At 64.0% G+C, this 55252-nt stretch carries 55 protein-coding genes (2 of these 55 cut by a window edge); 27 read left to right on the top strand and 28 right to left on the bottom strand.

What is annotated here, in order from left to right; all coding sequences use genetic code 11:
- On the bottom strand, window positions 1-752 hold the 5' portion of the coding sequence (locus WCJ41_RS01355) for an aldolase/citrate lyase family protein (RefSeq protein ID WP_336904016.1). Its footprint begins 22 nt before the window's first position; the window shows 752 of its 774 coding nt (coding positions 1-752); its start codon is at window positions 750-752; the stop codon falls past the left edge of the window.
- Window positions 753-1076: a DUF1476 domain-containing protein gene (locus WCJ41_RS01350; protein ID WP_336904015.1), complete on the bottom strand. Its 324-nt coding sequence runs from the start codon at window positions 1074-1076 to the stop codon at window positions 753-755.
- 218 nt (window positions 1077-1294) lie between these two features.
- Between WCJ41_RS01350 and purC the strand changes: the two genes are divergently transcribed.
- The 11 genes from purC (at window position 1295) to WCJ41_RS01295 (ending at window position 10790) form a co-directional block, all read left to right on the top strand.
- Entirely contained in the window at window positions 1295-2074 is a 780-nt protein-coding gene (purC, locus tag WCJ41_RS01345; protein ID WP_336904014.1) for a phosphoribosylaminoimidazolesuccinocarboxamide synthase, read from the top strand.
- Window positions 2071-2313, top strand: a complete 243-nt coding sequence (gene purS, locus WCJ41_RS01340) for a phosphoribosylformylglycinamidine synthase subunit PurS (RefSeq protein WP_336904050.1) — start codon at window positions 2071-2073, stop codon at window positions 2311-2313. The genes purC and purS overlap by 4 nt, the downstream gene beginning before the upstream one ends.
- A 4-nt stretch (window positions 2314-2317) precedes the next feature.
- Window positions 2318-2980: a phosphoribosylformylglycinamidine synthase subunit PurQ gene (purQ, locus tag WCJ41_RS01335; RefSeq protein ID WP_336904013.1), complete on the top strand. Its 663-nt coding sequence runs from the start codon at window positions 2318-2320 to the stop codon at window positions 2978-2980.
- A 52-nt stretch (window positions 2981-3032) separates the two neighbouring features.
- Window positions 3033-5225, top strand: a complete 2193-nt coding sequence (gene purL / locus WCJ41_RS01330) for a phosphoribosylformylglycinamidine synthase subunit PurL (RefSeq protein WP_336904012.1) — start codon at window positions 3033-3035, stop codon at window positions 5223-5225.
- A gap of 12 nt (window positions 5226-5237) precedes the next feature.
- Window positions 5238-5474, top strand: coding sequence for a BolA family transcriptional regulator (locus WCJ41_RS01325; RefSeq protein ID WP_336904011.1), 237 nt, complete (start codon window positions 5238-5240; stop codon window positions 5472-5474).
- A 3-nt stretch (window positions 5475-5477) separates the two neighbouring features.
- Window positions 5478-5798, top strand: coding sequence for a Grx4 family monothiol glutaredoxin (gene grxD, locus WCJ41_RS01320; RefSeq protein ID WP_336904010.1), 321 nt, complete (start codon window positions 5478-5480; stop codon window positions 5796-5798).
- A gap of 260 nt (window positions 5799-6058) precedes the next feature.
- Complete coding sequence (locus WCJ41_RS01315) at window positions 6059-6955, top strand: DMT family transporter (protein ID WP_336904009.1); 897 nt, start codon at window positions 6059-6061, stop codon at window positions 6953-6955.
- Window positions 6956-6959: 4 nt separating this feature from the next.
- Window positions 6960-8786 carry a DMT family transporter gene (locus WCJ41_RS01310; protein WP_336904008.1) on the top strand — a complete coding sequence of 609 codons (1827 nt, stop codon included), beginning with the start codon at window positions 6960-6962 and terminating at the stop codon, window positions 8784-8786.
- Window positions 8783-10021, top strand: coding sequence for an MFS transporter (locus WCJ41_RS01305; RefSeq protein WP_336904007.1), 1239 nt, complete (start codon window positions 8783-8785; stop codon window positions 10019-10021). The genes WCJ41_RS01310 and WCJ41_RS01305 overlap by 4 nt, the downstream gene beginning before the upstream one ends.
- Window positions 10021-10389 carry a hypothetical protein gene (locus WCJ41_RS01300; RefSeq protein ID WP_336904006.1) on the top strand — a complete coding sequence of 123 codons (369 nt, stop codon included), beginning with the start codon at window positions 10021-10023 and terminating at the stop codon, window positions 10387-10389. Before WCJ41_RS01305 ends, WCJ41_RS01300 begins: the two co-directional genes overlap by 1 nt.
- A gap of 131 nt (window positions 10390-10520) precedes the next feature.
- Complete coding sequence (locus WCJ41_RS01295) at window positions 10521-10790, top strand: protein usg (protein WP_336904005.1); 270 nt, start codon at window positions 10521-10523, stop codon at window positions 10788-10790.
- On the opposite strand, the gene WCJ41_RS01290 is transcribed toward WCJ41_RS01295, so the two are convergent.
- The 3 genes from WCJ41_RS01290 to WCJ41_RS01280 form a co-directional block, all read right to left on the bottom strand.
- Complete coding sequence (locus tag WCJ41_RS01290) at window positions 10787-11707, bottom strand: heme-dependent oxidative N-demethylase subunit alpha family protein (protein ID WP_336904004.1); 921 nt, start codon at window positions 11705-11707, stop codon at window positions 10787-10789. The genes WCJ41_RS01295 and WCJ41_RS01290 overlap by 4 nt on opposite strands.
- A gap of 104 nt (window positions 11708-11811) precedes the next feature.
- Window positions 11812-12111, bottom strand: coding sequence for a hypothetical protein (locus tag WCJ41_RS01285; protein WP_336904003.1), 300 nt, complete (start codon window positions 12109-12111; stop codon window positions 11812-11814).
- Window positions 12112-12277: 166 nt separating this feature from the next.
- Window positions 12278-13015: a CDP-alcohol phosphatidyltransferase family protein gene (locus tag WCJ41_RS01280; protein WP_336904002.1), complete on the bottom strand. Its 738-nt coding sequence runs from the start codon at window positions 13013-13015 to the stop codon at window positions 12278-12280.
- 56 nt (window positions 13016-13071) lie between these two features.
- On the opposite strand from WCJ41_RS01280, the gene WCJ41_RS01275 reads away from it, so the two are divergent.
- On the top strand, window positions 13072-13869 hold the full coding sequence (locus tag WCJ41_RS01275) for a phosphocholine cytidylyltransferase family protein (RefSeq protein ID WP_336904001.1): 798 nt from the start codon (window positions 13072-13074) through the stop codon (window positions 13867-13869).
- Here WCJ41_RS01275 and WCJ41_RS01270 read toward each other — a convergent pair.
- The 3 genes from WCJ41_RS01270 to rpsD all read right to left on the bottom strand — a co-directional run bounded on the left by WCJ41_RS01270 (window position 13839) and on the right by rpsD (window position 16799).
- Window positions 13839-15509: a solute carrier family 23 protein gene (locus WCJ41_RS01270; RefSeq protein WP_336904000.1), complete on the bottom strand. Its 1671-nt coding sequence runs from the start codon at window positions 15507-15509 to the stop codon at window positions 13839-13841. The two genes, WCJ41_RS01275 and WCJ41_RS01270, sit on opposite strands and share 31 nt — an antisense overlap.
- A 38-nt stretch (window positions 15510-15547) precedes the next feature.
- Window positions 15548-16093, bottom strand: coding sequence for a hypothetical protein (locus WCJ41_RS01265; protein ID WP_336903999.1), 546 nt, complete (start codon window positions 16091-16093; stop codon window positions 15548-15550).
- Between the two features lie 88 nt (window positions 16094-16181).
- Window positions 16182-16799, bottom strand: a complete 618-nt coding sequence (gene rpsD / locus WCJ41_RS01260; protein ID WP_336903998.1) for a 30S ribosomal protein S4 — start codon at window positions 16797-16799, stop codon at window positions 16182-16184.
- Between the two features lie 357 nt (window positions 16800-17156).
- On the opposite strand from rpsD, the gene WCJ41_RS01255 reads away from it, so the two are divergent.
- Entirely contained in the window at window positions 17157-17990 is an 834-nt protein-coding gene (locus WCJ41_RS01255) for a carbohydrate ABC transporter permease (protein ID WP_336903997.1), read from the top strand.
- Between the two features lie 91 nt (window positions 17991-18081).
- Here the strand turns inward: WCJ41_RS01255 and murI are convergent, their stop codons facing one another.
- Genes murI through WCJ41_RS01230 form a run of 5 tightly spaced genes read right to left on the bottom strand, consistent with a single transcriptional unit; the run spans window position 18082 to window position 22737 of the window.
- The gene (gene murI / locus WCJ41_RS01250) at window positions 18082-18900 is read right to left on the bottom strand and encodes a glutamate racemase (RefSeq protein ID WP_336903996.1); all 819 of its coding nucleotides are present in this window, start codon (window positions 18898-18900) and stop codon (window positions 18082-18084) included.
- Window positions 18897-19745: an RNA methyltransferase gene (locus WCJ41_RS01245; protein WP_336903995.1), complete on the bottom strand. Its 849-nt coding sequence runs from the start codon at window positions 19743-19745 to the stop codon at window positions 18897-18899. The genes murI and WCJ41_RS01245 overlap by 4 nt, the downstream gene beginning before the upstream one ends.
- A gap of 21 nt (window positions 19746-19766) precedes the next feature.
- Window positions 19767-21005, bottom strand: coding sequence for an MFS transporter (locus tag WCJ41_RS01240; protein WP_336903994.1), 1239 nt, complete (start codon window positions 21003-21005; stop codon window positions 19767-19769).
- 8 nt (window positions 21006-21013) lie between these two features.
- On the bottom strand, window positions 21014-21598 hold the full coding sequence (locus WCJ41_RS01235; RefSeq protein ID WP_336903993.1) for an HD domain-containing protein: 585 nt from the start codon (window positions 21596-21598) through the stop codon (window positions 21014-21016).
- Window positions 21595-22737, bottom strand: coding sequence for a gamma-butyrobetaine dioxygenase (locus tag WCJ41_RS01230; RefSeq protein ID WP_336903992.1), 1143 nt, complete (start codon window positions 22735-22737; stop codon window positions 21595-21597). Before WCJ41_RS01230 ends, WCJ41_RS01235 begins: the two co-directional genes overlap by 4 nt.
- A 179-nt stretch (window positions 22738-22916) precedes the next feature.
- Between WCJ41_RS01230 and WCJ41_RS01225 the strand changes: the two genes are divergently transcribed.
- The gene (locus WCJ41_RS01225) at window positions 22917-24128 is read left to right on the top strand and encodes an NADP-dependent isocitrate dehydrogenase (protein WP_336903991.1); all 1212 of its coding nucleotides are present in this window, start codon (window positions 22917-22919) and stop codon (window positions 24126-24128) included.
- A 153-nt stretch (window positions 24129-24281) separates the two neighbouring features.
- On the top strand, window positions 24282-24737 hold the full coding sequence (locus WCJ41_RS01220) for a GFA family protein (RefSeq protein WP_336903990.1): 456 nt from the start codon (window positions 24282-24284) through the stop codon (window positions 24735-24737).
- A gap of 52 nt (window positions 24738-24789) precedes the next feature.
- Here WCJ41_RS01220 and WCJ41_RS01215 read toward each other — a convergent pair whose 3' ends face one another.
- Both WCJ41_RS01215 and WCJ41_RS01210 read right to left on the bottom strand, forming a co-directional pair.
- Window positions 24790-25689, bottom strand: a complete 900-nt coding sequence (locus tag WCJ41_RS01215) for a hypothetical protein (protein ID WP_336903989.1) — start codon at window positions 25687-25689, stop codon at window positions 24790-24792.
- 142 nt (window positions 25690-25831) lie between these two features.
- A complete protein-coding gene (locus WCJ41_RS01210) occupies window positions 25832-27754 on the bottom strand; it encodes a potassium transporter Kup (RefSeq protein ID WP_336903988.1) in 1923 nt (640 codons plus the stop codon).
- A gap of 143 nt (window positions 27755-27897) precedes the next feature.
- Between WCJ41_RS01210 and WCJ41_RS01205 the strand changes: the two genes are divergently transcribed.
- Window positions 27898-28374, top strand: a complete 477-nt coding sequence (locus WCJ41_RS01205) for a GFA family protein (RefSeq protein WP_336903987.1) — start codon at window positions 27898-27900, stop codon at window positions 28372-28374.
- Between the two features lie 139 nt (window positions 28375-28513).
- Here WCJ41_RS01205 and alaS read toward each other — a convergent pair whose 3' ends face one another.
- From alaS to WCJ41_RS01190, 3 genes are all read right to left on the bottom strand, one after another.
- Entirely contained in the window at window positions 28514-31174 is a 2661-nt protein-coding gene (gene alaS / locus WCJ41_RS01200; RefSeq protein WP_336903986.1) for an alanine--tRNA ligase, read from the bottom strand.
- A gap of 256 nt (window positions 31175-31430) precedes the next feature.
- Complete coding sequence (gene recA / locus WCJ41_RS01195; RefSeq protein WP_336903985.1) at window positions 31431-32504, bottom strand: recombinase RecA; 1074 nt, start codon at window positions 32502-32504, stop codon at window positions 31431-31433.
- 230 nt (window positions 32505-32734) lie between these two features.
- Complete coding sequence (locus WCJ41_RS01190; protein ID WP_336903984.1) at window positions 32735-34081, bottom strand: amidase; 1347 nt, start codon at window positions 34079-34081, stop codon at window positions 32735-32737.
- Between the two features lie 78 nt (window positions 34082-34159).
- On the opposite strand from WCJ41_RS01190, the gene WCJ41_RS01185 reads away from it, so the two are divergent.
- Window positions 34160-34999, top strand: a complete 840-nt coding sequence (locus WCJ41_RS01185; protein ID WP_336903983.1) for a GNAT family N-acetyltransferase — start codon at window positions 34160-34162, stop codon at window positions 34997-34999.
- A 131-nt stretch (window positions 35000-35130) separates the two neighbouring features.
- On the opposite strand, the gene WCJ41_RS01180 is transcribed toward WCJ41_RS01185, so the two are convergent.
- The gene (locus WCJ41_RS01180) at window positions 35131-37659 is read right to left on the bottom strand and encodes a response regulator (RefSeq protein ID WP_336903982.1); all 2529 of its coding nucleotides are present in this window, start codon (window positions 37657-37659) and stop codon (window positions 35131-35133) included.
- A gap of 185 nt (window positions 37660-37844) precedes the next feature.
- Here WCJ41_RS01180 and WCJ41_RS01175 point away from each other — a divergent pair, with 185 nt between their 5' ends.
- Window positions 37845-38261: a hypothetical protein gene (locus WCJ41_RS01175; RefSeq protein ID WP_336903981.1), complete on the top strand. Its 417-nt coding sequence runs from the start codon at window positions 37845-37847 to the stop codon at window positions 38259-38261.
- A gap of 52 nt (window positions 38262-38313) precedes the next feature.
- Here WCJ41_RS01175 and WCJ41_RS01170 read toward each other — a convergent pair whose 3' ends face one another.
- Window positions 38314-38796, bottom strand: coding sequence for a DUF2852 domain-containing protein (locus tag WCJ41_RS01170; protein ID WP_336903980.1), 483 nt, complete (start codon window positions 38794-38796; stop codon window positions 38314-38316).
- 159 nt (window positions 38797-38955) lie between these two features.
- On the opposite strand from WCJ41_RS01170, the gene WCJ41_RS01165 reads away from it, so the two are divergent.
- The 4 genes from WCJ41_RS01165 to modC all read left to right on the top strand — a co-directional run bounded on the left by WCJ41_RS01165 (window position 38956) and on the right by modC (window position 42438).
- Window positions 38956-40164, top strand: a complete 1209-nt coding sequence (locus WCJ41_RS01165; RefSeq protein ID WP_336903979.1) for a pyrophosphate--fructose-6-phosphate 1-phosphotransferase — start codon at window positions 38956-38958, stop codon at window positions 40162-40164.
- Window positions 40161-40577 (top strand): cytochrome C, encoded by a 417-nt coding sequence (locus tag WCJ41_RS01160; protein WP_336903978.1) that lies wholly within the window; start codon window positions 40161-40163, stop codon window positions 40575-40577. Before WCJ41_RS01165 ends, WCJ41_RS01160 begins: the two co-directional genes overlap by 4 nt.
- A gap of 77 nt (window positions 40578-40654) precedes the next feature.
- A complete protein-coding gene (gene modB / locus WCJ41_RS01155; protein WP_336903977.1) occupies window positions 40655-41350 on the top strand; it encodes a molybdate ABC transporter permease subunit in 696 nt (231 codons plus the stop codon).
- Window positions 41347-42438, top strand: a complete 1092-nt coding sequence (gene modC, locus WCJ41_RS01150; RefSeq protein WP_336903976.1) for a molybdenum ABC transporter ATP-binding protein — start codon at window positions 41347-41349, stop codon at window positions 42436-42438. Before modB ends, modC begins: the two co-directional genes overlap by 4 nt.
- Before the next feature lie 26 nt (window positions 42439-42464).
- Here the strand turns inward: modC and WCJ41_RS01145 are convergent, their stop codons facing one another.
- Window positions 42465-42806, bottom strand: a complete 342-nt coding sequence (locus WCJ41_RS01145) for a LysR family transcriptional regulator (protein WP_336903975.1) — start codon at window positions 42804-42806, stop codon at window positions 42465-42467.
- A gap of 73 nt (window positions 42807-42879) precedes the next feature.
- On the opposite strand from WCJ41_RS01145, the gene WCJ41_RS01140 reads away from it, so the two are divergent.
- Window positions 42880-43815 carry a 1-phosphofructokinase family hexose kinase gene (locus tag WCJ41_RS01140; RefSeq protein ID WP_336903974.1) on the top strand — a complete coding sequence of 312 codons (936 nt, stop codon included), beginning with the start codon at window positions 42880-42882 and terminating at the stop codon, window positions 43813-43815.
- On the opposite strand, the gene WCJ41_RS01135 is transcribed toward WCJ41_RS01140, so the two are convergent.
- The 3 genes from WCJ41_RS01135 to WCJ41_RS01125 form a co-directional block, all read right to left on the bottom strand.
- Window positions 43812-44747, bottom strand: a complete 936-nt coding sequence (locus tag WCJ41_RS01135; protein ID WP_336903973.1) for a glutathione S-transferase family protein — start codon at window positions 44745-44747, stop codon at window positions 43812-43814. The genes WCJ41_RS01140 and WCJ41_RS01135 overlap by 4 nt on opposite strands.
- A 70-nt stretch (window positions 44748-44817) precedes the next feature.
- A complete protein-coding gene (locus WCJ41_RS01130; RefSeq protein WP_336903972.1) occupies window positions 44818-45240 on the bottom strand; it encodes a DoxX family protein in 423 nt (140 codons plus the stop codon).
- A 129-nt stretch (window positions 45241-45369) separates the two neighbouring features.
- Window positions 45370-46278 (bottom strand): LysR family transcriptional regulator, encoded by a 909-nt coding sequence (locus tag WCJ41_RS01125; RefSeq protein ID WP_336903971.1) that lies wholly within the window; start codon window positions 46276-46278, stop codon window positions 45370-45372.
- Window positions 46279-46510: 232 nt separating this feature from the next.
- Between WCJ41_RS01125 and WCJ41_RS01120 the strand changes: the two genes are divergently transcribed.
- Window positions 46511-46858: a hypothetical protein gene (locus tag WCJ41_RS01120; protein WP_336903970.1), complete on the top strand. Its 348-nt coding sequence runs from the start codon at window positions 46511-46513 to the stop codon at window positions 46856-46858.
- A 41-nt stretch (window positions 46859-46899) separates the two neighbouring features.
- The gene (locus tag WCJ41_RS01115) at window positions 46900-48255 is read left to right on the top strand and encodes a S8 family serine peptidase (protein ID WP_336903969.1); all 1356 of its coding nucleotides are present in this window, start codon (window positions 46900-46902) and stop codon (window positions 48253-48255) included.
- A 9-nt stretch (window positions 48256-48264) separates the two neighbouring features.
- On the opposite strand, the gene WCJ41_RS01110 is transcribed toward WCJ41_RS01115, so the two are convergent.
- The 4 genes from WCJ41_RS01110 to WCJ41_RS01095 all read right to left on the bottom strand — a co-directional run bounded on the left by WCJ41_RS01110 (window position 48265) and on the right by WCJ41_RS01095 (window position 53668).
- A complete protein-coding gene (locus WCJ41_RS01110) occupies window positions 48265-49986 on the bottom strand; it encodes an amidohydrolase (protein WP_336903968.1) in 1722 nt (573 codons plus the stop codon).
- Window positions 49987-50120: 134 nt separating this feature from the next.
- Entirely contained in the window at window positions 50121-50696 is a 576-nt protein-coding gene (locus WCJ41_RS01105; protein WP_336904049.1) for a Crp/Fnr family transcriptional regulator, read from the bottom strand.
- 151 nt (window positions 50697-50847) lie between these two features.
- Window positions 50848-52173: a DUF1254 domain-containing protein gene (locus tag WCJ41_RS01100; protein WP_336903967.1), complete on the bottom strand. Its 1326-nt coding sequence runs from the start codon at window positions 52171-52173 to the stop codon at window positions 50848-50850.
- Between the two features lie 13 nt (window positions 52174-52186).
- Complete coding sequence (locus WCJ41_RS01095; protein WP_336903966.1) at window positions 52187-53668, bottom strand: DUF1254 domain-containing protein; 1482 nt, start codon at window positions 53666-53668, stop codon at window positions 52187-52189.
- A gap of 93 nt (window positions 53669-53761) precedes the next feature.
- On the opposite strand from WCJ41_RS01095, the gene WCJ41_RS01090 reads away from it, so the two are divergent.
- The gene (locus tag WCJ41_RS01090) at window positions 53762-54688 is read left to right on the top strand and encodes a LysR family transcriptional regulator (RefSeq protein ID WP_336903965.1); all 927 of its coding nucleotides are present in this window, start codon (window positions 53762-53764) and stop codon (window positions 54686-54688) included.
- A gap of 290 nt (window positions 54689-54978) precedes the next feature.
- Window positions 54979-55252, top strand: the 5' portion of a protein-coding gene (locus WCJ41_RS01085) for a hypothetical protein (protein ID WP_336903964.1). Its footprint extends 230 nt past the window's final position; 274 of the gene's 504 nt are visible here — the first part of the coding sequence; it begins with the start codon at window positions 54979-54981; the stop codon falls past the right edge of the window.

Here is a 55252-nt window from a genome sequence, read left to right as displayed (position 1 = left end):
AGTTCGGCAGCACCCCACTGCATGAGGTCGACGTCAACCGCTGCGGCGATGAACGTAAAGCCAAGCCCAAGATAGGCTCTGACGCCTTGCGCGCTTCCACCGAAGGCACCGGCAACGAGGCCGTTCTTCCCGGCGGCCGCGGCCACTCGGGTCATGGCGGCGAGCGTCTCCTTGCCCGTCTTGTTGACCCCTGCACCCTTCGACAAGGCGATCGACAGGTCAGATGGCCCCACGAACAGGCCGTCGAGGCCCGGCGTCGCGGCTATCGCCTCCACGTTCTCCAGCGCCTCGACCGTTTCGACCATGGCAAACACCAGCGAGATGCGGTTGGCCTCGCGCAGGTATTCGGCAGGTGTCAGGCCCGAGGTCTGCTGGGCGGTGTAGCCACCCCAGCTGCGCGATCCCATGGGCGGGTACTTGGCAGCGCGCACCAGCGCCTCGGCCTGGGCGCGCGTATTGACCATTGGCGCGATGACGCAGGCAGCTCCTGCATCGAAGCATTGGCCCGGTGTCGCTGCATCGTTCCACAACGAACGCACCAACGCCGGTCGCCCGGCAGCATTGATGGCAGCGATCATGCCGACCGAATCGGAGAACCCGATCATGCCGTGCTGCATGTCGAGGCAGACGCCGTCGAAAGGCAGCCGCGCCACCTGCCCCGCCAGCGCAGGCGACGGCACTGTCATCCAGGAAAACAGAAACGGCTCGCCAGAGGCGAGCCGCAATCTCAGGTCGAAATGGGCAGAAGCCACTTAGGCACCCGCCTTGATCTGTTCCACGGCCTTGGCCATCAGCTCATTCATGGTCTGGCGGATCTGCTGGTCGGACTGGGCCACCGACTTGCCGTCGAAGTCGGCCCGAACCTTGCGGAACACGTCCTCGTCGCCCGACTCGGCAAAGTCGGCCATGACGACCGACTTGGCGTAAGCCTCCGCTTCGGCGCCTGAAAACCCGAGCTTTTCCGCGGCCCACAGGCCCAGAAGCTTGTTCCGGCGGGCGCCCGCCTTGAACAGCAGTTCCTCGTCCAGAGCGAACTTCTTCTCGAAGCCTTCTTCGCGCTTATCGAAGGTTGTCATTCCTGTCTCCCGTTGCAGATCAAGGCCTTGAAATAGACATCCCGCCCCGCCAAATCAACCACTCAGACGTGGGACATTGTGCAGCGCACCACGTTGCGCTAAGGCCCCCTGAAAGGGTTGGGGAAATTGCGACCCGAATCCGTAACAAAACTGGCGAAGATGCCCTTCCGGGTCTAAAGCACGGAAGGTGGATTAGGGATTTGATGAGGATATTTCAAATGAACAGCAGGCGCACCCGGATCTACGAGGGCAAGGCCAAGATCCTCTACGAAGGCCCTGAACCCGGCACCATCATCGTCCACTTCAAGGATGACGCCACCGCCTTCAACGCCCAGAAAAAGGCGGTGATCGAGGGAAAGGGCGTTCTCAACCAGCGCATTTCCGAGTTCATCTTCACCCGCCTCAACGAACTCGGCATGCCAACCCACTTCATTCGCTCGCTCAACATGCGCGAACAGCTCGTCCGCGAAGTCGAAATCGTGCCGCTCGAGGTCGTCGTGCGCAACGTTGCGGCAGGCTCGCTCGCCAAGCGCCTTGGAATCGAGGAAGGCCAGCCGCTTCCGCGCTCCATCATTGAGTTCTATTACAAGAACGACCAGCTCGGCGACCCGATGGTCTCCGAGGAGCATATCACCGCGTTCAACTGGGCCTCCCCCCAGGAGATCGACGACATGATGCACATGGCGATCCGCATCAACGACTTCATGTCCGGCCTCTTCCTCGGCATCGGCATCAAGCTCGTCGACTTCAAGATCGAGTTCGGCCGCCTCTACGAGAACGACATGATGAGGATCGTGCTGGCCGACGAGATCAGCCCCGATTCCTGCCGCCTGTGGGACATCAAGACCCAGGACAAGCTCGACAAGGACCGCTTCCGCCGTGACATGGGTGGCCTCGTCGAGGCCTACCAGGAAGTGGCCCGCCGCTTGGGGATCATCACCGAGGGCGAGAAGCCCGAACGCTCCAAGCCCAAGCTCGTGAAGACGGATTTGAACTGATGAAGGCGAAGATCAAGGTCACGCTCAAGAACGGTGTGCTGGACCCGCAGGGCAAGGCCATCGAGGGGGCGCTCGGCCACCTCGGATTCGGCGGCGTCGGCGAGGTTCGTCAGGGCAAGTATTTCGAGGTCGAGATCGCCGAAACCGATCACGCCAAGGCGAAGGAACAGGTCAAGGCGATGTGCGAAAAGCTCATCGCCAACACCGTCATCGAAAACTACGACATCGAGCTGGCCTGACACCATGAAATCCGCCGTCGTCGTCTTCCCCGGCATCAACCGCGAACGCGACATGATGCTGGCCCTCGAGACCGTGACGGGCTCGAAGCCCGTCTCCGTCTGGCATACCGAGACAGAGCTTCCCAAGGTCGACCTCGTGGTCGTGCCCGGCGGCTTCTCCTACGGCGATTATCTGCGCTGCGGGGCCATCGCCGCGCGCTCACCCATCATGCAAGATATTCGCGCCAAGGCGTTGATGGGGCTCAAGGTTCTTGGTGTCTGCAATGGCTTCCAGATCATCACCGAAGCAGGCCTCCTGCCCGGCGTTCTGGTGCGCAACAAGGACCTGCGTTTTGTCTGCCGGCAGGTGAAGCTGAAGGTCGAGAACAACCAGACCTTCTTCACCAACAAGGTGGCGAAGGGCACCGTCGTTTCCTGCCCCGTCGCCCACGGCGAAGGCAACTACATCTGCGACGCCGAAACGCTGAAGCGGCTTGAGGCCGAGAACCGCGTGGTCTTCCGCTATGCCGAGGGCACCAACCCCAACGGCGCGCTGAACGACATCGCCGGCATCATGAACGAGTCGGGCAGCGTCATCGGCATGATGCCCCATCCCGAAAACATGATCGAACCGCTGCATGGCAGAACCGACTGCCGCCCGCTGTTCGAAAGCTTGCTGGCGGCGTGAGCGTCGCAACCACCGCACCTACCACACCTGCCGAGGCACCAAAGGCTGCTGAATGACCCTCGCCCACAACACCAAGATCACCCCGGACCTCGTCAAGCAGCACGGCCTGAAGCCCGATGAATACGAGCGCTTCATGAAGCTGCTGGGCCGCGAGCCCACGCTCACGGAACTCGGCATCTGCTCGGCCATGTGGAATGAACACTGCTCCTACAAGTCCTCCAAGAAGTGGCTCAAGACCATGCCCACCAAGGGGCCGAAGGTCATCCAGGGCCCTGGCGAGAACGCGGGCGTCATCGACATCGGCGACGGCGATGCCATCGTCTTCAAGATGGAGAGCCACAACCACCCCTCCTTCATCGAGCCCTACCAGGGTGCAGCAACCGGCGTCGGCGGCATCCTGCGTGACGTCTTCACCATGGGTGCCCGCCCCATCGCGGCGATGAACGCGCTGCGCTTTGGCGAGCCTTCGCATCCCAAGACGCGCCACCTCGTGGCTGGTGTCGTCCACGGCGTCGGCGGCTACGGCAATTCCTTCGGCGTGCCCATCATCGGCGGCGAGGTGAACTTCCACGCCCGCTACAACGGCAATATCCTCGTCAACGCCATGGCGGTGGGCCTGGCACGTGCTGACTCGATCTTCTATTCCAAGGCCAAGGGCGTGGGCCTTCCCGTCGTCTATCTCGGCGCCAAGACAGGCCGTGACGGCATCCACGGCGCCACCATGGCGTCGGCCGAATTCGACGATCACGCGGAGGAGAAGCGCCCCACGGTTCAGGTGGGCGACCCCTTCACCGAGAAGTGCCTGCTCGAAGCCTGCCTCGAACTCATGGCCTCCGGCGCCGTCATTGCCATCCAGGACATGGGTGCGGCGGGCCTCACCTCATCCGCCGTCGAGATGGGTGCGAAGGGTGATCTCGGCATCGAACTCGATCTCGATCACGTGCCCTGCCGCGAGACCGGCATGACGGCTTACGAGATGATGCTGTCCGAAAGCCAGGAGCGCATGCTCATGGTGCTCGATCCTTCACGTGAGAAGGAGGCGGAAGCCATCTTCCACAAATGGGGCCTCGACTTCGCCATCGTCGGCAAGACGACCGACACGCTGCGCTTCGTCATCAAGCACAAGGGCCAGGTGATGGCCGATCTCCCCATCAAGCAGATGGGTGACGAGGCACCGGAATATGACCGCCCGTGGGTCGCGCCGAAACTTCAGCCCGTCCTCACCAACGTGCCTGCACCGAAGGATCTGAAGGCAGCGATCCTCAAGATCGTCGGCTCACCCGACATGTGTTCGCGTCGTTGGGTGTGGGAGCAGTATGACAGCCTCATCGGCTCCAACACCGCGCAGATCCCGGGCGGCGACGCAGGCGTCGTGCGCATCCGGGGCAAGAAGGCCATCGCCGTCTCGACCGACGTCACGCCGCGCTATGTCGAGGCCGACCCGTTCGAGGGGGCCAAGCAGGCCGTTGCCGAATGCTGGCGCAACCTCACCGCCACGGGGGCCGACCCCATCGCCATCACCGACAACCTCAACTTCGGCAACCCGGAGCGGCCCGAGATCATGGGCCAGTTCGTACACGCCATCAAAGGCCTGTCGGAAGCCTGTAGCGCGCTCTCCTTCCCCATCGTCTCGGGCAATGTGTCGCTGTACAACGAGACCAACGGACAGGGCATCCTCCCCACACCGGCCATCGGCGGCATCGGCCTCATCCCCAACGTCGACCTTATGGCCACCATCGCCTTCAAGAAGGCGGACGACGTGATCCTGCTGGTGGGCGGTCATGGCAGCCACCTCGGCCAGTCGATCTACCTCCGCGAGGTTCTGGGCAAGGAAGAAGGCGCACCCCCGCCCGTCGATCTCGCCCTCGAGAAGAAGAACGGCGACTTCGTGCGCGGCCTCATCCGCGCGGGCCATGTCTCGGCCGTCCATGACGTCTCGGACGGCGGCCTTGGCCTCGCGGTGATTGAGATGGCCATGGCCTCCGGCCTCGGCGCCAACCTCGTTTCGGTCAGCCATGAGCAGCACTTCGGCGAGGACCAGGCGCGCTATGTGGTCACCACCTCGCCCAACAACGCTGCCGTCCTGCTGGCGGAGGCCGCCAAGGCCGGGGTCGCCGTGGTCGCGGTCGGAACCGTCACCGCAGAGGCCACATTGAAGATCGCGTCAGGTCTCTCTATATCAGTGGCCGATTTGCGCGTCGCCCATGAGTGCTGGTTCCCGGCCTACATGGCGGGCGAGCTTTAGGGGGAAAGATCCATGGCCATGTCCGCCACCGACATCGAACGCTTCATCAAGGAAGCATTGCCCGATGCGGTCATCACCATCCGCGACCTCGCCGGCGACGGCGATCACTATGCGGCCAACGTCGTCTCCGCCGCCTTCAAGGGCAAATCCCGCGTACAGCAGCACCAGATGGTCTATGCCGCCCTCAAGGGCCGCATGGGCGGTGAGCTGCACGCCCTCGCACTCCAGACCAGCACCCCAGAGGACTGAACCATGACTGACATCGCCACCCAGATCGACAATGACGTGAAGACCAACGACGTCGTCCTCTTCATGAAGGGCACGCCTGACGTGCCGATGTGCGGCTTCTCCAGCCGCTCGGTGCAGATCCTCCAGAACCTCGGCGTGCCGTTCAAGGGCGTCAACGTTCTGGAATCCGCCGAGCTCCGGCAGGGCATCAAGGACTACACCAACTGGCCCACCGTTCCGCAGCTCTACGTCAAGGGCGAGTTCGTCGGCGGCTCCGACATCATGATGGAAATGTTCCAGTCGGGTGAGCTGAAGCAGCTCATGACCGACAAGGGCGTGGCGTAAGGCCTGCCTCCTCCATCCACTGTCTCAACATCATCGCCGGGCTTGCCCCGGCGATCCCTTTGGGGCACCCCTCTCATTTCGTCACCCCAGCGAAAGCTGGGGCCCAGCTTCCCTTGTGGCGCCTAAAGCTGGGTGCCAGCTTTCGCTGGCATGACGGAGCTTGAGGAGATTGCGCCCGGCAATCGCCCATCCCCCACATGCCTCACCGATTGACCGCTGCCTGAACATCGGGCACGCATGGAATCCCTTTCGGATTCCTGATGAACAGCACCAAGACACGCGCCATTCTCGCCCTCGTTGCCGCCATGCTGTTCTGGGGCTTCTCGTCGGTATTCATGCGCACGCTGGCCTTGGCGCTGAGCCACGAAAACTCGCTGGCCGTGCGCTATCTTTGCCTCACCGTCATCAACGTCATCGCCCTCGCCTGGCTCGGCACCTGGCGCATCCCGCGCGCCGACTGGCCGCGCTTCCTGATTGCCGGTGTGGCCGGCATGGCTGGCTACAACTGGTTCGTCAACGCCGGCTTCGAACTGGTGCCCGCCGGCATCGGCGCGCTGGTCACCATGAGCGAACCCTTGATGATCGCCATCCTCGCCGCCATGCTGCTGGGGGAGAAGTTGACGCGCTGGGTGCTGCTGGGCGTCGTCATCGCCATCGCCGGGGCCGTGGTGCTGTTCTGGCCCAACATCAGCAGCGAGACGGAAAGTGCCGTATCGCCCCTCGGCATCTTCTACCTTTTTCTGTGCTGCGTCGGCTGGGCCATATATTCCATTGCCACCAAGCCACTGCTGGCCCGGCATGACAGCTACACCGTCACCGCCATCACCATGCTGATCGCCGCACCCATCATGATTGGCGCGGCGAGTGAGCCGCTGCCGTCGCTCTTCGCCCGGCTGGACGCCCGGCAATGGGCCGAAGTCGCCTATCTGGTCCTGGTGACCGGCCTCGGCGGCACCATGCTGTGGAACTATGGCTCGAAGCATCTTACCAGCACGGCGGCCGGCAGTTTCCTCTACCTGATTCCGGTCGTCGCCGTGGCGGCGGGTGCCCTTGTGCTGGGCGAGGCGATCACTGTCCATGTGGTGGCGGGCGGCATGCTGATGCTGGCGGGCGTTGCTGCCGCGCAGTTCGGCCCGGCCCTGATGGCGAGGCGCTGAGGTCATGGACCTGCGCGCCATCCTCGCCCTGCTCTTCACCATGCTCGTGTGGGGTATCAGCCCCGTATTCTTCCGGTCCCTGTCGCTGGCGCTGGGGCCAGCGGACCATCTCGCCATCCGCTATGCGCTGGTGGGTCTCCTCTTCGCCGGGGTCCTCGTCGCCACCAGGGGGTGGCGCATCGCGCGCGCCGACTGGCCGCGCATGATCTTCGTCTCGATCGTCGGCTTCACCGGTTACAATCTCGGCTCCGCCTTCGGTTTCGAACGCATCAATGCCGGAACGGGCAGCCTGATCATCGGCACCCAGCCACTGCTCATCGCGCTGATCGGCATTTTCGCGGTGCGCGAAAGGCTCACGCCCGCCGTGGTTGCCGGGCTGCTGGTGGGCTTCGCCGGCATCGTCTTCCTGGTGTGGAACGATCTTGGCGTCACGGGTGATCCAGCGCAGTTCCTCACCGGCTGCGCCATGATCTTCGTGTCGGGCACCTGCTGGGCCATCTATGCGGTGGCCAGCAAACCCCTGTCGCAGAAATATGGTTCGCTCCCCGTCACTGCCATGTCTGTGGTGATCACGTCCATCGCACTCGTGGTGCTGCTCGGCCGGCCCTCCACCTTTGCCACGCTGGCAACCATGACCCCGCGCTCCTGGGGCGAGATGGCCTATCTCGTGGTCTTCGTCACCGCGCTGACCATGGTGACGTGGAACTATGGCGCGGCGCGGCTTCCCGCAGCGGCGGCGGGCGCCTTCCTCTATCTCGTGCCCCCCATCGGCGTAGGCGCGGGCGCCCTCATGCTGGGCGAGAAGGTGACGGGCGGCATGGTGATCGGCGGAACGCTGATCATGGCCGGTGTCGCCATCGCGCAGTTTGGCGACAGGCTGAAACTGCGCGGCAGCCTCGCCGCACTGGCCGCCGTGCTCTTCGCCGTCACCATGTGGGGGCTGATCCCCGTCGCCATGCGCTACCTCATCACTGAACTCAGTCCGCAGACGGCCATGGTGCTCAGGCTCTATCCGGCGGGTCTCCTCGCCATCATCGTCTGCCTGTTCACTGGCGTGCGGCAGATCGCGTGGCGCGACTGGGGCCGCATTGCCATCGCCGCACTCGCGGGCAACCTCGGTTACCAGATCCTCGCGGCCTTCAGCATGCAGTCAGTGCCTGCCAGCTGGACGGGGCTGATCTTCGGGCTTGAGCCCGTGTTCATCGCTCTCTTCGCTGTGGCCTTCGCAGGCGACAGGCTCACGCCATGGCTCATCGGCGGAATCTTCGTCTCGATGCTCGGCACGGCAGCTCTGATGCTGGGCAGCACGCTGTCGCCGTCCGGTGATGTCTCGCTGTTTGGCCTCGTGCTGGTCACGCTGTCGACCATGGGCTGGGGCATCTACACGGTGGTGATCCGGCCTGCCTCCAACAAATACGGCGCCCTTCCCGTCGCCTGCCTCGCCATGGCCATCGCGGCCCTGCCGATGCCGCTGTTCGTATCGGCCGACCTCCCGCAGACACTGGCCTCGATGAACATCACATCCTGGGCCGCCGTCGGCTTCGTCGTGGTATTCGGCACTTTCCTCGCCACCTCTGCGTGGAACTATGCACTGGGAAGCATGGACAGTTCCATCGCCGGGGTCTTCCTCTACGTGCAGCCGGTGGTGGCGGCGATCGGCGGCGTCCTGATCCTCGGCGAGCGCCTCACCTGGCCGCTGCTGCTAGGGGGCGCACTCATCATCCTCGGCGTGGCCATCGCCCAGTTCGGCCCACTCATCATCAGGCGTGTTGCACCCATCAGCAAATCGCATTTGAGTGCGCCGCGGGCCCCCGTTATGGATGCTCCATGAGCCCCGCACGCCCCGCCCACGCCGCGCTTCCCTGGTACCAGACCGTCACAGTGATGATCATCGCGGGGTGTTTGGTGGCTATCGTCAATTTCGGCGTCAGGTCCACCTTCGGCTTCTTTACCTTGCCGATTTCCGAGGCCCATGGCTGGCCGCGCGAAATCTTTTCCTTCGCCATCGCCATCCAGAACCTCGTGTGGGGCATCGCCACGCCGGTCGCCGGCATGCTGGCGGATCGCTATGGCTCGGCCCGCGTTCTCATGGCGGGCGCCATCGTCTACGCAATCGGCGTGCTGTTGATGTCCGTCACCGCAACGCCCGTCATGTTCAACCTGGCGGGCGGCCTGCTGGTGGGTGTTGGCATCGCCTTCTCGTCCTTCTCGATCGTCATGGCAGCCCTAGGGCGCATTGTGCCTCCTGACCGGCGCAGCTGGGCCTTCGGCATCGCCACCGCCTCGGGCTCGCTGGGCCAGTTCATCTTCGCGCCCTTGGGCGCCATGCTCGTCTCGGCCTATGGCTGGCAACAGGCACTCACCGTGCTGGCCGGGCTCACGCTGCTGATCGTTCTCTTCGCCGCCCCGCTCCTGTCGCAGAACACCTCGGGGCGCCGCCCCACGGCGGACGAGGCGGACCTCACCATGAAGGCGGCAATCGGGCTGGCCTTCGGCCACCGCTCCTACATCCTGCTGGTCTCGGGCTTCTTCGTCTGCGGCTTTCAGCTCGCCTTCATCACCGTGCACATGCCGGCCTATCTTGCCGAGCACGGCATCTCGCGTGAATTCGCGGGCTGGGCCATGGCGCTCATCGGCCTGTTCAACGTGGTGGGCTCCTATGTCTCCGGCATCATCGGCGGGCGCGGCGAGAAGCACGTGCCGCTGGCCTTCATCTACCTGATCCGCGCCGTCATCACGGCGGGCTTCGTGCTGCTGCCCGTCACCCAGGTGACAACGCTGATCTTCACCTGTTCCATGGGCCTGCTGTGGCTCTCCACCGTGCCGCTCACCATGGGCCTCGTCACCGTGATGTTCGGCACGCGCTACATGGCAACGCTCTATGGCTTCGTCTTCGTCAGCCACCAGCTGGGTTCCTTCCTCGGCGTGTGGCTGGCCGGCCGCCTCTATGACCAGTTCGGCTCCTACGACATCGTGTGGTGGATGAGCGTGGGGCTGGGCGTCTTCGCCTTCCTCGTCAACCTGCCGATCCGCGAGCAGCGTGCGCCGCGCTTCGCCGCCGCCTGATGAAGCTCTCGGGCCACAGGCTGGCACTGGCGCTGTTCCTCGGCGTCATCGCCCTGTGGCTTGTGGGCATGGCGGTGGTCATGCGCCACGCGGCACTGCCACCGGAGGCGAGCGGCACCATGCTCGCGGTCTTCGAGCCCGGCACGCCAGAGGACGAGGTCTTCGCCAGCCTCACCCGTGCCGATGCCCGCATCGTAAAGCCGAGCGGCCTCTCCTTCATCTGGGTCGTCTCCAGCGATGAACCGGGCCTTGCGGGAAAGCTCAGGCGCGAAGGGGCGCTTGGCGCCTATCGCGAACTCCCGGTCAGCCCGGTGATCGCCGGGTGCTTCGCCTTTGCAGATGCCAAGGTCGCCAACCTCGCCCAGTGAACTTGGCAGCACTCTTGAGACTAGGCTGCTAACACATTGATTTAATGCGGTTTGTGACGCGTCATGCTTGACGCCATCCGCATCCTCTTGGCAGCATTGGGGTGAGTCTCAACCACCCACGGAGGAACGACATGGGCGACCGGGATTTCGAACGCCAGCTGCAGGGCTGGAGCCTGACGACGGCAGAAATCATGTATCGCATGCCGGATTTCAGGAACCTGCTGCAAACCTACATCTGGCAGGACTACGACCTCGCCCCGAAATTCCCCCGCCTCATCAAGTTCCTCGATTTCTGGTCGCACAACCTCGAAGGCCCGCTGGCCCAGGTGCGTGTCGCCCATGCCGGCATCGTCGGCCCCGTCGAACTCCGCCACGTCGGCGCGGAGTGGAAGCTGCACTAGCCTGCCAGACGGTCCTCGATCCAGCGCAAGATCGGCCCCCGCGTGGCCAGCATGCCGCCATAGGCAAGCCGTTCGTCGCTGTAGCTGCCGAGCAGGCGATGCAGTGCCCTGAGGCTGTCAGCATCCTCGGCGATCATTGCCAGCGGATCGGAATAGGTGTGGATGCCGAAGGCCAGCGCGCCGGTTTCCGGCAGTCGCATGAATGTCTGCTGCTCGACGCGCAGCCACAGCGTCTCGCCCGCCTTGTCATGGTCGGCGGCCAGCGTGCGCGCCGCCGCCTCACCCGCCTCGACGTTAGCCTCATGTGAACCCTCGGGAAACAGCCGGCTCGCAATCGGCGTCACGAACCAGTTGAAGCGCACCACGGGCTTCCCCGCCTGCACATTGGCGATCACCCGGTCGATACGGGCCGCCAGCGCGGCATTGAGGCCCGGCACCGGCTCGTGCGCGAAATGCATGCCCCGCCCCACGCAGGACACGATGCGCCCGGAACTCGTATAGGCATTGGACGCTGCAATCACGACGTCGCGCCCATCCTCCGTGTCGAACAGCACGTAATCCTCCTCGACGAGCCCACCCAGAATGTCGAGCGGCTCGCGTGCCGGATCGGCAAGATCATGCCGGCTGCCGTCGCGGCGATCCGTCAACGCCTGCCCCTCTTCCGCAAAGTCCTCGCCATGGTATTCGCGCAGATTGGCATTCACCACCCGCAGCAGTTCCGCCTGCGCATCGCGTGAGCGTTCCAGCGTGCGGTAGTAAAGCGGCGGACACCCGGCGAGCCGCGCCCGCTTGTCGGCCATGAAAGTCGCATGGTCCGGCCCGATGTGCAGCCACTGTGCCATCTCCATCGGCCTGAGCCCGATCTCGAAGGCGGCGCCCGCCGTCAGATAGGGCCTGTGCCGTGGGGTGCGTGTCATGCCACGACTATCGCGCGACCAAGCCAGCCTGCCAAGGACATAGCCCCTGAATCAAAAAGGCTGCCGGTTGAAGCCGGCAGCCAGTCGGAACTTGGTATCTGCGATCAGCGGTTCTTGAGCATTCCGACGATGCCAGAGAGAACGGCGCCACCAGCACCGCCACCGATCAGGCTGGTCAGGATGCCGGCGATGTCGAGGCCCTGCGTGGCGGTCGCAGCCGCATCAGCCGGGATCGCGCCCCCTGTCACGCGCTCAAGGATCTGGCCGAGGATTAGACCACCGATCGCGCCGGTGATCGAGTTGCCAGCACCACCCATGTCGAACTTCGAATTCGCCTTGCCCGCCACGTTGCCACCAATGGCACCGGCGACCAGCTGCACGATCAAACCAACAATATCCATCATATCCCCCATTGCTTGCGGGCAGCCTGCAACAGGCTTTGACCCTTGTGCATCTTGGGGTTATCCGCTGATCGCGGCAATTGCAACCTTTGCTGATCCACAACCCAAAACGCTTCTTTGGCAGCCATGGCGCGAGAAATGCGCCCGAACGGGGTCGCCGCGGATAATCCTAGCCGCCAATACCCGAATCGCGCCGCCTTGCCTTCATGTAATTCCCCACGACCTCCACCACGGCGTCCGCCGCTGTAAAGAGCAGGAACCACAGCAGCGCCCCGCGCAGCATCCCCGCCTGCCAGGCCAGCACCGCAATGATGGGGAGCAACGTATCGAGGCCGGACAGGAAGCTGAAACCCACGTCGAAGGCGCTCCACCGGCGCGGCGCCTGTGCCACTTCAGGCTTCGCCGGAAACAGCTTCTCGGCATAGAGCCGGTTCACCCGCGCATAGGTCGCAAGCAGACCGCAGCACAGCCCCACGGCAAGCCACGGAAAGGCCGCACCCGGCCACATCCGGTCAGCGATGAGGCCATAGCAGCCATAGGCCACGTTGCGGTACATGATGTCCGCCGCGAAATCCATGTAGCGCCCGCTCAGCGAACTGCGGTTCAGCGCCCGCGCCAGCGGTCCGTCGGCGCAATCGAGCACATTGAAGGCAAGAGCGAGAATGGTGACCACCCACATCGCCTCGCCGGGTGGCAGAAACCAGGCGGCCAGCGCCATCGCGGGAACCATCAGCGCGCCCAGCAGCGTCAGCTGGTTGGGTGTTACACCGAGCGGCACCATGGCCCAGGCGACAAGGAAGGCTGGCATGCGGTAGAACACCAGGGAACCCCAGTCGGTGGCGATTTCCTCCTGCAGTTTCCGATCCCGGTAATCGGCGATAATGGAGGAAAGAGAAACCGTCTTCATGCCGTGCCACACTCCGTCTGCTGCCCATCCCACTATAGAATCAAAAGGATTTTTCAATGAATGTTTCAACGGCGGTGATTTTGGCGGCAGGACGGGGCATGCGCCTGGGCGACGATTTCCGCGACCGTCCGAAGGGCTTCATCGACTGCCAGGGCAGCACACTGGTGCAGCGATCGCTCGCCATCCTCAGGGCTTCCGGCATCACCAGGGTGATGATCGTCACCGGCCACTGCGCCGACTTCTACGATGATCTCGCGCGCCAGTCGGCGGGCTTCGTCACCACGCTCTTTAACGAACGCTATGCCAGCAACGGCTCGCTGGTCAGCCTCACCGTGGCGCTCGATGCGGTGAAGGGGCCCTTCCTCATCCTCGATTCCGACATCGTCTATGAGCGCCGCGCAATACCCGCCCTGCTCGACTGCCCGATGGAGAATGCGGGCCTCGTTTCGGGCACCACGGACTCAGGCGATGAATATTATGCCTGGGCCGATGAGGTGGCGGGCCTGCCGCTTCCCGCCGTGCGCCGCCTGTCGAAGAAGCTCACGGATGAACCCGATCCCCCGATCGGCGAGCACGTCGGCATCCTCAAGATCGGACAGACGCTGGCCGACAGGATTCGCGCCGCTGCCCCGGCAAAGGCCACGGCCCAGCCCATGGCCTTCTATGAGGATTGCCTCATCGAGCAGCTGCCCGGCTGCCCCATGGGCGCGCTGAGGATTGATGATCTGGTGTGGTGCGAAGTCGATGACCAGCGCATGCTGGAGCGTGCCGGCCGCCTCGTCTTCCCGCGGCTCGACCCGCTAGACGTCATCGAGCGTGACGCTCAGGCGCTGACGACCCTCGGCAAGGCGTGACTCGGCAAGGTGGTCCGCCCCTGGTGGCGGATCATCATCGCCGCCAGCCGCAGCGCGGCCTCCGCGGCGCTGTGACCGGTGTCCACCCGGCTGCTTGAAGCCCCGGGAAGCGCGTCGCCCGCCCACGTGAAGTCCAGTCGCAACGCCGTCTCGTCATACTGTGCCACCGCCTCGACGGGGCCTCTGGCGAGGACGTCCATCGCCTGTGCGAATTCCTCCACCACGGCTTCCGCCTTGGCGACGAGCTCCATGCGTGCACCCCACATCCTGGCATTGGTCTCGACCCAGCTGCGCAGCACCTCGTCGCCTTGCGCAGGCTCCCACACCGTCGCCACCTTGCGCTTCACGCCGATGCGGAACAGCGCCGTCAGGATGATGGCCACCGCCACCGAGGTGATCAGCGCCGAGCTGAACACCGTCTTCACCACCATCGGCAGCATCAGCGCGTGGATGATCTCGTCGAAGGCCAGCCCCACGATCAGCGCCGAACCGATGGTAATGCCCCGGCGGTTGTCGATCATCCGCTGGGTGAGCATGTTGAAGCCCGCCCGCATCACGAAGCCCGCGGTGAAGAACACCGCAGCCCCCTGCACCGATGCCGGGATCAGCAGCAGCAGCGGCGGCCCGAACGGCAGCAGACCGAGCACGATCCACATCACCCCCACGCCGCGTGCCACATTCGGCGATGATACGCCGCTTGCAGCAACCAGACCCACGCTGCCCGAATTGCTGTTGATCGGCATCGATCCCAGCAATCCCGCGATGATATTGCCCAGCCCCTCGGCCACGCCACCCGCCGAAATGGATTTGGTGTTGGGGCGCTTCCAGTTCTGGTCCGACACCTGGTGGCTCGCCACCACGTCGCCCGCCACGCGCAGGAAGCTCGCCACCGCGCCAATCATGAACCCCGGCAGGTAGCTTCCCGTGAAGCTGATCGGCACCAACGGCCACTGCGGCACGGCCAGCATGAACCGTGGCATGGCCAACGCCTCCGTGCCGAGCATCAAGTAGAGCAGCAGCGCTGCCAGGCAGCCGGCGCACAATCCCACCAGCACGGCCACGCGTCGCCACACCTTGCCACCCCACACCGAAAGCGACACCATCGCAGCAAGTGCCACCGCTGCGGCCAGCCACTCGAGTGGTGCCGCCACCTGCCCGGCACTCACCCCGCAGATCAGCTTGAGGCCAAGGATGCCCCAGCCGAGGCCAATCATCAGCACCGTCACCCCGATGACGTCAGCCGGAATGAAGCCGCGCACCTGCCGCAGGATGCGTGACAGCACGAGTTGCGTTGCGCCCGCAATGATGGTGAGGCCCGCCACTGCACCAAGCCCGTGGGCGCTTGCCACTGCCAGCGCAGGCGCCACATAGATTCCGGTGAAGCAGGCTGGCAGAAGATAACCCGAACCGATGCCGCGCCAGCCCCAGGCCTGCAACAGCGTGGCGATGCCCACCGCGATCATCGCGATCTGGCAATAGCTCTCGACATCCGTGCCATCAAGGCCTGCCGCCTGCGCGATGAGCCGTGGAATGACCAGCGTCACCGCGCCCAGCCCGAAGTGCTGCAGCACGGCGGGCACATAGATCGCCCAGCCCAGCCTCTTCACGGCAGCGCCTTCGGCCATTGCCATCCGCTTCATTCCCTCGCAATCCGATGTGGCTGGGGCCCCACTGCCGATCAGACCTTGGTTTCGCTGCTGGTCAACAGTTTCCACATCACGTCGGTCCCCAGAACGAACGACAGTTCACGGAAGGCGGTGAGCGGGATCAGCATCACGAACATGATGGCAGCATAGACAAACATGCCAAACCAGCTTCCACCTCCAATGCTCATGATGCTCTCGCCGAAGGGCAGGCCCTTGATCGCGGCGTGGATCGTTTCTTCGATCACGTGGAACACCATCAGCAGCGCAGTGAACAACACCGTCCGGCCAAGCACCACCCAGACCAGCGCCAGCTTGCGCAGCTTGTCGCCGAGCTTGAGCATTTCGCCGATCAGCAGCACCTTGCCGAGGATCAGCGCATTTACGATGGCGTAGCCCTGACGCCAGTAGTCGATGCCGTTCTCGTTCAGCAACGCCCTCTTGTACAAGGCGAACAGTGCCAGCACGACCCACAGGTAAAGGGTGATGGCGATGTAGATCTTCATTTCGGCGATCGCCTTTTCCTTGAGGCTTTCATGGACCGCGCCCGGTGCCGGAGGTGGTGTCGGTGTCTTTGCCATCACTGGTTCCTCATCAATCGCTGCTGCATAGAAAAAGGGCCCTGCCAATGGCAGAGCCCCATGTTCATCCGCTGAAAGGCCGGAGCCCTTAGCGCGAGTAGTATTCGACGACCAGGTTCGGCTGCATCTGGACGGGATAGGGAACGTCCGAGAGAGCCGGCACGCGCACGAGGCGAGCGGTCATGCCCTTGTGGTCGACTTCGATGTAGTCCGGCGTGTCACGCTCGGCGAGCTGCACGGCCTCGAGCACAACGGCCAGGCCCTTCGACTTCTCGGTGAGCTCGATCACGTCGCCGGCCTTGAGGCGGATCGACGAGATGGTGACGCGACGGCCGTTGACCTTCACGTGACCATGCGACACGAACTGGCGCGCGGCGAAGATGGTCGGCACGAACTTGGAGCGGTACACGACCACATCGAGGCGACGCTCGAGCAGGCCGATGAGGTTTTCCGACGAGTCGCCCGTCATGCGCACGGCTTCGTCATAGACCGAGTGGAACTGCCGTTCCGAAAGATTGGCGTAATAGCCCTTGAGCTTCTGCTTGGCCTTCAGCTGGGTGCCGAAGTCCGACATCTTGCCCTTGCGGCGCTGGCCATGCTGGCCGGGGCCATATTCGCGCTTGTTGACCGGGCTCTTGGGGCGGCCCCAGATGTTCTCGCCCATGCGGCGGTCGATTTTGTACTTCGCGTTTGCGCGCTTCGTCATTTACGGTCTCCTAGAGTGACGTTGAGAACCCACCCTCCTGGCACCGGTCTCCCGGCCGACAGCCCCAATGGGGCACGGGCAAGCGAACGGGGCCGTCAAAGCCCCGTGCTGCGGCGCGTATAGGGGATGCAGGTAGCAGTGTCAAATCCGCCTCGAAATGTCTTCTCCCGCTCCTTCTGCGGGAGAAGAAGGGACCCGTTGCGGCACGCAACGGGGAGATGAGGGGATGTCCACGCTGACCCTGACCGGACCCCGTGGTCCCTCACCTCCCCCAGCTTCGCTGGGTCCCCTTCCTCTCCCGCGCCGCGAGAGAGGACGCTGTAGACAACCCCTTGATCTTTCAACATACCTCCCTCCATGCTCCAGAATCCCGCCCTCCGCCATCTTCGGGACATCGCCGCCCTGCTCACGGTGGGCCTCTTCATGTTCCCGCTGTTCTGGTGGGGCCTCAATTCCATCAAGCCGGCCAGTGCCATATTCGAGAATTTCAGCGTCAACTGGTTCGACTTCACCCCCACACTCGACAATTACCGGGTGACGCTGGCCGGCGAGGGCCCGGCCTTCTTCGCCTCCCGCCAGGCCATCCTCGACACGCTGCTGGTGGCCATGGGTGCCACGCTTCTCACCCTCGCCACTGCACTCCCCGCGGCCTTCGCCCTGTCGCTCATCCACTTCACCTCCAGGCGCGCCGTTTTCCTCTGGGTGCTGTTCCACCGCATCCTGCCGCCCATCGCCATCCTGGTGCCCCTCGTCTTCACCTATTCGCAGGTGGGCCTGCGTGACACGCGGGCAGGCGTCATCCTCGCCCATGCCGCCGTCAACCTCCCCTTCGCCATCCTGCTGCTCAAGTCCTTCTTCGATGACGTCCCGCGCGAAGTGGGCGAGGCCGCCACCATCGACGGCGCCACCCGCTTCACCTGCTTCACCCGCATCTACGTGCCCCTGGTCAAGGGCGGCATCGCCGCCTCCGCCGTCCTCTGCTTCATCTTCTCGTGGACGGAGTTCCTCATGGCGCTGTTCCTCACCAACTCCATCCGCCTGCTGCCCGTGCAATTGAGCCTCGTCGTCACCCAGACCTGGGGCTTCACCTCGGCCCTGAGCACCGCAAGCATCCTCCCCGCCTTCCTCTTCGTCCTCCTCGTCCAGCGCCATCTGGTGCGCGGCCTGACGATGGGGCTCACGAAGGGTTGAGCGCGAACGCCCCCTCGATGAAGAACCCAATTTCGGAGAATGCGCCTTTCTAGCACAGCGAGCGCGCGCTGTCAAGGACTTTCTTCCTCTTCTAGACTTTGAGGTCCAGAAACTCCGGCAGGTGGAAGCTCATCCTGGCATAGGCCGGCAGCGCATCCTCTGCCGCCGCGCGGGTGGAGGTCAGCAACACTGCATTGTGCGGCGGCACCGGCTTCGAGAGCTCCCTCGGCACCACGTCCTTCAGCACGTCCGCCACCCGCCTCGCGATCGCCGGCGCAGGGTCGATGTAGCGCACCACCCAGGGCTCAACCTTCGCCATCTCGTCGGCCAGCAGCGGGTAATGCGTGCAGCCCAGCACCACCACGTCGGTGCGCTTGGCCCCCTCCTCCACGAACACCGGTGCAATCTCGGCCTTCAGTTCCTGGAGGTCCACCGGCACGCCCTTCAGCTTTCGCTCGGCAATCTCCGCCAGCTTCGGCGCACCATGCAGCGTCACGTGGCAATGCGAGGCAAAGTCGTGGATCAGCGTATGCGTATATTCGCGCCGCACGGTTCCCGGCGTCGCCAGAACACCGATGATGTGCGACTTGGACTGCGCGGCCGCGGGCTTGATCGCCGGAACGGTGCCGACGAAGGGCACCTTGTAACGCTCGCGCAGCTGCGGCAGCGCAATGGTGGACGCCGTGTTGCAGGCCACCACCACGATATCAGGCTCCACCCGCTCGATGAGCTTTCCCATCACGAACAGGATGCGCTGCACCAGCGCCTGCTCCTCCCATGCGCCATAAGGGAAGGCCGCGTTGTCGGCAGAATAGATCAGCTGCGCGAAGGGCAGTTCATGCCGCACCGAGCGGGCAACGGTGAGCCCGCCCATGCCACTGTCGAACAGCAGGATGCGCGGCTGGCTCATCCTTCCTCGCGCTCCTTCTCGGCGCGTTCCTTATCGCGCTGTTCCTTGCGCTTCTCGTGGGCGCGGGTCAGCGAGGAGACGATGCCCCGCAGCGAGCGCACCTCCTGCTCCATCAGCTGCGCACGCCCGAAGATGTTCCGGATATTGATCATCATGCCGGGCTTCTTGGCCTCGGTCTTGAAGAAGCCTGCCACGTCGAGTTCGTGCTCGAGGTGGTCGAAGAAGCCGAACAGCTCTTCCTTGGTGGCTGGCCGCGTGTCGGGCGTCTGCAGGCCGGGGCCTTCGAGGGCGGGCAGCTCCGGCGTCTTCTGGCCTAAGCTCTCCGCCTGGTCCTTGTACCACTCATAGCTCATCAGCAGCACCGCCTGCGCGATGTTGATCGAGGCAAAGGCGGGGTTGACGGGTGCCGTCACGATCACGTCGGCCCGCGAGATCTCCTCGTTGGAAAGGCCGGTGCGTTCGCGGCCGAACAGGATCGCCACCTTCTCGCCGCGCGCCACCCGCGCCCGCATGTCGTCACCCGCCTGCTCGGGCGTGATCACTTCCTTGATCATGCCGCGCGGCCGTGCGGTGGTGGCATAGACGAAGTTCACGTCCTGCAGCGCATCGTCCAGCGTCTGGTGCACCGTGGCGTTCTCGATGATCCAGTTGGCACCGGAGGACGAGGTCAGCGCCTTCTCGTTCGGCCAGCCGTCGCGCGGGTCCATCAGGCGCAGCTCGTGCAGGCCGAAATTGGCCATGGCGCGCGCCGCCGTGCCGATGTTCTCGCCCAGCTGCGGGCTCACCAGCACCGCGATGGGCGCAGGCCCCAGCACCTGATTCTTGGTCTTGTCGGTTCCAGCCATGATGAGCTTGGAATAGCGGCGTCAGCCCCGCCCGTCCAGCCGCCTCGCGGTTCTGAGTTCCGGGAACCAGCGCGACCAGAAGAAGGCGACCCCCATGGTCCCCGCGCCCCCCAGCGTCACCGCCGCCACGGCGCCGATCAGCCGGGCCACGGTTCCCGCCCGGAACTCACCGAGCTCGTTCGAGGCTCCGATGAACACCCGGTTCACGGCATTCACCCGTCCGCGCACCTCGTCCGGCGTCCACAGCTGGAGAAGCGTCTCGCGGATATAGACGCTCACCATGTCGCAGGCCCCCATCAGCACGAGCGCGCCGATCGAGAGCGGCACGGACTTCGAAAGCCCGAACACCATGGTGAAGAACCCGAACAGCGCCACGAAGATGAACAGGATGCGCCCCGCGTGGTCCTTGATCCCATAGCGCGCGAGGTAGAGCGCCATCGTCACGGCGCCCACGCCGGGAGCCGCCCGCAGCAGCCCCAGCCCCCACGGCCCCACCTCGAGAATGTCGCGCGCATAGACCGGCAGCAGCGCCACGGCACCACCCAACAAAACGGCGAAGAGGTCGAGCGACACGGCACCCAGCACGATCTTCTCGCGCCGGATGAAGGCGAAGCCTGCGAACAGCGTGCCCAGCGTCGTTTCCTCGGCTGGCGCTTCACGGGTCTGCGGAACGCGTCCCATGGCAATGACCAGCGTCGCCGCGATGATCACCAGTGCCAGCGCCATGCCATAGGCCACCGGCCCCGCAATGCCGTAGAGAAGGCCGCCCGCCACCGGCCCCGCGATATTCGCCGTCTGCCAGATCATGGTGGTGAGCGAGATCGCATGGGCGATCGCCTCCTTTGGCACGAGGTTGGGCGCCAGCGCATCGGAGGCCGGATTCATGAAGGCACGACCAACACCCAGCAGGGCAAGGATGCCGAACACCGGTGTGACGTTGGTCGGGTGCGTGAGCGTGAACAACAGCAGCCCCAGCGCGCACAGGGCTTCGAGGCTGAGGCAGGCCGCCATGATGAGCCGCCGGTTGAAGCGGTCGGCCACCAAGCCCGTCACCAGCACCAGCAGCAAGGGCGGCAGGAACTGCACCAACCCGACGTAGCCGAGGTAGAGCGGGTCACGCGTGATGTCATAGATTTCCCATCCCACCGATACCGACATGATCTGCACCGCGAATGAGGCGCAGCCGATGGCGATCAGGTAGAGCACGAACTTGGGGTGCCGAAGCGCGTTGGTCTCGGCGGAGGCGCGAAGCGTTGTCATGAAATTGTCTAGGCCGCCCTGCCCTGACGCTCCACAACACGTTTGAGCAGCGGCACGTAGTGGCGGAACTCCGGGGTCTCCACCCCCGGCTTCTTGCCCTCATCATCCCAGATACGCACGCGCACGGCTTCGCGGTGGAAAGGATTGGACTCGAAGTCGTTCACCTCCGCCTCGCTCATCGGTCCGCCCTGCAGCATCAGCGTGTGCTTGGAAGCCTCCGACAGCCGATCATAATAGCCCTTGTCGGTTGAGCAGAGATAGCGCTTGGCAGGCACGTGAAGCCGCACGCATTCGGTGATGACCGGCGGGAAGAACGGGGCCAGCACCTTGGCGCCCGACTCCTCATGGTAGTTGTCTTGCGCGTCACCCAGCGACATGGGGCCGAACTCGGAGGTGTAGTGGCCGATGTCATGCAGCAATGCCGCCGCGACGAGTTCCTCAGGCGCACCTTCGGCTTCCGCCAGAACAGCACCCTGCAGCATGTGTTCGGACATAGAGACCTGCTCGCCCAGATAGGACTCGGCCCCGCGCCGCTCGAAGATGTCGGCGATGAACTCCACGATGTTGGAGCGGTCAAGCTGGGGCGCCGTCATTGCAGCAGTCCTTCTTCCTCGATGGCCGAGAGTGTGGAGTAGAGTCCGTCCTTGTCGGCGTAGCAACCCTGCAGCCAGCGCTTGCCGGTGCCGGAGAAGCTCTTCCTCGCATGCAGCACCCGGGTGTTGTCGACGATGAACAGCTCGCCCGGCTTCAGCTTGAAGGTCACCTCCATCGCGGGGTCCTCGATCAGCTCCGCGAAGCGGCGGTAGGCGGCGTAGTAGTCCGCCATGTCCTCGTAAGGAATGTCGGTGGCCGCGGCGAGCGAGCGGTTGTTGAAGCGGATGGCGATCAATTCGCCGTCCGGCCCCAGCTCGATCATCGGCCGCTTGGCGCGCAGCCTGACGCCCGCTGATCCCTCATAGGCAAAGCGTGCGGCGTGGCCGGACAGCAGATCGAAGCCGCGCGGATACTCGGTCTTCAGTCGTTCCGCCACCTTGAAGCCGTCGACCACGATCGAGTCGCCGCCATCGACGGAGTTCTCGAGGCAGGCGAGGATCTGCAGCGTCGGCACGGGGTCGCGATAGGGATTGTCCGTGTGGGCCTGCAGCCCGAGGTTCGTGTAGGCGAGGTTGTTGGGGTTCACCTCCGCCCTCACCTCGAAGAAGCGGCCGTAATTGGTCTCGCGCACGTAACCAAAGAGCTCCGCCACCTTGCACAGAGTGCCAGGCTCTGTGGGGGTGCCTGTCATCACCGCGAAACCATAGCGGCGCACGGCGGCAAGCCAGCGGCCGAGAGCCTTGCGATCATTGGTGACGTCGGTCCAGCTTTCGGAGGGAACGCTGTTCAGCAGCCGGGAGTCCCAGCGCTCGATCGCCTTCCCCTTCCAACCCGGCGGCCTTGTCTCGTGCCGGTCATAGGCGTGCCGGGCCAGCCAGCTGCCGTCGAAATCGATGCTCCGCCCCTCCGGCTCGAAGCGCAGCGACAGGGTGCCGCCAGCGGCGTTCGCCACGGCGATCTTGGTCTCGGCCGGAATGTCGAGGATGGTGATCAGCCGCTGGCCATTGCCGGGGCTGCGGGTCTTTTCGTCCCGCGCGTTGTCGCGGAGCCACAAGGCGTGGAACCTGTGGCGTTCGGCCCCCAGCGAAACCTCGACGGCGGCACCGCCATCGATCACCTTCGCCTCCGAAACCTGCATCTTGCCGTCCCCCAACCAGCCGCCACCGGGCGGCAGACTGGACCGGGGGTTGGTGCGATTTCAAGCCCCCAAACCGTGACAGGGGCATGACATCTCCGCCTACAGTCTGATTTGCCGCTCACCCAGAGGGCTGCTATAGGCGGAGCACCTATACCGCAGCGCAACAGAAGGCTTTTCCCATGGCGAAGATCAAGGTCCAGAACCCGGTAGTCGAGTTGGACGGCGACGAGATGACCCGCATCATCTGGGACCTCATCAAGAAGAAGCTGATCCTGCCCTACCTGGACGTGGACCTGCATTATTACGATCTCTCGGTGGAAAACCGCGATGCCACCAATGACCAGGTGACAGTCGATGCCGCCAACGCCATCAAGAAATACGGTGTGGGCGTCAAGTGCGCCACCATCACGCCGGACGAAACCCGCGTGAAGGAGTTCAACCTCAAGCAGATGTGGAAGTCGCCCAACGGCACGATCCGCAATATCCTGGGCGGCGTGATCTTCCGCGAGCCGATCATCTGCAAGAACGTGCCGCGCCTGGTTCCCGGCTGGACCCAGCCGATCATCATCGGACGCCACGCCTTCGGCGACCAGTACCGCGCCACCGACTTCACCTTCCCCGGCAAGGGCACGCTCACCGTCAAGTTCGTGGGCGAAGACGGCACGGTGATCGAGAAGGAAGTGTTCAAGGCCCCGGGTGCGGGTGTTGCCATGGCCATGTACAACCTCGACGAGTCGATCAAGGAATTCGCCCGCGCCTCGTTCAACTATGGCCTGATGCGCAATTACCCGGTCTATCTCTCGACCAAGAACACCATCCTCAAGGCCTATGACGGCCGCTTCAAGGACATCTTCCAGGAAATCTACGACGCCGAGTTCAAGGCCGAATTCGAGAAGCGCAAGCTGTTCTACGAGCACCGCCTGATCGACGACATGGTGGCTTCCGCGCTGAAGTGGACCGGCGGCTATGTGTGGGCTTGCAAGAACTATGACGGCGACGTGCAGTCCGACATCGTGGCGCAAGGGTTCGGCTCGCTCGGCCTGATGACCTCGGTGCTGATGACGCCGGACGGCAAGACGGTGGAAGCCGAAGCCGCCCACGGCACGGTGACGCGCCACTACCGCCTGCACCAGCAGGGCAAGCAGACCTCCACCAACTCGGCAGCCTCGATCTATGCCTGGACCGGCGGCCTCAAGCACCGCGCCAAGCTCGACGGTAACGAGAAGCTGAGCAAATTCGCCGAAGCACTCGAGAAGGTGGTCGTGCAGACCATCGAGGAAGGCAAGATGACCAAGGACCTCGCCGTCCTCATCGGACCTGACCAGAGCTGGCTCACCACCGAGGGCTTCCTCGACGCGGTGGACGCCAACCTGCAGAAGGCGATGGGCTGATCATTCAGCCTGCCCTCTACGATCATCATGGCCGGGCTTGTCCCGGCCACCTTTTTTGGCGCGGCGGGAAAGGATGCCCGGGTCATGCCCGGGCATGATGAGTTGCGGGAGTGACCTCTCGACGACCGCTCCCTTCCGCGCCACACTGCGTGCATGACCGACACGCTCGCCACCGGTGGCTGCCAGTGCGGCGCGGTGCGCTATCGCATCACCGCGCCCTTCGAGAACCCGCACATCTGCCATTGCCGCATGTGCCAGAAGGCTTTCGGCAACTATTTCGCCGCGCTGGTGGGCACGAAGAAGACCGGGCTTCACTGGACCAAAGACAGCCCATCCTTCTTCCGCAGTTCGGAGATCGTGCAGCGCGGCTTCTGCAAGGACTGCGGCACACCGCTCACATTCGCCTACGACACGGCAGACCGCATCGCCGTGTCGATCGGGTCACTCGACCACCCGGAAGCGGTGACGCCGGCACGAGCCTATGGAATTGAGGATCAGCTTCCCGCCTTCGCCCTGCTCCACGCGCTTGCCGGAACGCGCACGGAAGACGACGTTCCACCCGAGGACCTGAAGCGCCTGAAAAGCCGCCAGCACCCCGACCGGGACTGAGACCTAGATCATCACCTGCTTGCCGCCGCGATCACGCGGCCCCGCACCCACGTCAGGGAGTCGTCGGCATGGTTGGCGGCTTGTAGGCGGAGGACCAGACATAGGGATCCGGCGAGCAGTTGTTCACATCATTGATGAGCGGGTTACCCACCTGGTTGGGTCCGTCGAATGTGGGGCACTCACAGCTCACCAGCGGCAGGCCGGTGCTCGGGTCAGTCCTGTCGGTCGCATGGCACGGCGCGGTCATGCAGCCGGCGTAGATGTTACCCGCACCGCTCGTCGGGCACTGATAAATCGTGTCGCCCTTCTGAGGGATCAAGATTGGCGTGTAGTCTGACACGACATCCGCCCCGGGAAACAGGGTCTTCTTGCGGATGGCATTGCAGACGGGCGCCTGCCGTGTGTTCGGATTTGTCACGACATTGGCACCATTCAGGCACTTCGATCCATCCTTGCCACAAACCTTGACGGTCTGCAGATAGACGGCCTTGTTCAGGATCGCGTTGATGTCGACATAGGAGTAGGTCGCGCCGACCGGATTATCCTTCGAGACCTTGTAGCAGTCACACGTGGCAGTCTTCTTGTCGGCAGACAGAACACAGCCGGGTGTGCCACTCGGGCTTCCGGGAACGCCCGAATAATAGCACAGGGCGATCGGGCCAGTGTCCTCAAGCCGGCAGGCGAGGAAGTTCGATGCCTGCAAGGTAACATTGGCCCAGGCGCAGGCACTGGATGTCTGCGTGGTCTTGCAGTTGTTAATCGTCACCAGGCCGTTGAGGCCCTCATATTTGAACTGCGGCTTGCAGGCCGGAGTCGTCACGCAGCTCTGACTCATCGCCGCGCCCGGATTGAACAGGCACAGACACAACAGCAACAACGCGAAATGCCATGTTCCCTTGCCCGGACGTCCGAGCCAACCACTCACGTGAGCCATCATCCGCGTGCCTTCCAAATCCCACACTCCCTTCCGGTTAGTATATCATCGGTGATCTGTCGATGGATGAAGTGATTGTCCAATCCCTGGTTGCTGAGAAAAGCAGGCGCGGCGCAATCAGGTGGACACTGCGTGGACACTTTCCGCGCCGCAGCCCGGTTCAGACCGTTACCTGGCTTCCCACCTCGATCACGCGACCCGGCGGCAGGCGGAAGTAGCTGCTCGCGTCATTGGCATTGCGCGCCATCATGATGAACAGCTTGTCCTGCCACACCGGCATGCCCTGGTACTTCGAAGCGCGAACGCTGCGACGCGACAGGAAGAAGGACGTGTCCATCATCGAGAAGCTCATCTCCGACTTCGGGATCGAGAGCAGCGTGGCCGGCACATTCGGGTTCTCCATGAAGCCGAAGGTCGCCTCGATGCGCCAGAAGCGCTCCGAGAGCTGCTCGATCTTCAGGCGGCGCGACTCCTCCACCACAGGCACGGTGGCACCCTTCACGGTGAGGATGACGTTCCGGTCATGCAGCACCTTGTAGTGCTTGAGGCTGTGCAGCAGTGCCGTTGGGGCGCTCTCGGAATCGCCGGTGAGGAACACCGCCGTTCCGGGCACGGTCGAAGGCGGCCGCTTGGTGAGCGAGGCCACAAGGTCCTTGAGCGGAACCTCCGAAAGCCGGGTCTTCTCCGCCAGCAGGCGCGAGCCTTCGCGCCAGGTCCACATCAGCAGGAAGATGGCGGCACCCAGCGCCAGTGGCATCCAGCCGCCTTCCAGGATCTTCAGTGCATTTGCGCCGAAGAACACAATATCAAGTGCCAGCAGCGGCAGCATGATGGCAAGCACCAGCCACAGCGGCCACTTCCAGTCCTTCCACATCACGGCGACGGCCATCATCGCCGTCACCACCATGGTGCCGGTCACCGCGATGCCATAGGCATGGGCGAGCGCGCTGGATGACTTGAAGGCCAGCACCAGGATGATGACGCCCGCGAGCAGCAGCCAGTTCACCTGCGGAAGGTAGGTCTGGCCGGCATGCGATTCCGAGGTGAAGCGGATTTCCATGCGCGGCAACAGGCCGAGCTGGATCGCCTGCTGGGTCAGCGAATAGGCGCCGGTGATGACGGCCTGCGATGCGATGATGGTGGCGGCGGTGGCCATCACCACCATGGGCACGAGACCCCAGTCCGGCACCATGCGGAAGAAGGGATTGTCGATCGCCGCGGGGTTGGCCAGCAGCAGCGCACCCTGCCCCAGATAATTCAGCAGCAGCGCCGGCAGCACGATGACCAGCCACGCCGCCTGGATCGGGCGCTTGCCGAAATGGCCGAGGTCAGCATAGAGCGCCTCGGCACCCGTCACCGCAAGGAACACCGCGCCCAGCACCACGAGCCCGATGAAGCCGTGATGTTCGAGAAAGTGAACCGCCTTGAGCGGGTTGAAGGCCATCAGCACCGCGGGATTATCAGAAATGTGCCAGAGTCCGACCGCGGCCAGTGCGGCAAACCACACCAGCGTGATGGGCCCGAAGAAAGCCGCAACACGCCCCGTTCCCTGCGACTGGACGAGGAAGAGCCCCAGGATGATGACGAGCGTCAGCGGCAGCACGTAGGGTTCGAAGGCCGGCGTCACGATCTTCAGGCCCTCCACAGCGGAGAGCACCGAGATGGCTGGCGTGATGATCGCATCGCCATAGAACAGCGCCGCACCGATCATGCCGAGCACGGCAATCCAGGTGACGGATTTTCCGAAGGCGCGTTGCGCCAATGCCATGAGGGAGAGCGTGCCGCCCTCGCCCTTGTTGTCGGCGTTGAGCAGGACGAGCACATACTTGACGGTGACGACGAGGATGAGCGCCCAGATGATGAGCGAGAGGACGCCGTTGACCAGCGCTTCCGAAATGGCGCCGTCCTGGCGCATGCCGGCGAGGACGGCCTCGCGCAGCGCATAGAGCGGGCTGGTGCCGATGTCGCCATAGACGACGCCGACGGAGCCCAGGGCGAGAATGAGAAAGCCCGGCGGCCGGGGGCCGTGCCCGTGACTTGCGGACTCGTCCGAAGCCTCCCCGCCGTCCTGCACCGTGGTCATGATGTTGTCTCCGTTCCTTGCTGCGCTGCAGCAGGAGCGGCGATATGCTCCTGCTCGCGGAGGTTTACCTGCGCCATTTCTGCGGTCCAGACTTGCAGTTTTCGAAATGTAAGTCTTACTTTCCTGATGCGTGAGGAGACGACATGACCGAAATACATACCGGAGGTTGCCAGTGCGGTGCAATCCGCTATCGAATCGAGGGGCCGCTGGGCGGGGCCGGCTTCTGCCACTGCCGCATGTGCCAGAAGGCCTTCGGGTCATTTGGAGCCCCGCTCGTCAGCGTGCCGCCGGAGCGCTTCACCTGGACCAGGGGCGAACCCGCCACATTCCGCTCATCGCCCGTGGTGGCGCGCGGCTTCTGCCGCGACTGCGGCACGCCGCTGTTCATGCTGGAAGATGACTATGGCCCGATCGAAATCGCCATTGGGTCGCTGGACGATCCGAATGCGGCAGCGCCGGACCATGTGGCGGGCGTGGAGAGCAAGCTCACCTGGGCTGACGCTCTGCCCGGCCTTCCCGCCAAGCGGACGGAGGATGACCGCACCCCGCAAGACCTGACCAAGCTGCGCTCGCTGCAGCACCCGGACCATGAAACGGCAGAGTGGCCGGTGAAGCGATAGCCGATCACCTCATTGAGGTGCCACCCCACCCTATCCATCATGCACGGGCTCGACCCGGGCATCTGCTTGTGGCCGACAAAAAGGATCGCCGGGTCAAGCCCGGCGATGGTGGAGAGTTGAGATCGTGGTCGAGCCGCTATCAGCCCAGCGCGGCCTTCACGGCGGCCAGTGCCTCTTCGGCCTTGTCGCCATCCGGGCCACCGGCCTGGGCCATGTCGGGCCGCCCGCCGCCGCCCTTGCCGCCAAGCACGGCTGCACCAGCACGCACAAGATCGACTGCGTTGAAGCGCGACACAAGGTCATTGGTGACGCCGACAACGAGGCCTGCCCGGCCCTCATCGTTCAGCCCAACCAGCGCCACGACGCCGGAGCCGAGCTTGGCCTTGCCCTCGTCGACGAGGCCCTTCATGTCGTTGGGCGAGATGCCCTTCACGATGCGGGCCATCAGCTTGATGCCGTTCACTTCCGAGATGCCCTCGTCGCCACCGCCCTTGCCCCCCCCGCCCATGGCGAGCTGCTTCTTGGCTTCGGCCAGTTCACGTTCAAGCTTGCGGCGTTCGTCCATCAGCGTTTCGATGCGCGACACGATCTCGCTGGCGGGCGCCTTGAGGGCTGCAGCGGCGGCCAGCACGCGGCGGTCCTGCTCCTCAAGATAGGCGCGCGCGGCGGGGCCGGCCAGCGCCTCGATGCGGCGCACGCCGGCAGCGACGGCACTTTCGCCCACCACCTTGATGAGACCGATGTCGCCGGTGCGGCTCACATGGGTGCCGCCACAGAGTTCGAGCGAATAGATCGAACGGCCGGCGCCATGCTCGTTGCGGCCCATGGAGACGACGCGGACCTCATCGCCATATTTTTCGCCGAACAGCGCCATGGCGCCTTCGGCAATGGCCGCGTCCACCGTCATCAGGCGGGTCGAGACCTTGTCGTTCTGCAGCACGATGGCGTTGGCGATCTGCTCCACCTGGGCGATCTCGTCCGGGCTCATCGCCTTGTTGTGCGAGACGTCGAAGCGCAGGCGGTTGGGCTCGACCAGCGAACCCTTCTGCGCCACGTGGCTGCCGAGCGTGATGCGCAGCGCCTCGTGCAGAAGGTGCGTGGCCGAGTGGTGGATGCGGTTGCCGGAGCGCCGCGTGTGATCGACGGTGAGTTCCACCGCATTGCCCGGCTTCATGCTGCCGCGCACCAGCTCGCCAATGTGGACGAACACATCACCCACGCGCTTCTGCGTATCGGTCACGAGAAAGGAGGCGCCCTCGGCGGTGCGGATCACGCCCTTGTCACCGGACTGGCCACCGGATTCGCCGTAGACCGGCGTCTGGTTGACGACGATCGCGGCCTTCTGGCCCTCGGCGAGGCCTTGCACTTCCTTGCCGTCCACCACGATCGCGCGAATGATGCCCTCTGCCATCTCGGTGTCGTAGCCGAGGAATTCGGTGGCGCCGAAACGCTCCTTCAATTCGAACCAGATGGTCTCGGTCTTGGCGTCGCCCGAACCCTTCCAGGCGCGGCGCGCGTCCTCGCGCTGGGCCTCCATCGAGGCTTCGAAGGCGGCGGTATCAACCGTGATGCCGCGCGATTTCAGCGCATCCTGCGTCAGGTCGAGCGGGAAGCCGTAGGTGTCATAGAGCTTGAACGCAGTTTCGCCCGAGAAGGTGTCGCCCTTGGCGAGGCCGGCGGAGTCCTCGTCGAGCAGGCGAAGGCCGCGCTCCAGCGTCTTCTTGAAGCGGTTCTCTTCGAGATAGAGCGTCTCGGTGATCAGCGCCTCGGCACGAACGAGCTCGTTGTAGGCAGTCCCCATCTCGCGCACCAGCGTCGGCACCAGCCGATGCATCAGCGGTTCCTTGGCGCCCAGGAGCTCGGCGTGGCGCATGGCGCGGCGCATGATGCGGCGAAGCACGTAGCCGCGGCCTTCGTTCGACGGCAGCACGCCATCGGCGATGAGGAACGAGGACGCGCGCAAATGATCGGCAATGACGCGGTTCGAGGCCTTGGCATCGCCTGTCGCCGGAACGCCGGTCTTCTCGACGATAGCGCTGATCAGTGCACGGAACAGATCGGTCTCGTAATTGTCATGCGTGCCCTGCAGCACGGCGGCGATGCGCTCCAACCCCATGCCGGTGTCGATCGACGGCTTGGGCAGGTTGACGCGCTCATCCTTCGAGAGCTGCTCATATTGCATGAACACGAGGTTCCAGATCTCGATGAAGCGGTCGCCGTCGGCTTCCGCCGAACCGGGAGGGCCGCCCCAGATCTTGTCGCCGTGGTCGAAGAAGATTTCCGAGCACGGGCCACAGGGGCCGGTATCGCCCATCGACCAGAAATTGTCCGACGTGGGGATGCGGATGATGCGGCTGTCGGGAATGCCGGCGATCTTTTTCCACAGCGCATGCGCCTCATCGTCTTCCGAAAAGACGGTGACGGTGAGCTTGTCCTTGGGAAGGCCAAACTCCTTGGTGACCAGAGTCCAGGCCCACTCGATGGCATCGGGCTTGAAATAATCGCCGAAGGAGAAGTTGCCCAGCATCTCGAAGAAGGTGTGGTGGCGGGCGGTGTAGCCCACATTGTCGAGGTCGTTGTGCTTGCCGCCGGCACGCACGCATTTCTGCGCGGTGGTGGCGCGCGTGTAGGGGCGCTTTTCCATGCCGGTGAAGACGTTCTTGAACTGCACCATGCCGGAGTTGGCGAACATCAGGGTGGGATCGTTGCGCGGCACCAGCGGCGAGGAGGCGACGATCTCATGCCCCTGACGCTTGTAGAAGTCGAGGAAGGTGGAACGGATCTGTGCAAGCCCTGTCATGGTACGCCCGGCAAATGAGAGGTGGAGATTGGGGCGGTCTTAATGGCGCGAGGCCCCCCTGTCCAGAATAACCAAGCCAGAATGGGCCGGTGGCTGGGGCCAGCGCCCCTGCACCGCCAACACAAATGGAATGGCGCCCTCCGTGGGGTGACGGAAGGCGCCGGCTCAAGCGGTGTGGGGCAAAACACCGTGGGCGACCGGATGCCCCTTGGGGCAGGCATCCGGGTTCAGGAATGGAGTTGTCTGGAAGGGCCGATCAGTCGTCGGACTCGGCCGCGTCCTTTTCGGTGCCGTTGCTCAGGGCAGCGGCGACGATGCCGGCATTGCCGCGGATGGTGGCCTCGATGGAATTGGCCATGTCCGGGTTCTGGCGCAGGAAGGTCTTGGCGTTCTCACGCCCCTGCCCGATGCGCTCGCCATTATACGAGAACCACGAACCGGACTTTTCAACCACGCCGGCGGTGACGCCCAAGTCGATCAGCTCGCCCACCTTGGAAATGCCTTCGCCATACATGATGTCGAACTCGACCTGCTTGAAGGGCGGGGCCACCTTGTTCTTGACCACCTTCACACGGGTCTGGTTGCCCACCACCTCGTCACGGTCCTTGATGGCGCCGATGCGGCGGATGTCGAGGCGGACGGAGGCATAGAACTTCAGCGCATTGCCGCCCGTCGTCGTTTCGGGTGAACCGAACATCACGCCGATCTTCATGCGGATCTGGTTGATGAAGATGACCATGCAGTTGGTCTTGGAGATGGACCCCGTGAGCTTGCGCAGCGCCTGGCTCATCAGGCGGGCCTGAAGGCCCGGCAGCTGGTCGCCCATTTCGCCTTCGAGTTCGGCGCGCGGCGTGAGGGCTGCGACCGAGTCGATCACCAGCACCTCGACGGCGCCGGAACGCACCAGCGTGTCAGCGATCTCGAGGCCCTGCTCGCCGGTGTCGGGCTGGGAGATCAGCAGGTCGTCGATCTTGACGCCGAGCTTCCTCGCATAGACGGGGTCGAGCGCATGTTCGGCGTCGACGAAGGCGCAGATGCCGCCGCGCTTCTGGGCCTCGGCGATGGTCTGCAGCGCCAGCGTGGTCTTGCCGGAGGACTCCGGGCCGTAAATCTCGATCACCCGGCCCCGCGGCAAGCCGCCGATGCCGAGTGCGATGTCGAGGCCCAGCGAGCCCGTGGAGATCGACTCGATCTCCAACGCCGAATTGGCGCCGAGCTTCATGATGGAGCCCTTGCCGAATGCCCGCTCGATCTGGCTCAGAGCCGCATCAAGTGCCTTGTTCTTGTCCATGGAATTCTCAACGACCCGCAGATTCGATGCTTGTGCCATTCGGTTTACTCCTTGCTGTCCAGTGGGTCCACCGGCGGCCGTCTCAGCCCCGCCGCGTTACCGATGTTCGGACTATGTTCTATTTTCGTTCGGCGCGCAAGGGGAAAATGGAACGTTCCTAAGTGATTGATATAACGGTTAACACCTCGGACGAAAACGGAACATACCGGAACAACACGACGTGTACGGATTAACCGCGTTTTCGGCGAGATTTTCTTCTCTTATTTGTATCACCGAACGATTTTCAGCACCCGCTCCAGTGCCCCTGCCACCCCGAAAAGATCGCGGTCACAGCCCCACGGCGCCATGGCCATCAGCCCGCAGGGCGCCTCGCCCACCCCCTGCATAGGCAGCGAGATGGCGCAGCCATTGAGGAAGTTGCCGACGTAAGTGTTGCGCAGGCTCATGGCGTTGAAGCGCATGTAGTCCTTGTCTTCGGCAAGCTCGGCGATGGCCGGCGGCGTGTTGAGCGTGGTGGGCAGCAGCACCGCGTCGAAGCCGGTGAAGCGCTCGGCGAAGAGTGCTACCATCTCGCGTCGGCGCGCCACGTAGCCAAGATAGTCAGCCGCCGCGATCGATTCGGCCGCCGCGATGCGGAAGCGGACGCGCGGGTCATATTCATCGCCCCGCGCGGCCATGCGGGCGCGATGATTGAAGAGAGCCTCCGCCGCGACGATGCCGCCCTTTGAATTGATGGTGGGGATCTCACGCAGTTCGGGGAAGCTCATGTCGGTGAGAACCGCACCCGCCGCCGCAAGCGCCTTCAGCGCGCGTTCGAAATCCTGCGCCACCTGCAGGGCCAGGCCATCGAACACGAAGTCCTTGAGCACCGCGAGGCGGAGGCCGCTTGCCTGGCGCTCGGGCACCATGCCGTCCCAGTCGCCCGCCATCACCGCATCCGCCGTGGCGCAGCAGGCCACCGTGTTGGCCAGCGGTCCGATGGTGTCGAAGCTGAAGGACAAGGGGTTGCAGCCAGTAAGCGGCACGCGCCCTTGGCTCGACTTGTAGCCGACGATGCCGCAGTAGGAGGCAGGCACGCGGCAGGAGCCGCCGGTGTCGGTGCCGATGCCGAGCGCCACCATGCCATCCGCCACCGACACGCCAGCCCCCGAGGACGAACCGCCGGGGATGCGGCCCGTGGCGCGGTCAAAGGGCGAGCGCGGCGTGCCGTAATGCGGGTTGAGGCCAACGCCGGAATAGGCGAACTCGGTCATGTTGGTGCGACCGATGACGATCATGCCGGCGTTCTTCAGCCGCGCGATGGCAGTGGCGTCGGCCGTGGCGGGCGAATCATTCGTCAAAACGGTCGAGCCCGCCGTGGTCACCTCGCCGGCCAGATCGAAGATATCCTTCGAGGAAAAGGGAATTCCGGCGAGCGCCGAGACCTGCCGCCCGCGCTTTCTCTGCACGTCAACGAAATCGGCGGCGGCACGGGCGCCCTCGGCATCAACGGCGATGAAGGCGCGGGCCCCCTCGCCTGCCGGATCGGCGATGCGCGCCAGCGACTGCTCCACGAGGTCGCGGGAGGTGACTTTGTGGCAGGCCAGCTGGCGGGCGAGATCGGCGAGGGTGTGCATGGTGAATTCCTGACGGCTTGCAAGCTGGCTTAAGATGATTCAAAGACCCGCGCATCCGAAAAGCGAAATGGGGCGGGCATGGCATATGACATCGGGTTTCTCGGCATCGAGGGCATCCGCACCGCGGTGGCATGGGCGCGTCTGGAGGGCTGGAACCCGGGGCTCAATGATGCCGTACCCTTCGCGGCGGAGGACCCGGAAGGCTTCCTCGGCCTGCGTGTGGGCGGCGAACTGGCCGCCACCATCTCGCTGGTCCGTTACGGCGCGTCCTTCGCATTCCTCGGTTTCTACATCTGCCACCCGGAGTTTCGCGGCAAGGGGCTGGGTCACGCCCTGTGGAACGAAGCACTGCAGCGCAAGCCCGCGCGCTGCATCGGCCTCGACGGGGTGAAGGCGCAGCAGCCCAGCTACCGGCAATCCGGCTTCGTGCTGGCGCATGAAAACATCCGTCACGGCGGGTTGAAGCCCGGCGGCTATGCCCAGCGCCACCCCGCACTCATCGACCTTTCCGCCGCCGATGCCGCCGCGATCGATCGGTTCGAACAGCGCCGGCGTCTGTTCCCTGCGCCGCGGCCCAGGTTCCTCGCCGAGTGGCTGCGCCACGACGCGCTGGCGCTCCGGCGTGATGGCGAAATCGTGGGCTATGGCGTGGTGCGCCAGTGCCAGGAAGGCTGGAAGGTGGGGCCACTGTTCGCGGAGAACGTGGGCGATGCAGAGACCATCCTGCGCGGGTTGCTGACCAAGGTGCCGGAGGGAACCTTCTTCCTCGACACGCCGGGCACCAACCAGGCGGCGGTGGATCTGGCCGTGTCCCTCGGCCTGAAGCCGATGTTCGAGACGGCGCGCATGTATCGTGGGCCTGCGCCCGAGATCGATACGGCGAAGGTGTTCGGGATCACGACGTTCGAATTGGGATAATGCCCCTGGTTGACATTCTCCCGCCTATTCATCATCGCCGAGCTTGTCCCCGCGATCCCTCTTTGTAGCGACGAAAAAACATGCCCGGGACGAGCCCGGGCATGATGAATTTACCCTTATGAAGACCGGAACTAAACCTCCATCGCCTCTTTCACCTTCTCGACGAGCTGCTTCAGCGAGAAGGGCTTGGGCATGAAGCTGTAGCCGGCGTGGCCTTCGAGGTCCTGCTCGAACTGCTCGCCCGGGTAGCCGGACACAAACACGAACTTGGTCTCGTTGCCGCGCTTCCTCAGTTCACGGAGCAAGGTGGGGCCGTCCATCTCCGGCATCACGACGTCGGAGATGATGAGGTCGAAGCCCTTGTCGTCCATGTCGATCTTCTCGATGGCGCTCTCGCCCGAGTCCGCTTCGACAACGGTGTAGCCGCGCGACGTGAGCGCACGGAGCGCGAAGGCGCGCACCGCATCCTCGTCCTCGACCAGAAGGATGCGCTCCTTGCCAGTGTAGTCGCGCTTGGGCGCCTCCACCGGTTTTTCCTCGACGGCGGCAGATGCCTCCGATTTCTGCGGATAGTAGCGCGGCAGGTAGATCTTGAAGGTGGTGCCCTTGCCCATCTCGCTGTCGCAGAAGATGAAGCCGCCCGTCTGCTTCACGATGCCATAGACGGTGGAAAGCCCGAGGCCCGTTCCTTTGCCAACGTCCTTCGTCGAGAAGAAGGGTTCCCAGATCTTGTCACGGATCTCGGGCGGAATGCCACTGCCGGTGTCCTGCACCTCGCAGGCCACATACTCGCCGGGCGGCATCAGCGACGGCATGATGCTGCGCGATTCCTCCACCCCAAGATTATGGGTCCGCACCGTGAGCGAGCCACCATTGGGCATGGCGTCACGCGCGTTGACGGCGAGGTTGATGATCACCTGCTCGAACTGGTGGATGTCGACCATCACGAGGCCCAGCTCGCGATCATGGTTGATCTTGAGCGACACCTTCTCGCCCAGCACACGGCCAAGCAGGTTGCCGAGGTCGGAAAGCGCCTCGGTGAGCACGTGCACCTTGGGCTGCAGCGTCTGCTTGCGCGAGAAGGCCAAGAGCTGGCGCACCAGGTTCGCGGCGCGGTTGGCGTTCTGCTTGATGTTCATCACGTCGGCAAAGGCGGGGTCGGTCGGCCGCATCTTGGCCAGCAGCAGGTCGGCGAAGCCGATGATCGGGGTCAGCACATTGTTGAAGTCATGCGCGATGCCGGATGCGAGCTGGCCCACGGCCATCAGCTTCTGGCTCTGCGCGAGCTGCACCTCGAGCGACTTGTTCTCAGTCTTGTCCACGGCGAAGACCACCGCCGTATCATCTTCAGGCGCAAGGCGCGTGAAGGTGAAGAGCACGTTACGCGGGGTCGTGCCTTCGACATTGGCCTCGATCTGGTGGAGGCTGCCTTCGTTCCGCAGAGCCGTCGACAGCGTCTGCAGCAGCGAGGCGCGTTCCGAGGCAACGATTGCCGCGGAGAGCTCAGAGCCGCGCCGCGCCTTGGGCGAGAGTTCGATGAAGGCACCGTTCGCCATGCGCACGATGCCGTCCTTGTCGATCTCGGCGATGCCGATGGGCGCATTGTTGATGAAGCGGGACAGCCGGGGCGCGGAAATCTCGCCGCCCGCCGCGGAGGTGCCCGCAAGGTGACGCGGCACCACGATGGTGCGCGACGGCGAGGGCTGGCCCTCGGCATCGAATTCCACATGGTGGATTAGCTGCACCGGGATGAGCTTGCCCGTGATGTTGTTGCGGAGGTCAAGGCCGAAGCTCTCCGTCACGGCGGTGCCGGGCTTCGGCGCCACGCCGGAGACGAGGCGGGCCGCCTGCTCGCCCAGCAGGTCGGAGAGCTTCATGCCGGCGTTCTGGGCTTCCGTGAGGTCCACCCCCAGCCACTGCGCGAGCGTTGCATTGATGTAGTCGACCTGCCCGTCGCTCAAGGTGGAGAAGAAACCGGCGGGCGCATTGTCGAGATAGGTGATGATGAACTGCAGCCGCGAGAAGGCCTGCTCCTGCCGCGCGCGATCCTCGCTGATGTCCTCGATCTGCCACAGGCGCAACAGCTTGTCGCCGCGCTGCACGTGCGTGGCCGAGAGCTTCACCCACACAGGTCGGTCGGGCTTGGCACAGGGTGCCGCGGCACCTTGCGCCACGCGCAGCTCGCGCGTTTCGCTGCGGCCTTCGGCGACGGCCTGTGCGAGCTGGTAAACGGGTGCGGAGAATTCCGCATAGGGCGCGAACAGCACATCCATGCCGACGAGGCGCCCGGCCTTGGCAGCGAGAGCCTGATAGGATGCGTTCGCATAGACGGCGCGACCCTCGGCATCCGTCACCACCAGCGGATGGCCGATGGCGGCGGTGAGCGCGTCGAGGAAGCCCCGGTCATTACGGTCGCCACCCAGCCTGAGCAGGCCCGCCACCAGTGCCAGCAATGCAAGAAGACCGAGCCCCGCCAGTGCCGCACCGGCCCACAGCAGCCAGCGCGGATTGCCAGCCGGAAGGTGGCGGAGGGCGAACACCACCGTCGCCGCGACGATCACCGCCAGCAGCAGGGCAATCAGGGCACGGCCTGCCCCGCCGCCGCCCGCTGCCGCCGGCGCTGCGATCCCGCCTGTCACCGGCACGTTCCTGTCCGTCATCAAACCCCACCCCGAATCAATTGCAGTATAGGGCAATCGGGGGCACGCGGAATCGCCTGCAGCCTGCCATTGATCTTCGCTTTACAAATCTTTGGCCTGCCGCCAGAGTCCCCGACCGGGCAGAAACCGGTACGCAAGGCTGTGCCGGAAGGGACGTTGTTTCGCGTTTGTGGAGGGGAGTCGGGATGGAATTCCTGAACCAGAACATGCACAACATCATCACGGCGGCAGTCATCCTGCTGATCGTGATCATCCTGCTTGCGGTCTGGCGCAAGTACAGCCCGCGCGTCTCCGGCGGCCGGCGCGGCCAGCGCCTTGGCGTCAGCGAATATTATGAGGTGGACAAGGACCGGCGCCTGGTGCTGGTGCGGCGCGACACTGTCGAGCACCTGATCCTCATCGGCGGCCCGCAGGACATCGTCATCGAGGGTGGCATCGGCGCCACCCAGAGCGCCCCATCACTGGGCACAACGACGGGCGGACTGGACTTCTCCACCAAGCCCCCGGCGGGCACCGCACGTGCCGCACCGCGGCCCTCGGTCTATGTCGAGAAAACCCTGTCGGCAGGCCCGACGACTCGTCGCGAAGATCCCGAACTCTAGAACGACAAAAGCCCGGCCAATGGCCGGGCTCTCGCATTAGGGTTGGCGTGAATTACTCGTTCACGGCGGGCGGCGTCGAGCGGCGCTCGTTCATGAAACGGTCGAACTCATCCTGGTCCTTGGCGCGGCGCAGGCGCTCCACGAAATCGCGGAAGGCCTTCTGCTCGTCCTCCAGCCTGCGGCGCTCCTCGTCGAGCCGCTTGAGCTGCTCGCGCTTGTAGGCGTCAAAGGCGGCGTTGCCGGAGCCGGCGAAGCCATAGGAGCTGGACTGGTTCTTCCAGCCCGCGCTCCAGCCTGACAGGTCAGGTGCCTTGAAGCCTGCCCACGGGGCGGCGGTCTCTGCCGAGCCCTTCCACATCTCGCCGTTCTTCCATTTCAGGAAGAGGGCGATGAGCCCCAGGGGCCAGAACACCACGAAGCCGGCGACCATTGCGCCGATCTCCCAGGCCGACCAACGGCCCATTGAGCTCAAACCGCAGCCCCGCTTGTGCGTGCTGCCGTTCTGCTCGAAACCAGCCGAAGCCGAATGTGTCATCTCCGATCCTCTCTCAAAAGTTGACGAATGTTCAGGTAGGAACCCTACCCCCCCGCTTCAATGAAAATCGGAATTGCCGCTCCGCCGTTTTGCCGGGTTCCGCCGGCGGCGCTCCGGTGCTAACTCTTTAAATGCTGATTTCCCGAGGAGTTACGTCAAATGACCCACACGCACCACAAGATCGCGATGCTGACCGCGGGCGGCCTCGCCCCCTGCCTCTCCTCGGCGGTGGGCGGCCTCATCGAGCGCTATTCCGAAATCGCCCCCGAGGCACCGATGATCGGCTACCTGTCGGGCTACAAGGGCCTGCTCCTCGGCAAATCCATCCCCGTGACGCCGGAGGTGCGCCGCCGGGCGCATGTGCTCCATGGCCATGGCGGCTCGCCCCTGGGCAACAGCCGCGTCAAGCTCACCAACGTCGCCGACTGCGTGAAGCGCGGCCTCGTCAAGCAGGGCGAGGACCCGCTGAAGGTGGCGGCGAACCAGCTGGTGAAGGACGGCGTCACCATCCTCCATACGATCGGCGGCGACGACACCAACACCACCGCCGCCGATCTCGCCGCCTATCTCCATTCCAACGGCTATGAGCTGACTGTCGTCGGCCTGCCCAAGACCATCGACAATGACGTCGTCCCGATCCGCCAGACGCTGGGCGCCTGGACGGCAGCCGAGCATGGCGCCATGTTCTTCGAGAACGTGGTCAACGAGCAGTCCACCTCGTCGCGCCAGCTGGTCATCCACGAGGTGATGGGCCGCCATTGCGGCTGGCTCACCGCCGCCACGGCCAGGGCCTGGCGCGACCGGCTGGACCACCTCGAGTTCCTGCCCGAGTTCAATCTTGACCGGAAGCACAAGGACATCGACGCCGTCTACATTCCCGAAATGCACATCGACATGGAGAAGGAGGCCGCTCGCCTCCACAAGGTGATGGACACATACGACTCCGTTTCGATCTTCGTGAGCGAGGGCGCCTGCGTGCCCGAGATCGTGGCCGAGCTCGAGGCCAAGGGCGAGCATGTGGAGCGCGATGCCTTCGGCCACGTCCACCTCGACAGCGTGAAGGTGGGTGACTGGTTCGGCAAGCAGTTCGCCAAGAAGATCGGTGCTGACAAGACGCTGGTGCAGAAGTCCGGCTATTTCGGGCGCTCGGCGGCGGCCAACCAGGCCGACCTCGACCTGATCCGCGCCATGGTCCATGTTGCGGTGGACTCTGCCCTCGACGGCGTCTCCGGCGTCATCGGCCATGACGAAGAGCGCGAGGACGAGTTGCGTGCCATCGAATTTCCGCGCATCAAGGGCGGCAAGCACTTCGACGTCCACACACCATGGTTCACCGAGATGTTGAAAGATATCGGACAAGTGACATGAAAGCGCTGTACCCCCTGCTCGCCCTTCTGCTTCTCGTCACCCCCGCGCTGGCCGACGCCACGCTGGACCAGGCCAAGGCAGATTTCGGACAGCTCTGCGCCCCCTGCCATGGGCGCGACGGCAAGGGCGACGGCACGCAGGCGGCTCGCCTCGCCAAGAAACCCGCCGACCTGACGGTGGTAACACAGAAATACGGGGAGTTTCCGGCCCAAAAGGTCTTCGAGACCATCGCCGGGCTGGACATGCCTGACGGCCACGGCACCCGCGACATGCCGATCTGGGGCGACGTCTTCGTCACCGAGCAGGTGGGCAAGAGCACCACGATCGAACAGGCCCTCAAAGCCTCGGATGAGGCCTCGCGGCGGATCTCTGCGCTGGTCCACTACGTCGGGTCGATCCAGGTCTCCCAGTGACGGCTTGCCCCGGCCAGGAATGTGTTATAGCCAGTCGGGTATAGCGCGGAGATATCCTTGACCTGCCAGCCTGCGCCATGACCTTCTTCTCCCTCACGCCCGAGGAATGGGAGGCCGTGCGCCTCAGTCTAAAGGTAGCCACCGTGGCGATGATCGCCAGCCTGCCGGTGGGAATTGCCGTGGCGTGGCTGCTGGCCCGTAAGGAGTTCTGGGGCAAGTCGCTGCTCAACGGCATCGTGCACCTGCCGTTGGTCATGCCGCCCGTTGTGACAGGCTACCTGTTGCTGCTCACCTTCGGCACCAAGGGGCCCGTCGGCGCATTCCTTGCGCAGTTCGGGATCGTCTTTGCCTTCCGCTGGACGGGTGCCGCGCTCGCCTGCGCGGTGATGGGCTTCCCGTTGCTGGTGCGGGCGATCCGGCTTTCCATCGAGGCGGTGGACACGAAGCTCGAGGCCGCCTCCTCCACGCTCGGTGCCAGCGCGCTGTGGGTGTTCCTCACCGTCACGCTGCCGCTCACCCTTCCCGGCATCATCGCCGGCATGATCCTGTGCTTCGCCAAGGCGATGGGCGAGTTCGGCGCCACCATCACCTTCGTCTCCAACATTCCGGGCGAGACGCAGACGCTGCCCACAGCCATCTACACCCTCACCCAGGTGCCGGGTGGCGATGCGGGCGCCCTCAAGCTCACCGCCATCTCGATTGCCATTTCGCTGGGAGCGCTTCTCATCTCGGAGTTCCTTGCCCGCCGTGCGGTACAGAGGATCGCCGCATGAGCCTCTCCATCGACGTTCGCCACAGGCTTGGAAGTTTCGAGCTGGAGGCCGCCTTCGCCAGCGCCGGCGGCATCACCGCCGTCTTCGGCGCCTCGGGCTGCGGCAAGACCTCGCTGGTCAACATCATCGCCGGCCTCATCCGGCCCGACTTCGCGCGGATCAGCGTGGGCGACACGGTGCTGGTGGACACCGCGCGCGGCATCGACGTGCCGCCGCACCAGCGGCGCATCGGCTATGTGTTCCAGGAGGCGCGGCTGTTCCCGCACATGACGGTGGAAAGCAACCTCGCCTATGGCGAATGGTTCACGCCGAAGGCCCAGCGCTATGCGGCAAGGACACAGATCCTCGACCTGCTCGGCATCGCGCATCTGCTGAAGCGCCGCCCGCGTGATCTTTCGGGGGGCGAAAAGCAGCGCGTGGCCATTGGCCGGGCACTCCTCGCTTCGCCCCGCCTGCTGCTGATGGACGAGCCCCTGGCCTCGCTCGACGCCGCGCGCAAGGCAGAGATCATGCCCTATCTCGAGCGCCTGCGCGACGAGGTGAAGATCCCCATCGTCTATGTCAGCCACTCCGTGGCGGAGGTGATGCGGCTGGCAACTGACGTGGCCGTTCTCTCGCAGGGCAAGCTCGCGGCCTTCGGGCCTGCGGCAGAAATCGCCCAGCGCCTTGATCTTGTTCCCGACGATGAACGCGAGGAAGGCGGCGTCATCATCGACATGCAGGTGGCGGCGCATGATGCCGGCTTCGACCTCACACGGCTGGCCTCGGGCGCAGGCGACATCTACGTGCCGGGTCGCCTCGGGCCGGAGGGCACCCCAGCCCGCGTGCGCATCCGCGCGCGCGACGTGATGCTGGCACTGGAGGAGCCCCGGAACATCAGTGCACTGAACATCCTGCGCGGCACGGTGGCCGAGATCTCATCCGCCGGGCCATCCTCGGTGAACGTCAGGCTCGACTGCGGCGGCGCCGCCGTGGTGGCGCGCATCACGCGGCATTCTGCGTCAGCCATGGGGCTGGCGCCGGGAACGCCCGCCTTCGCGGTGGTGAAGGCCGTATCGGTGAGCGGCCCGACGGCCGAACCGCACTGACGACCGCGAACACTTCCGAGCGTGGCCTACGCCTTGGCGATTTCTTCAGCCAGCGCTTTGAGGTGCGGTTCGGTCGCGGCTGTCGCGGCGCGCTCCATGGCGCGGTAGCGCGAGACCAGCGCAAGGCCCAGTGGCGTGAGGGTCGCACCGCCGCCCTTCTTGCCGCCGCTGCGCGAGTCCACCACCGGTTTGCCGAAGATCGTGTTCAGCTCCTCGATCAGCTCCCAGGCGCGGCGGTAGGACATTTCCATGGCACGGCCCCCGGCCGAGATCGAGCCCAGGGAGGCGATCTGCTCGAGAAGGGCGATCTTGCCTGGCCCCACCCTCAGGTCTGGACCAAAATCAATGCGGATGCTCAGGTCTGCCATGGGATTCGCTCTTTCGTCACATGGCAATGATCGAACAAACCGGCACCCGAATCCAGTGCCACAAGGACTCTGAATGGCTTCCGTCCTCACCATCACCCTGAACCCGACGATCGACGTCTTCGGCGAGGCCGCGAAAGTGCAGCCCACCCACAAGGTGCGGCTGAAGGACACCAGCTTCGAGCCGGGCGGCGGCGGCATCAACGTGGCGCGCGTCATCTCCGCACTGGGCGGCGAGGTGGAGGCGCTGACCCTGTCCGGCTGGGAGATGGGCGACTTTCTCGGTCGGCTACTGAAGGACGAGGGCATCCACTGGCAGCCCATTCCCATGGAAGGCGAGACGCGCGTCGCACTCATGGTGCACGACCAGTCGAGTGGCCTTGAATATCGCTTCCTGCCCGAGGGGCCGGAGGTGCACGAGCATGAGATCGATGCCTGCGCCGATGCCATCCTCCACAAGAAGGAAGGCTTCGTGGTGGCGAGCGGCAGCCTGCCGCGCGGTGCCCCGGTCGACAGCTATGTGCGTCTCGCCAGGGCGGCGGCGCAGAATGGCCTGCCCTTCGTGCTCGACTCCTCAGGTGCGGCGCTCAAGGCCGCACTGGAGCATGGCGGCATCTATCTGGTGAAGCCGAGCCAGAGCGAACTCGAAAGCTATGCCGGGCATGCACTCGATGCAGCAGGCATTGAAGCCGCGGCCAAGTCCATCATCGCCAGAGGCCAGGCCCGCATGGTGGCGGTGACGCTGGGCGCCGACGGCGCGGTGCTGGCCACCGCCGACAAGCTGCTGCGGCTTGCCGCCATCCCCGTCGAGGAGCGCTCTGCCGTGGGCGCCGGCGACAGCTTCCTCGGCGCCATGGTGTGGGCCCTCTCCGAAGGCTGGGACGTGGAACGTGCATTCCTGCTCGGCATGGCGGCAGGTGCCGCCGCGACATGCAACACCGGCACTTCGCTGTGCCGAAAGGAAGACGTGTTCGGCCTGTTCGCGAAGGCGGGCGGCCATAGGCCCAGCTAGAGCCCCGTTCCGTCCAGGTCGATGCCATCAGGCCCGAGCGGCACGATGCCGATGGGGTTCAGCGACTTCACCGAATAATAGCCGCGCTTGATGTGGGAGATGTTCACCGTTTCGCGGAAAGCGGAGATCGCCAGCAGGCGCGTCAGGTAGGCATTGAGATTCGGATAATCCACGATGCGGCGCTTGTTGGCCTTGAACAGCCCGTAATAGGCGGCATCGAAGCGCACCAGCGTGACGAAGAGGCGGATATCGGCCTCGGTGAGTTCGTCACCGAACAGGAATGGCCCGGAGGCGAGACGTTCCTCCAGCTCATCCAGCATTGCAAAGACCTCGTGATAGGCCTCTTCATAGGCAACCTGCGTTGTGGCAAAGCCGCAACGGTAGACGCCATTGTTCAGCTTGGGATAGATCGCGGCGTTCAGCGCGTCGATGGCGGGGCGCAGATGCTCCGGGTACAGATCGATCCTGTTCTTCGCCAGGTCGCCGAAGCCCGAATTGAACATGCGGAGGATGTCGGCCGACTCGTTGTTCACGATGCTGCGCGTCTGCTTGTCCCACAGCACGGGCACCGTGGCGCGTCCGGAGTAGTGGGCGTCCGCGGCGGTATAGATCTCGTACATGTAGCGAGCGTGGTTGACCTCGTCCGCGCCTTCGGCGAAGCGCCAGCCCTCGGCGCCCAGTTCAGGCTCGATGATCGACACGGAGATCACGTCTACCAGCCCCTTCAGTTTGCGCGCGGCCAGCGTGCGCGAGGCCCAGGGGCAGATCAACGCCACATAGAGGTGATAGCGCCCGGCTTCCGCCTTGAAGCCGCCCTCGCCAGTGGGCGTGACGAAACTGCGAAACTGCGAGTCCTGACGGACAAAACCGCCCTTCTTGTCCTTGGCCTGCACAGGGTGCCAGTCACCGGACCACTTGCCATCGACGAGCATGAGCGACGTCCTTTCAGAAGAAGAGATGGAGCCGGCCTCGAGCGGTCGGCTCCGGGAGAAGGTTCAGGTCTTAGCCCTTCAGCGCATAGGCGCCGCCGCCGATCAGGGCCTGCACGGCAAGGGCCACCGCCCAGAAGGCCGGGAACTCCCAGCCGCCATTGGCCGCCGAAAAGAAGAAGCCATTGCCGGCATGGGCGAAGACGGCGCCGAGCAGGATGGGGATCAGCGCGAGCGATACCCAACGGGTCCACAGGCCGAGGATCAGCGCGATGCCGCCGAAGAACTCCGCCGCGATGACGACATAGGCGAGCGGGCCGGGAAGACCGAGGCTCTGGAAATACTGCACTGTGCCGGCAGGCGTGAAGATCGCAAACTTCAGATAGGCATGGGCGATGAAGGCGACGCCCATGGTGACGCGCAGCAGCAACGCCGCATAGTCGACGTTGGCGGCGGAAACGGAGAACGGGGCGCGTTCGGTGGCAGCGTAGGTCATCGGAGGTTTCCTTGTCAGTCCGCCGGCGGAAGTGCCGGTCGCGATGGACTTATTGGTAATGGAAACAGTTACGATTGATAATCAGGCCAGCGGGCAGAAGATTGCTTCCATTTTGGAAGCAATTCAGCGCTACCAGCCCTTGTCCCACTCCGGCTCGCCGCGGAATCGCTCCGCCAGGAAATCGACCAGCGCCCGCACCTTGAGCGCCAGGTGGCGACCGGGCGGGTAGACCGCCTGCACCGGCACGGCAGGTGGTTCGTAGCCGCGCAGCAGTGGCATGAGGCGCCCGGCATGGATGGCGTCGCCCGCCACGAAGCTCGGCACCTGGGTGATGCCGAGGCCCGCCTCCGCCGCTGCGACGCAGGTATCGGCGTTGGAAAGATGGATGCGGCCCCGAACATTCACCGTCACAGGCTTGGCGGCGACAAGGAAGTGCCAGGTGTCGCGGTCCTTGAAGTTGGTGTCGACCACGCAGTCATGCGCCGCCAGTTCCTGCGGCGTCGCGGGCGTTCCACGCGTTGCGAGATAGGCGGGCGATGCCACGACCACGATGCGTGACTCGCAGAGCTTGCGCACCACCGTGCTGGCATCGCTCTGGTGGCCAATGCGCAGGGCGGCATCAAAACCCTCGTCCACGAGATTGGCGAGCCGGTCGGAGAAGGCGACCTCGAGGCTCACGTCCGGATAGCGCGAGGCGAAGGCGACAAGGGCGGGCACGAGCTGCTTGGTGCCGAAGGAAAGCGGAGCCGTGAGCTTCAACCTCCCGCTCACCGAGCCGGAGCGGTTCTTCACCGCCTCGCCCAGCGCATCGAGTTCATCGATGACCGCGCGGATGCGCTCGTAATAGGCTTGGCCCACTTCGGTGGGCGACAGGGCGCGCGTGGTGCGGTTGAGCAGCCTTACACCAAGGTCGGCCTCGAGCCGGGAGACAAGCTTCGAGGCCTGCCCCGAGCTTGTGCCGAGGCGGCGGGCGGCTTCCGCGAAGCTGCCTGTTTCCATCACCGCCGCGAACATGCGCTCGCACTCCAGCCTCTGCATTCGAACCCAGCCCCTTGTGTCTTCTCACGAGCATTGCCGCGAAAGGCACACGCGCGCAACCAACACGCACGGTTCGCCGACCAGCCTCAGATTCCCCACATTTGGGGTCGTCTGCCCGGCATTTCGAGCGCGGACACTCTCCCCGAGAGCAAGCTTGGGCGCGGCACTGCGGGGCTTGCCGATGCAGGGTCGCTGTGAGAAACTACAGCATCGCAAAAGCGGAGATCGCAAGATGAAAAAAGCAGCCCTGTTCGGCCTCACCCTCCTTCTCGTTCCGGCCTTCATGGCAGGAGCAAGCCACGCCGCGCTCACGCAAAGCGAAAAGAACTATTGCCGCAAGAAGGCTGAGAAGTATGCCGATGAGAAGTCGCTCGGCACCACGGCAGGTGGCGCCATCGGTGGCGCGGTCGCAGGTGGCATCATCGGCGGCCTGATCACCGGCGGCAAAGGCAGCGGTGTCGGCACCGGGGCCGCAATCGGCGCAGGCGTCGGCGGTGTCGGCGGCGCAGTACGCGGCTCGCAAAAGTGGAACAATTATTACTACAAAAAGTACAACAACTGCATCCAGAAGTACTACTGACACCACACAGGATCTCGCTGCGTGGCCGCTTCGCTGGCGCGGTGAAGGCGCGCCCGGCCGCAGTGCGCAGCTATTCCGCCCTGCCCTTCGTGGCAATGGAAGTGACGCCGGAAGAACTCGCCAAGCTGGCAGCCGATCCGCTCGTGGTCAGTATCTCGGAGAACATCAAGCTTCACACGCGGCTCGTGCAGTCCGCGGCACTTATCCGCGCACCCGCGGCCTGGTCTGCGGGCTACACGGGTGCCGGCCAGACAGTGGCGATCCTTGATACCGGCGTCGACAAGAACCATCCCTTCCTCGCTGGCAAGGTGGTGTCGGAAGCCTGCTACTCCTCGGGCGGTTATTGTCCCGGGGGTCGCACGATCTCGACCGAGGTGAACTCGGCGCTGCCCTGCCCGGTGACAGAAGAGTGCGCCCACGGCACCCATGTGGCCGGCATCGCCGCCGGAAACCAATCCGAATTCTCAGGGATTGCAAAGAACGCGAACATCATCGCGGTACAGGTCTTCAGCCCAGACAATGACAACCCGGGTGAGATCATTGCGTGGTTCAGCGACGTGCTGGCAGGCCTCAACCGCATCTTCGAGCTGCGCACCACATACAATGTTTCATCCGTGAACATTAGCCTTGGCGGATATCGCGCCCAGCGCACCTGCGACAAGGCCTACCCTGCCATGACCGCCGCCATCGCCAATCTGCGCAGCGCGGGGATCGCCACCATCATCTCCTCTGGCAATGAGGGATGGACGGATTCAACTGCGTTTCCGGCCTGCATTTCGCAGGCCGTGAGCGTCGGGTCAGTGTCCGACTCGGCTGTTGGGACTTGCGATGACGGTCAGCCGATGATCGCCGACAAGGTCGCATGCTATTCCAACTCGGCGTCCTTCCTGTCCCTGCTGGCGCCGGGCTCGCTGATCACCTCTTCCGTGCCGGGCGGAAACTACGAATCCTGGGAAGGCACCTCGATGGCCGCGCCGCATGTTACGGGCGCCTGGGCACTGCTGAAGCAGAAATTCACCGATGCATCGGTGACAGAGATTCTTGCCGCCTTCCAGTCCAGCGGGCAGATGGTCACCGACTATCGCGCGACGCGTAGACCGATTACCAAGTCGCGCATCGACGTGGCCGCCGCCCTCAATGGGCTCACCAGGCTCAGCATTGCAAAGACGGGCACCGACGGCGGCACGGTGAACATCACCACGCCGCGCGGCACGATCGCTTGCAGCAGCGACTGCAGCTTGCCAATCGTCACGGGAACGATGGTGAAGCTCACCGCCAAGGCAGATCGCGGCTCGCGATTCATCGGCTGGACAGGGGGCGGCTGCAGCAGGCCCAGGCCCTGCACCCTTCCGCTCTCCTCGGCACTATCGATGACGGCCATCTTCAGCATGCGGTGACGCCACGATCTATCCGCGGCGGTAGATCGTCTTGCCGCGCTTGATCGTCTCGACGACCTTGATGTTGCGGATCTCGTTGGGGGCAACGCTCAGCGGATTGCCATCGAGGATCACGAAGTCAGCGACCTTTCCCGCCGTGATCGTGCCCTTGAGGGCCTCCTCGCGATAGGTATAGGCCACATTGCGGGTGACGCCGAGCAGCGCATCATAGGGCTTCACATCTTCCTGAGGGCCCAGCACCTGGCCGGACAGCGTGGTGCGGGTCACGGCGATCCAGATCGCCTCCATCACATTGGGCGAGGCCGACGGACAGTCGCAGTGCATCGTGGTGCGCAGGCCCGCGGCGAGGGCCGAAGCCATGGGTGATTCCATGCTCGCACGCTCCGGTCCCAAGAGCTTCATCAACTGGTCGCCATAGAGCATCATGTGCGGCGGCATCATGGAGATGCCGAGATTGAACTTCTTGTAGATCGGCAACTGGTCCTGCCGCACGAAGTAGGAGTGCGCTATGAGGTTGCGGCGATCATCCGCCTTGCCGGTGGCGGCAATCGCCTTTTCAAAGGCGGCAAGGCTGAGGTCGATGCCGGCATCGCCATTGCTGTAGGCGAAGACCTGGATGTCGTTGGCATAGGCATAGCCGATCCACTGCTCCACCATCTCCTTGGGCAGCAGCATGCCCTTCCAGCCATCGGGGAATCCGGTGGTGTCGAGGTAGGGCTGGGTGAAGGCCGCAAGCCGCAGCTGCGGCGCGGCGTCGGTGGCCACCTGGTAGCCGGTAATTTTCAGGCCATGGTCGCCGTGGCTGTAGGCGCCCCAGGTCCAGTCGGCCTCCGCCACCATCTTGCCCCCGGCCTCATCCGAAATGGACGGCATGCCGATGACATCGAGCGCGATAACCCCCTGGTCGAAGGCGGCACGAAAGTTGGCGATCTCCTCGCGCGTCAGCTGATAACTCTGGACCGTGGTAAAGCCCTGCGCCGCGAGCAGAGCCTGCGCCGCCACAAAGGTCTTCAGTGCCTGCTCCTGAGAATAACTGCCCAGCGCCTGCCCATGGGCGGCAAGGAAGGGGGTGAACAGAAGTTCTCCCGTCAGCTTGCCGGTCTGCGCATCCTTGACGATCTGGCCAGGCTGCGCTGCCTGCGTCTCGGGCGTGATGCCGAGCTTCGCCAGACCAGCGCTGTTGACCTGACCGGTAAGCGTGGACAGCGTGCTGATCATCACCGGCGTGGCGGGAAATGCCTCATCGAGATCGGCAAGCGTCAAGGCACCATCCGATAGCAGCGCGGCAAAATAGCCATAGCCGATGATCCAACCGTTGAACGGCGTGGTCGCCTTGAGCAGAGCGATGACGTCCACCTTGCTGTGGGGCGGCTTGTCAGCGAAGTAACCGAGGTTCACGCCCAGCGTCTGCTGCGCGAAAAGCGCGAAGTGCCCCCAGGAGTCGATGAAGCCTGGCAGCATGGTGCGGCCCTTGAGGTCCACCTCCGTGGCATTGCCCACGGCTGCAATGGCCCCGGCCTTGTCACCCACGAAGGCAATCTTGCCGTCTCTGACGGCCACCGCCTCGGCATAGCGAGGCGCGTCACTCTCCATGGTGAAAATGGTGCCGTTGGAGTAGATGACGGCTCCCGTCTCCTGCGCCATGGCCGACATCGCACCCGGCACCGCCACCGCGCCTAGCGCAGCCACGCCCGCCTTCACGAAGTCTCGACGGTCAATCCTGCTGGTCATCACAAAGCGCCTGCCCACTGTTTACGAACGGCAGACGGTTCCACGCCTTGGCGGAGGTTTCAAGGGTCAGAAGCCTTATACGTCGCAAATCGATCAACAGAGAGATGTTCTCGCAGCGTGAAACCCACCTCGTTCTATTCTGCAAGCAGCATCCCACGCTGAACGACCACGATGCATTTGTACCCACAAGAGATGATTCCCTCATTCTCAAGTTGAGAAAGCACCTTTGATACCACTGAGCGTGACACGCACGACACGGCCGCTAGCTCATCTTGCGTGACAATCACTTTGCGCGCACCGTCACTGATTGCGCATGCTGAACCGGAAAGCGTGTGGAGTTTCGAGCGAACACGTTGTTCGCCCTTCAGGCCAGCAAGCCCGGCAGACAATTCGAGATAGCCTCGCAATGCGCCGGCAAGAAGTTCGACCACGGCTCCATGAAAGGCAGGATCGCTTCTTGCGGCGAGCAGCCCTGATTGCGCGACAACCAGAGCTGAACTGGGCACGCGGGCGCGATACTCCGCAACATTTTCGTTCCCGGTCAACGCACCATACTCGCCGAACCACTCCAAAGGAGCCAGCACATGTGTGGGTATCACTTCCAGATTGGCGCGCGGGACCAAGACTTGCACCGCTCCCTCGAGCAGAAAATACAGATCGGACCCCCTCTCATCCAGACGGATGATCCGCTGATCCTTGGAGAACTTCACCAATCTCGACTTCCGAAGAACCTGATCGCGAAATTCTCGCGTCATTCCAGACAGCCACGATGACCTGCAGGCCGTAACAAGTGCTGATGTCAAGTCTGCATCAGCCAAGAGAATACTGACATGCGGACAAGGAAGCTTTCATCGCCAAGGATCACTTTCCTTCGGTAAGTGGTGGCAGCGTCCAGCGACCGTCCAGTGCTTCCGGTTTCGGCCCATAGAATCTGCCCACGAAGAAAAAGGGTCCGCGGGGCGCGGGCAGCCAATTCGATTCCTTGTCAGGCCCCGGATTGTCGGCCTGCATGTAGATTTCAAGCGAGCCGTCCGCTGCCTGCTTGAGGCCTTCCGTGCGGCTGCCGATCGAATAACGGTTGAGCGCATTGTCGACCAGCAAGCGCTGCGGCAGGTTGTACATGGTGATGGACCAGAACTCGGTGACAGGCGGCAGCTGGCCTGGTTCGAAGCGCAGCACCCAGTGGCGGTTGCCATCCAGCACATTGCCCTCGCCATCCGTCTGCTGGCTGCCGTAGACGGCCTCTTCCTTGGTGTTGCCATAGATGCCCAGCATGGCGCCATAATTGCGCTTGGTGATGTAGCCATCCCCCAATTCCGTCCGCGTGCCGAACAGGGCGCGCGAGTCCTTTTGCTGGAGCGCACCCTCCTTCAGGGCCTTTGCGGCTTCGGCGATACCCTTTTCCATCGCGTCTCTGATTTCCGGCGCGAGCGCCGCGGCTTCGAAGGCGCGGCCAGGGCCGATGCCGATGCGGGCAAAGCGCGCGAACATCTCCTGCTCCGATGCTTGCACCGGCATGAAGTCCAGCAGCACATTCAGATAGACGATGAAGTCCAGGCCTTCGGCTCTCGCCGCATCCCACACTGGCCACACGACGGCGGGTGCCGGAGCGGGTGCGGGCTTGCCGACAAACTGCGACAGCGGCATCAGCTTATAGGCGTCCTGCACGGATTTCATGGCATCCACGTCGTCCGGCCCCAGCAGCTGCGTGCGGGTCAATGTGCCAACGAAGTCGGTCTCGGCATAAATAACCTTGCCGAACCCCTTCGGGATGTCGCCCATCCAACGAGGACCCACGAACAGATAGGTGCCGGCCTCGCGCCCCGTGGCGCGCACGCCCGTATAGGCGAAGTTATGCGTGTAGAGATCGAACCACTGGTTCACATAATAGCGCGGGGCGGCCACGACCGGCAGCGACAGCACCATCGGCTCGGCGCGAAGATCGAGCCATGCCCAGGAATAGGGCGTGTCATTGTTGGGCGTCACGATGTCCGAGTCGGCTGGCGTGGACGAGCGCGCATAGTGGCGGAACTTGTTGAACCCGCCGACATAGCCGCCAAACGCCTTGTTCTGCGTCTGGTTATACATCGTCTGATAGCACTGAAGCGGTGCATAGGCATAGCCCCAAGCCTCTTGCGCTATGGCGCGGGCGTCATCAGCGGGGATTCGAACGGTGCCGTTGGTCATGGTCTGTCTCGCCTCACTTCACGCGTTCGATGTCGTTGAGCTGCCAGCTCTTGTCGAAGTAAGGCTCAGTTGCCGCATAGAAGCGGAAGTAGGGAAACCAGCCCTTGCCCGCGTTGGTCTTGATCCAGTTCGTGGCATTGGCCGGGCGCTCCGGCCCGAAGAAGACGTCGACGGAGCCATCGGAATTGGTCGCCAGGTCCGGCTTGCGAGAACTTAAGTCGGCCGCACCCTGGTCGGTCATCAGCGGACCGCGTGTCACGTTGTCATAGAGGGTGATGGACCAGAACTGCTTGACCGGCGGGTTAGGCTCGACATGCAGCTTGTAGGTCTTGCCGCCGTCCAGCCAGTTGCCGTCCTTGTCCTTCGATGTCTCGAGATAGACCTGCCCGAAGCCGAGGATGCGGCCCTGCATGCCGGCCGACATGCCGATCGCCTCATAGAACCATGATGCGCGCTCATCGAACTGCACACGGGTTTTTTCGGGATTCTCCTGATCGAGATCAAACAGCACCGCATATTCCCATTGCTTGCCGGGATAGACCGTGGCGCCTTGGTAGCGCTTGTCATAAGCAATGGTGCGCGCCATCAACTCGCCAACCTTGGCGGCCTCGGTGAGGATCTTTGCCTGCCGCGCATCGGGGTTGAAGGGCTTGCCTGGCGTGATACCAAGCGGCGCCAGCATGCCGAACATCATCCGGTCACGCGGTGCCACCGGTTCGTCGGCATAGAGTTCGGCGAGGAGCTTCCAGTATTCCAGCGTGTCCGGCTGGGCGGACTGCCAGGGACGGCCGCCGACTTCTGCAAACTTCGTCGGCTCAGGCTTGTCGCGCTGGTCCCAACCATAGATGCTGAACTTGCGCAGCGTCGCTTCGGCCACGGCCTTGTCCGGGTCGAGCCCGCGCGTGCCGAACCACACCTGGTTGGAAGGCGCCCGAAACACCAGATAGCCTGGCGCATCGATGTCGGGACTGCCCGGCGGCAGGATCAGGTACTTACCGCCCTTACCCTTGTCGGGCCCCGTCTGGCCCATGTCGGTGATCGGCTGCTGCCAGATGTCCATCACGCCGCCCGCAGTAAGGCCTTCCGGCACATCCACCACCATCGGTCCCTGCTTTGCGAGGTCCCAGAAGCTGAAGGCATAGAGCGTGGTGATGTTGGGGGTCAGCATGCCAGCCTTGTCGGCGAGGCTCCGGTAGAACATGATGTCGCCGTTGCCGGCACCCAGCGTCTTGGCCTGCGCATCATAGAGCGCCTTGTAGCCCACCGCCGGAAGCGCCCAGAGATAGGCCTGCGTGGCGCGCTGGAAGTCCATCTCGTCATAGAGGCGGTCGGCCGTTTCGCGGCTCGGATAGCCGTTTTCCAGCGTGAGATCGCCAAGCTTCGTCGGCACGGTTTGCACCTCGGCAGAGAGCGCAGGCGGCAGGCCACTGGACCACAAGGTTGCCACGACTGCCGCGAGCAGTGCCGTCTTCTGGACATGCCGGATCATGTTCATGTGCTGCCATCCCCTGCTGCTCCACAACGCTTACTTGAACCGGCGATACCAATACACTAGTCTGCCCATACCGAATTGGTATCGGACAACATCATGATCGACCGCCTGAAGTCCGCGCTGGTTCTGGCCGAAACACTGAACTTCCATCGCGCAGCACAGCGCCTGGAGATGAGCCAGCCGCATCTCACGCGAACCATCAAGTCGCTCGAGAAGGAGCTCGGCTTCTCGCTGTTCGAGCGAAGCCCCCATGGCGTCACACTCACGCCGGACGGAAGCCGGGCGCTCAAGGAAGCCGCCTTACTTGTCAAGGCCGAGGCGGCATTCCATGGCAAGATCGAGGCGCTGCGCGGCGGTTCATCCGAGACGCTGAAGATCGCGGTTGGCGCCTTCATCTCGCAGTCCTGGGCGGCCTCCGCCGTTACCGCAATGAAGGCATCCGATGGAACCATTTCCATCAGCCTGCGCGAGCTTGACTGGTGGACGCTGTCCGACGCCGTTCACAGCGGCGAATTCGACCTCGCCATCGGCGAGTTGAGCGAGGCCAACAAGAACCCGGATCTCGTCAAGGAGCCCTTCCCCGAACGCGAAGGCAGCATCATCGTCCGGGCCGGGCACCAGCTCGCGGGGCGCAATGAGGTCACCCTTGAGGAGATCGCCCGCTTCCCGCTGGCAGGACCGCGTGTGCCGGGCCGCATTGCACAGCTGCTTCCGCCCGCCTGCGCAATGGGCTCATTGTCCGCAGACGGACAGTTCTTCATTCCCGTCATCGAGTGCGCGACGCCCCGGTCGATGATCGACGTGGTCTCCCAATCCAATGCCTTCTGCATGCTCTGGCCCGAATACTACGCCGAACAATTGAAGTCAGGACAAGTCCTGGAACTGCCGTTTCATCCACCATGGCTGCGCGCCACCCAGGGCATCATGTACCGCCGCAACAAGCCGCTTTCCCCAGCCGCGCTGGCCTTCCGGAACGTCGCCAGAACCGCCGAGCGAAAATACTTCCGGCACCGCAAGGGCTGACCCTCTGCGATGGCGGGTGAGTTACAATTGAATTGCTGGGTCACCCTGCCGCAATCACTCAAGCAACGCTGCCGCCAATCGTCGCGATCGCGCTCTCGATAAGCTCCACCAGTGTTTCGCGGGGAATGTCAGGAAACTCGGCCTGAACATCATCAGCAAGCTGGTACTTGTCGGTGATCAGCCTCGCATCGACGTTTGCCTGAACAATCGCAGGTTGGGTGTTGGCTGGGTTCTTAGGGGATTAGCAATGTGGTGTGAAAAGCTAAGCAGCGGCGGCGGAGGTTAACTGCATGTTGCGCGGTTATCTGATCCTGACGTCAGTGGCTATCCTCATATGCGGATGCGCGGGCATGGATAGCGACTTTGGCGCTGCTCCATCAGGGCCGGGACCGACTGCCGAGCAGATCGCACAATGGCAAGCGGCATCCAAGAAGGGGCAGCAGGAGAAGAAGAAGGCGCAGGCGGCGCAAGACAGCGCCCAGTGCATCGAGTTTGGCTACAAGTCTGGCACGACCGATTATGCGAAGTGCCGCGAGAACCTCCATCAGAAGCGGGAGGAGGCAG

The sequence above is a fragment of the Aestuariivirga sp. genome, assembly GCF_037139295.1.
Lineage (GTDB): Bacteria > Pseudomonadota > Alphaproteobacteria > Rhizobiales > Aestuariivirgaceae > Aestuariivirga.
The sequence above is the reverse complement of the archived record's forward strand: the minus strand, read 5'-3'. Positions and strand labels throughout refer to the sequence as shown.

What these genes read in the sequence shown, in the direction of transcription:
- WCJ41_RS01350 (WP_336904015.1), bottom strand. Translation starts at nt 1,076, where the DNA reads ATGACAACCTTCGATAAGCGCGAAGAAGGCTTCGAGAAGAAGTTCGCT.
- purC (WP_336904014.1), top strand. Translation starts at nt 1,295, where the DNA reads ATGAACAGCAGGCGCACCCGGATCTACGAGGGCAAGGCCAAGATCCTC.
- purQ (WP_336904013.1), top strand. Translation starts at nt 2,318, where the DNA reads ATGAAATCCGCCGTCGTCGTCTTCCCCGGCATCAACCGCGAACGCGAC.
- purL (WP_336904012.1), top strand. Translation starts at nt 3,033, where the DNA reads ATGACCCTCGCCCACAACACCAAGATCACCCCGGACCTCGTCAAGCAG.
- WCJ41_RS01325 (WP_336904011.1), top strand. Translation starts at nt 5,238, where the DNA reads ATGGCCATGTCCGCCACCGACATCGAACGCTTCATCAAGGAAGCATTG.
- grxD (WP_336904010.1), top strand. Translation starts at nt 5,478, where the DNA reads ATGACTGACATCGCCACCCAGATCGACAATGACGTGAAGACCAACGAC.
- WCJ41_RS01315 (WP_336904009.1), top strand. Translation starts at nt 6,059, where the DNA reads ATGAACAGCACCAAGACACGCGCCATTCTCGCCCTCGTTGCCGCCATG.
- WCJ41_RS01310 (WP_336904008.1), top strand. Translation starts at nt 6,960, where the DNA reads ATGGACCTGCGCGCCATCCTCGCCCTGCTCTTCACCATGCTCGTGTGG.
- WCJ41_RS01305 (WP_336904007.1), top strand. Translation starts at nt 8,783, where the DNA reads ATGAGCCCCGCACGCCCCGCCCACGCCGCGCTTCCCTGGTACCAGACC.
- WCJ41_RS01300 (WP_336904006.1), top strand. Translation starts at nt 10,021, where the DNA reads ATGAAGCTCTCGGGCCACAGGCTGGCACTGGCGCTGTTCCTCGGCGTC.
- WCJ41_RS01295 (WP_336904005.1), top strand. Translation starts at nt 10,521, where the DNA reads ATGGGCGACCGGGATTTCGAACGCCAGCTGCAGGGCTGGAGCCTGACG.
- WCJ41_RS01290 (WP_336904004.1), bottom strand. Translation starts at nt 11,707, where the DNA reads ATGACACGCACCCCACGGCACAGGCCCTATCTGACGGCGGGCGCCGCC.
- WCJ41_RS01285 (WP_336904003.1), bottom strand. Translation starts at nt 12,111, where the DNA reads ATGATGGATATTGTTGGTTTGATCGTGCAGCTGGTCGCCGGTGCCATT.
- WCJ41_RS01280 (WP_336904002.1), bottom strand. Translation starts at nt 13,015, where the DNA reads ATGAAGACGGTTTCTCTTTCCTCCATTATCGCCGATTACCGGGATCGG.
- WCJ41_RS01275 (WP_336904001.1), top strand. Translation starts at nt 13,072, where the DNA reads ATGAATGTTTCAACGGCGGTGATTTTGGCGGCAGGACGGGGCATGCGC.
- WCJ41_RS01270 (WP_336904000.1), bottom strand. Translation starts at nt 15,509, where the DNA reads ATGAAGCGGATGGCAATGGCCGAAGGCGCTGCCGTGAAGAGGCTGGGC.
- WCJ41_RS01265 (WP_336903999.1), bottom strand. Translation starts at nt 16,093, where the DNA reads ATGGCAAAGACACCGACACCACCTCCGGCACCGGGCGCGGTCCATGAA.
- rpsD (WP_336903998.1), bottom strand. Translation starts at nt 16,799, where the DNA reads ATGACGAAGCGCGCAAACGCGAAGTACAAAATCGACCGCCGCATGGGC.
- WCJ41_RS01255 (WP_336903997.1), top strand. Translation starts at nt 17,157, where the DNA reads ATGCTCCAGAATCCCGCCCTCCGCCATCTTCGGGACATCGCCGCCCTG.
- murI (WP_336903996.1), bottom strand. Translation starts at nt 18,900, where the DNA reads ATGAGCCAGCCGCGCATCCTGCTGTTCGACAGTGGCATGGGCGGGCTC.
- WCJ41_RS01245 (WP_336903995.1), bottom strand. Translation starts at nt 19,745, where the DNA reads ATGGCTGGAACCGACAAGACCAAGAATCAGGTGCTGGGGCCTGCGCCC.
- WCJ41_RS01240 (WP_336903994.1), bottom strand. Translation starts at nt 21,005, where the DNA reads ATGACAACGCTTCGCGCCTCCGCCGAGACCAACGCGCTTCGGCACCCC.
- WCJ41_RS01235 (WP_336903993.1), bottom strand. Translation starts at nt 21,598, where the DNA reads ATGACGGCGCCCCAGCTTGACCGCTCCAACATCGTGGAGTTCATCGCC.
- WCJ41_RS01230 (WP_336903992.1), bottom strand. Translation starts at nt 22,737, where the DNA reads ATGCAGGTTTCGGAGGCGAAGGTGATCGATGGCGGTGCCGCCGTCGAG.
- WCJ41_RS01225 (WP_336903991.1), top strand. Translation starts at nt 22,917, where the DNA reads ATGGCGAAGATCAAGGTCCAGAACCCGGTAGTCGAGTTGGACGGCGAC.
- WCJ41_RS01220 (WP_336903990.1), top strand. Translation starts at nt 24,282, where the DNA reads ATGACCGACACGCTCGCCACCGGTGGCTGCCAGTGCGGCGCGGTGCGC.
- WCJ41_RS01210 (WP_336903988.1), bottom strand. Translation starts at nt 27,754, where the DNA reads ATGACCACGGTGCAGGACGGCGGGGAGGCTTCGGACGAGTCCGCAAGT.
- WCJ41_RS01205 (WP_336903987.1), top strand. Translation starts at nt 27,898, where the DNA reads ATGACCGAAATACATACCGGAGGTTGCCAGTGCGGTGCAATCCGCTAT.
- alaS (WP_336903986.1), bottom strand. Translation starts at nt 31,174, where the DNA reads ATGACAGGGCTTGCACAGATCCGTTCCACCTTCCTCGACTTCTACAAG.
- recA (WP_336903985.1), bottom strand. Translation starts at nt 32,504, where the DNA reads ATGGCACAAGCATCGAATCTGCGGGTCGTTGAGAATTCCATGGACAAG.
- WCJ41_RS01190 (WP_336903984.1), bottom strand. Translation starts at nt 34,081, where the DNA reads ATGCACACCCTCGCCGATCTCGCCCGCCAGCTGGCCTGCCACAAAGTC.
- WCJ41_RS01185 (WP_336903983.1), top strand. Translation starts at nt 34,160, where the DNA reads ATGGCATATGACATCGGGTTTCTCGGCATCGAGGGCATCCGCACCGCG.
- WCJ41_RS01180 (WP_336903982.1), bottom strand. Translation starts at nt 37,659, where the DNA reads ATGACGGACAGGAACGTGCCGGTGACAGGCGGGATCGCAGCGCCGGCG.
- WCJ41_RS01175 (WP_336903981.1), top strand. Translation starts at nt 37,845, where the DNA reads ATGGAATTCCTGAACCAGAACATGCACAACATCATCACGGCGGCAGTC.
- WCJ41_RS01170 (WP_336903980.1), bottom strand. Translation starts at nt 38,796, where the DNA reads ATGACACATTCGGCTTCGGCTGGTTTCGAGCAGAACGGCAGCACGCAC.
- WCJ41_RS01165 (WP_336903979.1), top strand. Translation starts at nt 38,956, where the DNA reads ATGACCCACACGCACCACAAGATCGCGATGCTGACCGCGGGCGGCCTC.
- WCJ41_RS01160 (WP_336903978.1), top strand. Translation starts at nt 40,161, where the DNA reads ATGAAAGCGCTGTACCCCCTGCTCGCCCTTCTGCTTCTCGTCACCCCC.
- modB (WP_336903977.1), top strand. Translation starts at nt 40,655, where the DNA reads ATGACCTTCTTCTCCCTCACGCCCGAGGAATGGGAGGCCGTGCGCCTC.
- modC (WP_336903976.1), top strand. Translation starts at nt 41,347, where the DNA reads ATGAGCCTCTCCATCGACGTTCGCCACAGGCTTGGAAGTTTCGAGCTG.
- WCJ41_RS01145 (WP_336903975.1), bottom strand. Translation starts at nt 42,806, where the DNA reads ATGGCAGACCTGAGCATCCGCATTGATTTTGGTCCAGACCTGAGGGTG.
- WCJ41_RS01140 (WP_336903974.1), top strand. Translation starts at nt 42,880, where the DNA reads ATGGCTTCCGTCCTCACCATCACCCTGAACCCGACGATCGACGTCTTC.
- WCJ41_RS01135 (WP_336903973.1), bottom strand. Translation starts at nt 44,747, where the DNA reads ATGCTCGTCGATGGCAAGTGGTCCGGTGACTGGCACCCTGTGCAGGCC.
- WCJ41_RS01130 (WP_336903972.1), bottom strand. Translation starts at nt 45,240, where the DNA reads ATGACCTACGCTGCCACCGAACGCGCCCCGTTCTCCGTTTCCGCCGCC.
- WCJ41_RS01125 (WP_336903971.1), bottom strand. Translation starts at nt 46,278, where the DNA reads ATGCAGAGGCTGGAGTGCGAGCGCATGTTCGCGGCGGTGATGGAAACA.
- WCJ41_RS01120 (WP_336903970.1), top strand. Translation starts at nt 46,511, where the DNA reads ATGAAAAAAGCAGCCCTGTTCGGCCTCACCCTCCTTCTCGTTCCGGCC.
- WCJ41_RS01110 (WP_336903968.1), bottom strand. Translation starts at nt 49,986, where the DNA reads ATGACCAGCAGGATTGACCGTCGAGACTTCGTGAAGGCGGGCGTGGCT.
- WCJ41_RS01100 (WP_336903967.1), bottom strand. Translation starts at nt 52,173, where the DNA reads ATGACCAACGGCACCGTTCGAATCCCCGCTGATGACGCCCGCGCCATA.
- WCJ41_RS01095 (WP_336903966.1), bottom strand. Translation starts at nt 53,668, where the DNA reads ATGAACATGATCCGGCATGTCCAGAAGACGGCACTGCTCGCGGCAGTC.
- WCJ41_RS01090 (WP_336903965.1), top strand. Translation starts at nt 53,762, where the DNA reads ATGATCGACCGCCTGAAGTCCGCGCTGGTTCTGGCCGAAACACTGAAC.